Source organism: Streptomyces sp. R818 (assembly GCF_056172735.1).
Genome location: NZ_JAOCNE010000013.1, coordinates 335823 through 393493 on the forward strand (window position 1 = coordinate 335823; position 57671 = coordinate 393493).

The window sequence follows — 57671 nt, forward strand, 5'->3', positions numbered from 1 at the left end:
CACGAAGCGGCCCACCTTGTCGGCGGTCTCGATGACGCGCACCGGGGCCTTCGACTTGCCGCCGCTGTCGCCGACGAGGCGCACGTCGGGGGCGAGCAGCGCCATGAGCCCGTCGAGGTCACCCTCGGTCGCGGCGGCGAGGAACCGCTCGGTGAGGTCGCGCTGTTGTGCGGGGTCGACGTCGAAGCGGGGCCGCCGCTCCTCGACGTGCTTGCGCGCGCGCGTGGCGAGCTGGCGCACCGCGGCCTCGCCGCGCTCCAGGATGGCCCCGATCTCCGCGAACGGCAGCCCGAACGCCTCGCGCAGCACGAACACGGCGCGCTCCAGCGGCGAGAGCGACTCCAGGACGACGAGGACGGCGAGCGACACGGTGTCGGCGAGCACGGCCTGTTCGGCGGTGTCGGGGACGGTGGGCCCGAAGTCGGTGACGACCGGCTCGGGGAGCCAGGGGCCCACGTAGGACTCGCGCCGGGCCTGCGCCTGGCGCAGCCGGTCGACGGCCAGGCGGGTCGTGACGCGCACCAGGTAGGCGCGTGGTTCGCGCACGTCGGACCGGTCGGCCTGGGACCAGCGCAGCCATGCGTCCTGGACGACGTCCTCGGCGTCCGCGACGCGGCCCAGCATGCGGTAGGCGACGCCCATCAGAACGGGGCGGTGCTCTTGGAAGACGTCGATCGCGGTGTCGGTGGCGGTCACGCTCCCATCCCAACCCGGCGGAGTGCGCGCTGTCCAGGAGGAACCGCCACGTGTGAGTGTTCTCCCTCTTGAACTGGCCGCTACCGGGCGGTAATTGTTGCTGACAGGGTGTCTAAGGAATGGAGCGAGCGACATGGCGGCACAAGCGTCCTTCAGCATCGAGCGGCCCGGCGGCCCGCGCACGGTGACCCTCGCGTACGAGCGCGCGGGCGCCGGTGAACCGCTGCTCCTGCTGCACGGCATCGGCCACCACTGGCAGGCGTGGCAGCCGGTCCTCGACATCCTGGCCACCGAGCGGGACGTCATAGCCGTCGATCTGCCGGGGTTCGGCACCTCTCCCGCCCTGCCCGACGGATGCGCGTACGACCTGATGTGCGTGGTGTCCGTCCTGGCCGGGTTCTGCCGCGAACTCGGCCTCGACCGGCCCCACGTGGCGGGCAACTCGCTCGGCGGCCTGCTCGCCCTCGACATGGGCCGCGAGAAGCTCGTCCGGTCCGTGACCGCGCTCTCCCCCGCCGGGTTCTGGACGCAGGCCGAGCGCCGCTACGCCTTCGGCACGCTGCTCGCGATGCGCCAGGGCGCGCGGACGCTCCCGGTGCCGGTGGTCGAGCGGCTGTCCCGGTCGGCCGCCGGGCGCGCCGCGCTCACCGGCACCATCTACGCGCGCCCCGGGCGCCGTTCACCGGAGGCCGTGGTCGCCGAGACGCTCGCGCTGCGCCACGCGACCGGGTTCCACCAGACCCTCGCCGCCGGTCGAGACGTGCTCTTCCGCGACGACATCCCCGAGATGCCGGTCACCGTCGCCTGGGGCTCGCGCGACCGTATCCTGCTGCGCCGGCAGGGCGTCCGCGCCAAGCGGGTCCTGCCCGGCGCCCGCCTCGTCAGGCTGCCCGGCTGCGGCCATGTCCCGATGAACGACGACCCGGCGCTCGTGGCCCGCGTCATCCTCGACACCAGCCGCTGACCGCCGCCGGAACGCCCCCGAGCCCAGGGCGACGCCCGCGCCCACGAGCGCGCTCCCGACGCCCTGGGCGAGCCCGTACGTGCCGGAGCCGACCAGCGGCGCGGTGCAGGCCGCGGCGACCGGGATGAGCCCGGAGAAGAGCGTGGCGCGCTCGGCGCCGATCCGCTGCAGGCCCCTGTACCAGCAGACGAAGCCGATCACGGTGACGATCACGGCCTGCCACACCAGGGCGGCGGCCTCCTGCCCGTCGGGCACGCGCAGCCAGGACGCGCCGTCGAGGACCAGGCCGACGACGGCCGCCTCCGCCGCGGCGATCCCGCAGACCACGCAGGCCAGCAGCCGTGGGCCGAGGGGGCGCAGCACGGGGACGGCGAGCACGGCGAAGCCGACCTCGCCCGCGAGCGCGCACACCGAGAACGCGATGCCGACGGCGTCCGTGCGGCCCCATCCCTGCACCGTGAACGCCCCGGCGGCGACGAGCAGGGCCCCGTACAGGACCGTCCGTTGCGGCCGTCGTCCGGCCGCGAGCGGCACCAGGACGGCGACGAGCACGGGCGCGCACCCCACGAAGACGCCGGGCACCGCCGGTTCCGCCGTCCGTTCCGCCGCCAGGATCGCGAGGTTGAAGCCGACCATGCCGACGGCCGCGAGCAGGGTGAGGCGTGCCCACTGGCGCGGGGTGAGGCGGCGCAGCGGGGCCGTGCCGCCGCGGCCGAGCAGGGGCAGGAGAAGCAGGCAGGCTGCTCCGTAGCGCAGGAACTGGCCGCCCGCGTACGGGTAGTCGCCGAGGAGGCTGTTCGCGGTGAAGGAGCCGCCCACCAGGACGCACGCGAACGCGGCGAGCAGGGAGCCGTTGAGGGACGTGGTCTTCATGGCGTCGACGCTAGGAGCGGCAGTGGTCCCGTTGGAGGTCCACTCAGGGACGGCGTTCGGGGACCAATGGGAGGCCGGTCGGATTAGGGTCCGTGCGTATGACGTCGCCGCCCGATGCTCCGTCCGCCGCCTGGGAGTTGCTGCTGCCCGCCGCTTCCGCGCCGCCACGCGCGCGTGGGCGCTCGTTGCGGGAGGCGCTGCGCGCGGCGGTGCGGTCGGGGCGGCTCGCGCCGGGGACGCGGTTGCCGTCGAGCCGGGATCTGGCGAAGGACCTCGGCGTCTCGCGCGGTCTCGTCACCGAGGCGTACGAGCAGCTGACCGCCGAGGGGTATCTGCGCAGCGGGCGCGGCGCGGGGACCTGGGTGGGCGAGGTGGTCAGGGCCGCCGCTCCCGGCGCCCGGGACCTCGCGCCGCGCCCCGCCGCCGACGTACGGGCGGACTTCGTGGCGGGCAGCCCGGACCTGTCGCTGTTCCCGCGCCCGGCGTGGGCGGCGGCGCAGCGCGGTGTGCTCGCCGGTCTCCCGCACGCGGGCCTGGGGTACCCGGACCCGCGCGGGCTGCCCAGGCTGCGCACGGCCCTCGCCGAGCTGCTCGCGCGACGGCGCGGGGTGGTGGCGGACCCGGAGCGGATCATCGTCTGTTCCGGCGTGACGCAGGCGGTCACCCTGCTCGGGATCGTGCTCCACGCGCGCGGGCAGAGCGCCATCGGGGTGGAGCGTCCTGGCAGCCCGCAGTACGAGGAGCTGTTCGCGACGGCGGGGCCGCGGGCGGTGCGGCTGCCTCTGGACGACGAGGGTCTCGCCATGGGCCCGCTGCGGGAGTCCGGGGTGCGGGCGGTGGTCACGACGCCGTCGCACCACTTCCCGTCGGGCATCGCCTACTCGGCGGAGCGCCGTGCCCGACTCCTCGCCTGGGCGCGGGAGGTGGACGGGCTGATCGTGGAGGACGACTACGACGGGGACTTCCGCTACGACCGCGCCCCCGTGGGCACGCTGCAGGGTCTCGACCCCGACCATGTGGCGTACACGGGTTCGGTCAGCAAGGCGCTGGTGCCGGGGCTGCGGCTCGGCTGGCTGATCGTGCCCGACGGGCTCGCCGACGAGATCGTGGCGCGCAAGCGGTACATGGACCTCGGCAATCCGGCGCTCGACCAGGCGGTCCTGGCGCGCTTCGTCGAGCGCGGCGACCACGACCGGCAGCTGCGCCGCTGCCAGCGCGCCTACAAGGAGCGGCGGGACGCGCTGGTCACCGCCCTCGCCGAACACCTGCCCGGCACCGAGATCTCCGGGATCGCCGCGGGCCTGCACGCCATCGCCACGCTGCCGGCGCGCTGCGGCGCTTCCGAGGACGCCCTCGTGGCCCGCCTGGCGGCGTACGGCGTGGCGGTGCGCCCGCTGGGCCACTACGGCGGCGACGCGCCCGGCGACCGGGTCTCCCTCGTCCTCGGCTACGCCCATCTGGCACCGGCCCGTATCGCCGAGGGCGTCCGTCTCCTGGCGCGCGCTGCCCTCGCGGAGAGCGCGCGATGACGCGCGCCCGGTTCCACCGGCGCGCTGTCGGTTGTTCACTTGGGGTTCGTGTGCGCGCTGTGGGGGCGCAGTTGGGTGGTGGCTCCGCGGCGTCGCACGCGCAGGCCAGGCAGTAGAGCGTCGTCGTAGGACCCTGACCCCGAGGTTGTCGTCGCACCCGTCACTGGAGGCGCCATGTCGCACCGTCCGCCGAACCCCCTGCCCGGCCGCCGCGGAGTGCTGCGGGGTTCGCTCGCCGCGTCGGCGGCGCTCGCCCTGCCCGCGGGCCTCGGCGCGGCGGCCCCCGCGTTCGCCCTGTCGGGGCGGCCCCGGGCGGACTGGGGCGTGCAGACCGGTGACGTCGGTGCGCACTCGGGGCTCGTGTGGGTGCGCTCGGACCGGCCCGCGCGGATGATCGTGGAGACGTCGGCAACCGAGTCGTTCAAGCGGGTCACCAGATGGCGCGGCCCGCTCCTCGGCCCGGACACCGACTTCACCGGCACGACCAGGCTGCGCGGGCTGCCGTCCGGTGAGCAGATCCACTACCGGGTGCTCCTCGCCGACCCGGACGATCCGCGCCGCACGAGCGCCCCGGTGCCGGGGACGTTCCGCACCGCGCGCGTGGGGCGCAAGGGCGGGGTCCGGTTCCTGTGGTCGGGGGACATCGCGGGCCAGGGCTGGGGCATCAACCCCGACCGGGGCGGCTACCGCGTCTACGAGGACCTGCGCGCCCTGGACCCCGACTTCTTCCTGTGCAGCGGCGACAACATCTACGCCGACGGGCCGATCCAGTCGAGCGTGGCGCTGCCCGACGGGAGTGTCTGGCGCAATGTGACGACCGAGGAGAAGTCCAAGGTCGCCGAGAGTCTCGCGGAGTTCCGCGGCAACTTCCGCTACAACCTGCTCGACGCCAACGCCCGCCGGTTCAACGCCCAGGTCCCTACCATCACCCAGTGGGACGACCACGAGGTGCACAACAACTGGTACCCGGGCCAGATCCTGGACGACGCCCGCTACACGGAGAAGCACACGGACGTGCTGGCGGCCCGGTCGCTGCGCGCGTTCAGCGAGTACTTCCCGGTCTCGACACTGCCGCCGGGCGACGCGGACGGCCGGGTGTACCGGGTCCTGCGGCAGGGCCCGCTGCTCGACGTGTTCGTCCTGGACATGCGCACGTACCGCAACGCCAACTCGCCGAACCGGCAGCCCGACGACACCACCGGCATCCTCGGAGCCGGACAACTGGCGTGGCTGAAGCGCGAGTTGTCGCGGTCCCGTGCGGTGTGGAAGGTCATCGCCTCCGACATGCCGCTCGGCCTCGTCGTGGCGGACGGGGCGGTGAACTTCGAGGGTGTGGCGCAGGGCGACCCGGGCGCGCCGCTCGGCCGGGAGCTGCAGATCGCCGAGCTGCTGCGGCACATCAAGCACCAGAGGATCACGGGCACCCTGTGGCTCACGGCCGACGTCCACTACACCTCGGCGCAGCACTACGAGCCCGAGCGGGCCGCGTTCCAGGACTTCGCGCCGTTCTGGGAGTTCGTCTCGGGGCCGCTGGCCGCTGGCGGCTACCCGGCGGCGAAGCTCGACGGGACGTTCGGGCCGCGGCAGGTGTTCATCAAGGCACCCGCCCGCGCCAACACCTCACCGGCCGAGACACCCCCGTACTTCGGCGAGGTGGACATCGACGGCGGCAGCGGGGAGTTGACCGTGCGGTTGCGGCAGGAGGGCGGCGAGGTGTTGTTCTCGCGGACGCTTCAGCCGGGCCGCGTCGGACAGTGACCTCTCCCGGCGGCTCAAACCGGGCATACGAGGGCGCTCTTTACCCATCGGTCACAGACCGTTCGCGGCCACGCAACACCGTTCCTTCACAGTGGACTCATGAGTCGAGACATGTCTGATGTGACCCGAGTGACGAACGACGGCCGCCACGAGCGCTCCCCCCGGAGGCGCGGCACTCTGCTGGAGCGGGCCACCCAATGGTGGTCACGCCGCCAGGGGCACGCGCCTCCGGCCGATCCCGTGAGCGAGCCCGCGACGACGGGCGCCCCCACCGATCCGGTCCCCAGCGCCTTGTGGCGTATGCGGACCACCGTGCGCGACGAGCCCGGCACCCTCGCCGCGCTGTGCACGTCCCTCGCCGAGCGCCGCGTCGACATCCTCAGCCTCCAGACGCACCCGCTCGCCGACGGCACCATGGACGAGTTCCTGCTCCGCGCCCCGCAGGAGCTGCCCGCCGCCGAACTGACCCGGGCCGCCGAGGAGGCCGGCGGCACCGGTACCTGGATCGAGCGCGCCGACGCCCACGACCTGGTGGACGCCCCCACCCGCATCCTGGGCCTCGCCACCCGCACCGCCCTGGACGCCGCCGAACTGCCGCTCGCGCTCCGCCAGTTGCTGGGCCGGTGCACAATCAAGTCGCAGCCCGCCCCGGCGGCGGCCGGTGCCGCGGAACCGGCCGAGGGCGGCTTCGAGGAGACCGTGATGCGGCTGCGGACCCCGGAGGGCGGGACCCTCACCGTGGAGCGCCCTTACCTGCCGTTCACGCCGACCGAGTTCGCCCGGGCCCGCGCCCTCGTCGACCTCGACGCGCGGCTCGGCCCTCGGGTGCCGCGCGGCACGGACGTCCTCACCCTGCCCGAGGGCAACGACATCACGCTGCACCGCGCCGACGTCACCGATCTGGCCGCCGCGAAGGCGATGCACGAGCGGTGCTCGCCGCAGACGCTGAGCAAGCGCTACCACGGCCCCGTCGGCGACGCGGACCGCTACCTCGACCACCTGCTCAGCCCCCGCTACGGCCGCACCCTCGCCGCGCGGACCGCCTCCGGGCGCGTCGTCGCCCTCGGCCACCTCCTGTGGGACGGGGACGAGACCGAGATCGCGCTGCTCGTGGAGGACGACTGGCAGCGCCGGGGCATCGGCGCCCAGCTCCTGCGCTGCCTGGTCGCGCTCGCGGGCGAGGCGGACTGCCGGAGCGTGTACGCGGTCACGCAGGCGTCCAACACCGGCATGGTCGCCGCGATGCGCGGCCTCGGCCTGCCGCTCGACTACCAGATCGAGGAGGGCACGCTGGTGATCACCGCGCAGCTCGCCGCGACGGCGGCGGCGTCCCCAGCGCCGTACGAAGAGGCCGAACAGCACTGAGGTGACCGCCCGGTGAGCGCGCGCCGAGGGCCTGGTCCAGGTCGGCCCACAGGTCCTCGACGTCCTCCAGGCCGACCGAGAGCCGCAGCAGCCTGTCGTCGACGCCCGCCGCTCTGCGGTCGTCCGCGTCGACGACGCGGTGGCTGATCGAGGCCGGGTGCTGGATGAGCGAGTCGACGCTGCCGAGGCTCACCGCGGGCGTGACGAGGCCGACACCGGCGATCACCGCGTGCGGGTCGCCCGCGACCTCGAAGGCGATCATGGCACCGCCGATCCGGGGGTAGTGGACGCGGGTGACGCGCGGGTCGGCGGCCAGGCGCCGGGCCAGTTCGGCGGCGGTCGCGGAGGCCGCGCGGACCCGGACCGGCAGCGTCGCTAGGCCGCGGAGCAGCAGGTAACCGGCGAGCGGGTGCAGGACGCCGCCGGTCGCGAACCGCACCTTGCGCAGATCCCGCGCGAACAGCTCGTCGCAGGCGACCACGCCGCCGAGGACGTCCCCGTGCCCGCCGAGGTACTTGGTGGCGCTGTGCAGCACGAGCCGCGCGCCGCTCTCCAGCGGCCGTTGCAGCACGGGCGTCGCGAAGGTGTTGTCGACGAGCAGCGGCACCGAGCCGCAGGCGTGGACCAGGGCCCGCAGATCCACCTCGGCGAGGGTCGGGTTGGCCGGGGACTCCACCATCACCAGACCGGTGTCGGGCCGGATCGCGTCCGCGACGCCCGCCGGGTCGGTCCAGGTCACCTCCGAACCGAGGGCGCCCGCCGTGAGCAGGTGGTCGCTGCACCCGTAGAGCGGACGGACCGCGACGACATGGCGCAGGCCCGCCGCGATCCGGACGAGGAGGACGGCGGTCAGCGCCGCCATGCCGCTGGCGAACGCGACCGCGGTGTCCGTCCCCTCCAGGCGGGCGAGGGCCGTCTCGAAGCGGGCGACGGTCGGGTTGCCGAGGCGGCCGTAGACCGGCGGCCCGTCGTCGACGACGCCGTGCGCGGCGAACAGGTCGACGCGGGCGGCCTCGGCGCGGCTGTCGGCCGACGGGTACGTGGTGGACAGGTCGATGGGCGCGGCGTGCAGGCCGAGGGCGGCGAGGTCCTCGCGTCCGGCGTGCACCGCCTCGGTGGCGAGGGCCCGTGGGCGGAGGATGTCGTCCAAGCGCGTGTCGTCCATGCGCACAGACTGAACAGCGGGCGGGGCACGGGCGACAACTGCCGTGCTACGTTCGGCCGATGACCGATTCCGTCGTACTCGATCCGGTCGACCTGGAGATCCTGCGCCTCCTTCAGAACGATGCCCGCACCACCTACCGCGACCTCGCCGCGCAGGTCGGGGTCGCGCCCTCGACCTGTCTGGACCGGGTGACCCGGCTGCGCCGCTCGGGCGTCGTCCTCGGGCACGTCCTGCGCCTCGATCCGGCCAAACTGGGACGCGGCCTGCAAGCCCTTCTCTCGGTTCAGGTGCGGCCGCACCGCAGGGAACTGGTCGGCCCGTTCGTGGAGCGGATCCGGGCGCTGCCCGAAGCCCGTACGGTGTTCCATCTGACCGGCCCCGACGACTACCTGGTGCACGTCGCCGTGCGGGACATGGCCGATCTGCAGCGGCTCGTCCTCGACGAGTTCACGGCACGGCGCGAGGTGGCCCGTGTCGAGACCCGGCTCATCTTCCAGCAGTGGGAGTGCGGGCCGCTGCTGCCGCCCGGGAACGCCGCCGCCCCCTGAGTCCCTGACCCCGACACGTAGAAGGATGTACGCATGCCAGCCACCCCGAACGACCAGCACACCCGCCCCTCGCTGCCCCGGCAGGTCGCCGACGCGTACGTCGACGCCTACGTGCTCCTCGACCCCGTCGAGGGCACCTACCTCGGCGACGCCGCGTCCCACGGCCGGCTGCCCGACCTCTCCCCGGCGGGCGGCGAGGCCGTGGCCCGGCTGGCCCGCGAGACCCTCGCCCTGCTCGACGAGGCCGAGCGCGCACCCGGCGCCGACAGCGACGTGGAGCGGCGGTGCGCGCGGCTCCTGCGCGAGCGGCTGACCGCCGAACTCGCCGTGCACGACGCGGAGGAGCCGCTGCGCGCCGTCAGCAACCTCGGCTCGCCCGTGCACGGCGTGCGCGAGGTCTTCACCGTCACGCCCACCTCGACCGACGCGGACTGGGCGGTCGTCGCGGAGCGGCTGCGGGCGGTGCCGGCGGCGTTCGCCGGGTACCGCGAGACGCTCGAACTCGGCCTGGAGCGCAAACTGCACGCCGCGCCGCGCCCCACCGCGACCTTCGTCGAGCAGCTCACCGAGTGGGCGGGGACGGAGCGCGGCTGGTTCGAGGAGTTCGCCGCCGACGGGCCCGAGGCGCTGCGCGCCGAACTGACGTCGGCGGCGCGCGCCGCCGACGCGGCCACCCTCGGACTGCGCGACTGGATGCGCGACGTGTACGCGCCCACCATCGAGGGCTCCCCCGACGTGGTCGGCCGCGAGCGGTACGCCCGCTGGTCGCGCTACTACAACGGCGCGGACCTCGACCTCGACGAGGCGTACGCGTACGGCTGGAGCGAGTTCCACCGCCTCCTCGCCGAGATGCGGGCCGAGGCGGAGAAGATCCTGCCCGGCGCCGCGACGCCGTGGGTGGCCCTCGCCCACCTCGACGAGCACGGGCGCCACATCGAGGGCGTCGACGAGGTCCGCGCGTGGCTCCAGGGCGTCATGGACGAGGCGATCGAGGCGCTCGACGGCACCCACTTCGAACTCGCCGAGCGGGTCCGGAAGGTGGAGTCCCGCATCGCGCCGCCCGGCAGCGCCGCCGCGCCCTACTACACGGCCCCCTCGGTGGACTTCTCCCGGCCCGGCCGTACGTGGCTGCCCACCATGGGCGCGACCCGCTTCCCTGTCTACGACCTGCTCTCCACCTGGTACCACGAGGGCGTCCCCGGCCACCACCTGCAACTGGCGCAGTGGGTGCACGTCGCCGACGACCTCTCCCGCTACCAGGCCACGCTCGGCTGCGTCTCCGCCAACGCCGAGGGCTGGGCGCTGTACGCGGAGCGGCTCATAGACGAGCTGGGCTTCCTCACCGACGCGGAGGCGCGGATCGGCTATCTCGACGCGCAGATGATGCGCGCGCTCCGGGTCATCGTCGACATCGGCATGCACCTGGAGCTGGAGATCCCGGCGGACTCCCCGTTCCACCCGGGCGAGCGGTGGACGCCGGCCCTGGCCCAGGAGTTCTTCGGCGCCCACAGCAGCCGCCCCGCGGACTTCGTGGAGAGCGAGCTGACCCGGTACCTGTCCATCCCAGGACAGGCCATCGGCTACAAGCTGGGCGAGCGGGCGTGGCTGCGCGGGCGGGCCAACGCGCAGGCCGCGCACGGTGCGGCGTTCGACGCGAAGGCGTGGCACATGGCGGCGCTGTCACAGGGGTCGCTGGGCCTGGACGACCTGGTGGACGAGCTGTCCAAGCTGTGAGCCCTGTCTGAGGCTCAGCAGCCGCAGTCGTCCGCGTGGACGGGCACGGTCAGCGGGTCGGCGTCCCCGCGGGCCGGGCCCTCCCACGTCTCGTACGGGAGGCCTTCGCGGGCCCAGTACTCGAAGCCGCCGAGCATCTCCTTGACCTGGAAGCCGAGCCGGGCGAGGGCGAGGGCCGCGCGGGAGGCGCCGTTGCAGGCCGGGCCCCAGCAGTACGTCACCACGGGGACGGACCGGTCCAGGAGCTGTCCGGCCTGCTCGGGGATGAGCGCGCCGGGCAGGTGCGTCGCGCCGGGGACGTGGCCCTGGTCCCAGGACTCGGTGGAGCGCACGTCGACGAGGACGAAGCCGGGGTCGCCGCCTGTCGCGAGCGCGGCGGCGACGTCGGACACGTCGGCGTGGAAGGCGAGGTGGGCGGTGAAGTAGGCGACGGCGGCGGCGGGCGCGGCGGGGGCGTCCCGCAGGACCGGGTTGGTCGTGGCCGGGGTCGTGGTCATGGTGGCTCGTCTCTGTCCGGGGTGTGTTCTTCCTGGTCAGAAACCTATGGCGGCCGCTGCCCGAACTGAAGGGGCGATCCCCGGCGTCCGACTTGATCCACCGGGAATCGCCGTGCTAGTTCTCTTTGATGACCGTCGATTCCCCGGGCGTTCCCGCCCACGTCCCGGACGCCACCGACTGGCGCATCCTGGAGGCCCTCCAGCGCGAGGGCCGCGCCAGCTACGCCGACCTCGCGCGCGCCGTCTCGATGTCGGCGAGCGCCGTCACCGAGCGGGTGCGCCGCTTGGAGGAGGCCGGGGTCATCGCGGGCTACACGGCGGTCGTGGTACCGGAACGCCTCGGCCTCCCGATCCTCGCCTACGTACGTCTGCGCTACCCGAACGGCAACTACAAGCCGTTCCACGACCTGGTCGAGGTCACCCCCGAGATCCTGGAGGCCCACCACGTCACGGGCGACGACTGCTTCGTCATCAAGGTAGCGGCCCGCTCGATGCCCCACCTGGAAGAACTCACCGGCAAGCTGAGCACGCTCGGCTCGGTGACGACGAGCGTGGTGTACTCCTCACCATTGCCACGCCGGGCCATCGGGAAGTGACCCTCGCTGCTCACTCGACCCCGTGCTGCCGCACCACCGACCCCGAGCGGCCCTTCACCACCTCGAGCTGCGCATGCACCCTGCGGCGCAGGTCGCCCACGTGGCTGACGATTCCTACGCTGCGGTCCCGTTCGCGGAGGGAGTCCAGGACGTCGAGGACCTCGTCGAGGGTCTGGTCGTCGAGGCTGCCGAAGCCCTCGTCGATGAAGAGGGTGTCGAGGCGGACGCCGCCCGCCTCGTCGGTGACGACGTCCGCGAGGCCGAGCGCGAGGGCGAGGGAGGCGAAGAAGGTCTCGCCGCCCGAGAGGGTCGCCGTGTCGCGTTCGCGGCCCGTCCACGCGTCGACGACGTGCAGGCCGAGGCCCGAACGGCCGCGTCCGGCGAGGGAGTCGGAGTGGACCAGGGTGTACCGGCCCGACGACATGCGCCGCAGGCGGGCCGTCGCCGCCGCCGCGACCTGTTCGAGGCGGGCGGCCAGGACGTAGGACTCCAGGCGCATCTTGCGCTCGTTGTCGGCGGAGGTGCCGGCCGCGAGGGAGGCGAGCCGGGCGATGCGGTTGTACGTGGCGCGCAAGGGGCCGAGGCGGCGGGCCTCGGTGGCGACGCGCCGGGAGAGCCGGTCGAGTTCGTCGCAGCGGCGGGCGGCGGCGTCCCGCGCGGAGCCCGCCGCCCGGACGCGCGCGTCGGCGGCGTCGGCGGCGGCGCGGGCTGCCGGGACATCGGCGGCGGGCTCGCGCGAGGCCGCGACGGTCTCCTCCTCCGCGAGGATCGCGCGGACCGCCGCCTGCTCCGACTGCCAGGCGTCCAGGCGGCGTTGCAGCTCCCGGTGGACCGCGTCGTCGACCAGCGCGGCGGCCGCGTCCTGCGGCGTGTCGAACCCGGCGCGGAACGCCGCGTCGGCGAGGCGCGCGTCCGCGTCCTTGAGGCGGGTCGCCGTGGACTCGACGGCGCGGGCCGCGTCGGCCGCCTCGGTGAGCAGGTGCGCGAGCCGCTCCAGCTGGGCCGCGCGCTCCTCGACACTCGCCGCACTGCCGCGCGCCTCGGTCAACTCCCGCTCCAGCAGGCCCTGTTCGCGCTCCAGCGCCTCCCGCGTGGACGCACGGGCCGCGGTGCGCGTGGCGGCCTCCTGGCGGTCGGTGAGCCGCCGCCCCCGCTCGCTCTCGGCGCGGGCGAGCGTCTCGCGGGCCGCGTGCAGCCCGGACGCGGCGGTACGCGCCTCGGCGTGTCGCACCTCCAAGTTCCGCACTGTCTGGGCGAGTTGCTCCGCCGAACCGTCCCCGGCGGCGGCCTTCGCGGCGGCCAGCTCCTCCCGTACGGAGGCCAGGGCGCGCTCGGTGTCACCACGGCGGGCGTCGGCCGCGCGGTAGGCGGCCAGCGCGCCCTCCTCCGCCGCGCGGTCCACGTGCTGCGCGGACTTGCGCATCGGCGCGGGGTGTTCGGTCGCCCCGCAGACGGTGCAGGGCGCGCCGTCGACAAGGCCCTCGGCCAGCTCGGCGGCCACGTCGCGCAAACGCTGTTCCTTGAGGCCGAGCCAGTGCTCGTGCGCGGCGGCGGCCTCCTCGCGGGCCGCCAGCATGACGGCGGCGGCGTCCTCGGCCCGGCCGGTGAGCCGGTCGCGCTCCCTGGCGGCGCGGGCCTGCTGCCGCGCGGGCTCCAGCTGTCCGGCGAAGTGCTCGGCGCGGGTCGCGGCCTCCTGGGCGTCGTCGACCCGGCCCTGGAGTGCGGCGCGGCGCGTGTCCCACGCGGCGAGCCAGGCCTCGGCCTCGTCGAGCAGCTCGGTGTCGGCGCGCTCCTCGCGGTCGAGCGCCGTACGCTCCTGGCCCAGCGCGGCGAGCCTGCTTTCGGCGCGCCGCGCGGAGGCGAGTCCGCCCAGCTCCAGGGCGACACGCCGTGCGGCCTCGGCGAGCGCCTCGGGCGGGGCCGCGTCGAAGGACGCCTCGCCCGGCGGCTCGGCGCGCAGGGCGAGCCGCGCCCGCTCCTCCCGTACCAGCGCGCCTTGGTGCTCCCCTTCCGCCGCCTCCCGGAGGGACAGCGCCGGGGCGACCTTCTCGGCCTTCCGCGCCCGCTCCATCCGCTCCTCGACGGCCCGGTGCTCGGGCGCACGTTCGGCGAGCGCGGCGGCCCGCGCCCCGGCCTCCGCGTGCCGGCGCTGGAGCCGCTCCGTCTCGGTCGCGTCGGCGAGTTCGCGCTGAGCCGCCCCGCGCGCCGACTCGGCCGCGCCCAGCGCCAGATGCGTGTGCGTGAAGTGTTCGCGGGCGCTGGAGCGCGCCGTCGCCGCCCAGGCGAGGACGGCGTCGGCGAGTCCGGGATCGCCGGGCGCCGCGTCGACGGGCGGGAGTTCGACGATGCCGCCCGCGGCCTGCTGCATCCGGTGCGCGTCGGCGAGCAGCTCCGCGTCGCCCGCCTCGACCTGCCGCTGGGCGCCGCGCCGGTCGTCCGCGAGCCGCTGCTCGACGGCGGCGAACCGGTGCGTGTCGAAGAGCCGCCCGAGGAGCTTGCCGCGCGCCTCCGCGTCGGCGCGCAGGAACCGGGCGAAGTCGCCCTGCGGCAGGAGCACGACCTGGCAGAACTGGTCCTTGCTCATGCCGAGGAGCTGCGTGATCTCCTCGCCGATCTCCTGGTGGGAGCGGCTGAGGTCCTTCCACTCCCCCGTCACGGCGTCGTACTCGCGCAGCCAGCTCTGCGCCTTCTCCGTCGTGAACCCGGTGCCGCGCTTCTTCGGCCGGGCGAACGGCGGCTGCCGGGTCAGCTCCAGACGGCGTCCGGCGACGGTCAGATCGAGGGCGACCTCGGTGCGGACACCCGGCTCGGCGTGGTCACTGCGGAGGTTCTGCCCCTGGCCGCCGCCTGTCTGACGGGCGCCGGGCACGGACCCGTACAGGGCGTAGCAGACCGCGTCGAGGACGGACGTCTTGCCGGCGCCGGTCGGGCCGTGCAGCAGGAACAGGCCGGCCGACGACAGGGCGTCGAAGTCGATCTCCTGGGCCTTGCCGAAGGGCCCGAACGCGGTGACGCGCAGCGTGTGCAGTCTCACCGGGCGACCTCGCGCACCACGTCGTCGGTGCGTACGGCGTCGAACGCGGCCCGCAGCACGGCGCGCTCCTCGTCGTCGGGCCCGGCCCCCCGGACGTGCTGCACGAAGTCCTCCGCGATCTCGTGGTCGTCGCGCCCCTTGAGGCGCTCGGCGTACGTGGCGTCGGGTCGCGTCTCGGTGCGGCGCGGGTCGAAGAGCAGGCTGAGCGTGTGCGGGAAGCGCTCGGTGAGGCGGGCCATCGGGTCGTCGGGCCGGATCTCGTCGGTGAGCGTCGCCTCGACCCAGGCCTCCTCGTGGGCGGCGAGGTCCGGGTCGGCGAGGAGGTCGTCGAGGTCGCCACGGATGCGGGCGAGGGCCCGGGGCACGGGACAGCCGATCCGCTCGGCCGCGACGCCACCCTCCTCGTCCAGGTCGACGAGCCACATGCTCTTGCGGTGATCGGCCTCGGAGAAGGAGTACGGGAGCGGCGAGCCCGAGTAGCGCACGCGCTCGGAGATGACCTGGCTGCCGTGCAGATGCCCGAGCGCGACGTAGTCGACGCCGTCGAAGACCCCGGCCGGGACCGCCGAGACACCGCCGACCGTGATGTCCCGCTCGCTGTCGCTGGGCGCGCCGCCGGTGACGAAGGCGTGCGCGAGGACGACGGAGCGGGTGCCGGGCGCCCGCGCGGCGAGGTCGGCGCGGACCCGCTCCATCGCGGCGCCGAGCACCTGCTCGTGCCCGGCCTTGGCGACCCCGAACTCGTCCTTCACGAGGGCCGGTTCGAGGTACGGCAGCCCGTAGAAGGCGACTTCACCGTGGGCGTCCGCCAGAACCACCGGCTCACCGCTGCGGCCCGGTTCCGTACGGAGATGGATGCCGGCCCGGCCGATGAGCCCCGCGCCGACGCCGAGGCGGCGGGCCGAGTCGTGGTTCCCGGAGATCATCACCGTGGGGATGCCGAGGTCGGCGAGGCGGTGCAGCGCGTCGTCGTACAGCTCGACGGCGGCGAGCGGCGGGACCGCGCGGTCGTACACATCGCCCGACACGACCACCGCGTCGACCTCGCGCTCGCGCGCGACGGTGACGAGGTGGCCGATGAACGCGGCCTGGGCGTCGAGCATGTTCACGCGGTGGAACGCGCGGCCCAGATGCCAGTCGGACGTGTGCAGCAGCCTCATGGCACACGAGGCTATCTGCTGGTTCGGACATCACGTGCGGAACGCCCTGATCAGGTGCCCCGCACGTGATGTCGCTCACCTGCCGGTCAGACGGCGCCCAGCGTGAAGCTCTGCGCCGCCGAGCCGTCGCAGGCCCGCTGGGTGAGCCGCTCGCTGTTCGTCGCGGCGCCCGGTGCCGTGAGGCACTTCCCGCTGTGCCGGGCGGTGAAGCGGTAGCGCCCGGCGGCTTCCTGCACCGGGAGCCACTGCTGGTTCTGCCCGCCGCCGTACGCCCACAGTTGCAGCGGCGCACCGTCAGCGGTGGAGACGTCGGTCACGTCGATGACCTGCTGCGGAGCGGGGCGCACCCCGATCCGCCGATAGCCGCCGTCGGTCGGGGCGAGCCGGAACTGCTGGGCCTGGGTGCCGTTGCAGGCGTACTGCTGGACGGCGGTCCCGTCGGCGGTGGCTGCGGCGCGGGCGTCGACACACGTACCGTTGCCGACGTTCTTCAGGGAGTACCAGGACGTCTCGTCGATCGAATCGTCCGGCGGTGTCGTGCCGCCCCCGCCACCGCCGAGCCACTTCAGGCCGTCGAGCAGGAAGCGGTTCTGGGTCGCGCTGGCGAACGTCGACGACGTACGGGTGTTGGTCTCGTAGTTCATCGCGTTGTGGCCGAAGTTCGCGTAGAGCATCTTGTACTTCGTGTTGGTCCACAGGATCGGGTAGTAGCCGCTGTACCAGGACTGGTTCGGGTCGGTGCCCAGCGGGAAGCTGCTGGGGTCGACCGAGGCGAGGATCTTGATGTCCGGGTTCTGCCGCAGGTCGTTGGACCAGCTGTACCACTCGCTCACCGACGAGGTGAACGTGGCGGGCAGTCCGGTGGTGGAGGGGTGGGTGCGGTCCTCGACCTTGAGGGTCGCGGAGGTCGGCCCCCAGGTGTTGGACCGGAAGTTCCCGCTGCCGAGGAACTGGTTGTGGTACCAGGACCAGCTCGCCGCGTCCGTGGTGAACGCGGAGACGTGGAAGCCCATGAAGGCGCCGCCGCCGCGCATGTACTGCTCGAACCCGGAGCGCTGGGCGGCGGTCTGCGGCAGGTCGTCGAGGAAGAGGACGACCTGGTAGGCGCCCACGCCGCCGTTGGCGAGGAGGTTCCAGTCGTTGCTGGCGGTGTAGGTGAAGCCGTTGGCCGAGCCCTGCTGGGGGAACCAGGCGTTGGCCTCCTTCTCGAAGTCGATGTGGGCCGCGTCCCAGGTGCCGCTGTAGAGGCCGAGGACCTTGAAGGGGGCCGCCGTGCCGCTTGTCTGGGCGGCGGCGGCCGGCGGCGCGGCGAGGCCGAGCAGGGCCGCGAACGCCAGGAGCGTGAGTCTTACGTGACGAAACATCGCCTATTCATCCCTTCCGTACGGTTTACGGGTAGTTCGTGAGATACGCGACGTTCGTACTGGAGTTGGAGGGCCCTCCCGCGTTGTTGATGACGTGGCTGATGGTGCCGGTGCCGCCGAGCGAGACGGTGACCATGTCGTGGAACCGGACGCCGGAGGTGTTGGGCACCTCGAAGGCGCGGTCGGCGACGACGCCGGGGTTCGTGCTGAAGTAGCAGTAGCTGCCGAGCCCCCACGCCTCGTGGCTCGTCACGGAGGCGGCGACCTTATAGGCGGGGTGACCCTTGCCGCTTCCGTTCATCCAGGCGGCCTGGTTCGGCGGGTCGTAGGGCATCTCGTTCTGGAAGAAGTAGGTGCGGCCTCCGTTGCCGTTCCACAGGACCTGGGTCTTCTGGAAGTGCTCGACGAAGAGCCCGTACGCCGTCACGTCGGCGCCGTTGACGATGAGCCCGGTGTCGGCGGTGTTGGTGGTCCAGCCGACCGTGCCGCCGTTGCCGTGGTCGGCGCGCCAGATCCAGGTGTGGTCGACGACCGTGTCCGGGCTGTTGATCATCACGGAGTTCGTCGCCCTGCCGTTGGTGGCGCCGCCGATCCGGACGAAGAAGTCGGTGAGCTGGACGGGGTTGGCGGCATGGTCTCCGGAGGCGCCGGCCGGACCGATCCGCACGAGCGTGTCGGAGTTGGTGGTGCCCGCGTCGATCAGCAGGCCCGCGAGCTGGATGCCGTCCACGTCGGCGGTGGTGAGGGCGGTGATCCCGCCGTCGGGGACGAAGGTGGCGAGGCCCATGCCGAGCACGACGGTGTCGGGGCGTGTGACGTTGATCGTCTGGTTGAGGTGGTAGACACCCGGGGTGACCAGCAGGTTCTTGCCCGCGGCGAGAGCCGCGTTCATGTCGGCGGCACTCGCGCCCGGCTTGACCACGAAGAACTGGTCGAGCGGCAGCGACGTACCCGCCGGGGTTTTGCCGCTCCATGTGGTGCCGACTGAGTTCGACCGCAGTGCGGGCACGAACACCTTGTAGGCGCCCGCGCCGTCCACGTAGAGGAAGGGCTTCTCGCGGACGGTCGGCGTGGAGGCGACGGTGGTGTACGTCGGGAAGGACTGCGCGGGCGCGCCCTGGTCGCCGACGAAGACCATGTTCCAGTTGGACCCGGACCAGCTCGCCATCTGCGAGTTGCGGGTGAGGAACTGCTGCTGGGAGCCGGACCGGATCTGCCCGTCGACCTTGGTGTCGGAGATGAAGCCGCCGCTGGACCAGCCGCCGTCGTCGAGCGCGAGGTTGCCGCGTACGTGCATACGACGGTAGGGGGCGGCCTGCGAGACGGCCCAGCGGACGGTGCCGCCGGTCGGGTTGACCGACAGGTTCTCGGCGTCGCGCCAGAAATTCTGCGTGGCGTTGCCCTGGAACCAGTCGGCCTCGGCGTGCACCGATCCGTTGATCGTCACGTCGTCCGGGGACAGGCCGAGCCCGGCGACCTGCGTGTAGAAGCCGACATTGGCATCGGCGCTGTACGTGCCCGGCTTGAAGAGGAGTGCTTGGCGGGCCGAGCCGAACTGGTTGGTCTGCTGCTGGGCGAAGACGGAGTCCAGCTTGGACTGGATGGTGCCGGCGGACATCGACGGGTCGAACACGGTCACGTTCGGGCCGAGATCCGGGGTGCCCGGCGGGTTCGTTGTGCCGCCGCCACCGAGCCGGAACGACTGCGCGGCCGTGCCGTTGCAGGTGTACTGCGCGAGCTGCACGCTGTCGGCGGCGGAGGCGCCGGGGACGTCCAGGCACTTGCCGCTGTTGCGGTTGACGAAGTGGTACGAGCCGTCGGACTCGGCGACCGGCAGCCACTGCTGGTTGGTGCCGCTGGAGTACGTCCACAGCTGGACGGGCGCGGAGTCGGCGGCCGAGACGTCGGTGACGTCCCACGCCTTGCTCGCGTCGAGGTTGCTGCTGATGCGGTAGTAGCCGCCGCTCGTGGCTACGAGCTGCCAGTTCTGGGCGGTGCTGCCGTTGCACGCGTACTGCTGCACGACGGTGCCGTCACTGCTCGCGGCGGCGCGGGCGTCGACACACTTGCCGCTGCCCTTGTTGACGACGGTGGTGTAGCCGGTGGGGAGCGCGGCGGCAGCGGCGGTCTGGGCGCTCGCCGGGGACTGGGCGCTCGCCCGGTACTGGGCGGCGAACTCGACGCCGGTCACGGCGGTGGCGGCGAGCGCGACGACGGCCAGCGCTCTCGGTATGACGGATCCGGACACAGGATTCTCCCCGCTCAGCCGGTGTACTTGGCGAAGATGCCGGTGAACTGCCAGGTGCTCTGGCTCACGCCCGAGCAGGTGTCGTCGTTCGGGTAACCGGCCGGGCAGGGCCGGTCGCGGTTGGCCGACCAGAACGTGAGGCGCGCGAGGTGGTGCTGCTGCGCGTAGCTCAGGATGGTCTGGAAGTCGGCGGGGGTGACGGTCTCGCCCACGTCGGTGATGCCGTTCATGGAGGAGATGCCCATGTCCCGGTAGGCCTGGTCGTCGCTGTAGCCGTACGCGTTCTTCAGGGCGTTCTTGAGGCCTTCGGCGGCTCGCGTCGTCAGCGTGCCCATGTTCTGTCCGGCGCCGCCGAAGTCGAACGGCATGATGGTCCAACTGTCGACAGTGAGGCCGGAGTTGGCGGCCCGGTTGATGAGGCTCGTGTCGGGCCCGGAGGTGTTGGTGCCGATGGTGACGATCACCTTGATGCCGGGGTTGTTCGCCTTGACCGTCTTCAGCGCGTCGACGGTGCGCTGCTGCACGGTCGGGTTGCTGTAGGCGTCCGCTTCCAGGTCGATGTCGATGGCCTTGAGGCCGTACGCGTCGATCACCTTCTGGTAGGCGCCCGCGAGCGCGGAGGCGCTGGTGCAGGAGGACTCCAGCTTGTTGCCGCTGTAGCCGCCGAAGGAGGGGATGACGTCGCCGCCATTGGCTCGCACGGTGTTGATGGTCTGCTGGTCGACGCCGCCGGTCAGCGGGCGGCTTCCGTCCCACTGCGGGTTGCAGCCGCCGTTGCTGAGCACGAACGCGAGCGTGAACCACTTGACGCCGGTCGCGTTCATGACCGTGACCGGGTTGGGCGGGCTGCCCCAGCCGTTGTAGAGGTACGGGGCGACGGCCATCGGCGCGGCGGGGGCCGTGCCGCCGCCGGTGGGCGCGGTCCACTTCTGGTTGGCGGCGCCGGTGCAGCTCCAGATCTGGACCGGGGTGGCGTTGGCCGACGTGTTGCCGGTGACGTCGGCGCACTTGCCGGACTGCTGGCCGACGAGGTCGCGGGCGGCGGTGACGGTCCACTTCTGGTTGGCGCTCCCGGCGCAGTCCCAGAGCTGGAGCCGGGCGCCGTCGGCGGTCGAATTGCCGGTGACGTCAAGGCACTTGCCGAGCGCGCGGATCGTGCCGTCGGAGCCGACGGTCCACTGCTGTGCGGCGGTGCCGTTGCAGTCGTAGAGCTGGACGGCGGTGCCGTTGGCGGAGCTCGCGGCCGCCACGTCGAGGCACTTGCCGCCGAGGCCGGTGATGGTGCCGGTGGCGGCGGAGGCGGGGGTGGCGGCGAGCGCACTCGCCGAGACCGTGAGGAGTGCGGTGGCGAGAGCGCCGCGTACGAGGGTCGAGCGGGCACGGGTGAATCCGGACATGGGGGGTTCACAGCCCTTCATGGGAGGCCGTTGGGGGGTGCCCGTCGTTCAAGGAGGTGAACAACGGGTGCATGCATGAAGCTGTGGCGAACCGGAACCTAAAGGTCTGCACCACAGGCGTCAAGAGATGAAGCCAAGAAAGGAACTCAACCCGGCCCGCACGCGGGGCAGTTCGTCAGGAGTTGAACGCTCGACAAGCCCCCGGCGCTCAGCCGTACGCCTCTCCGCCCAGTTCGAACCCGGCGGTGCCCGCGCTCACGTCGGCCAGCCACGCCCGGAACCGCTCGACGTCCCCCTCGGGCAGCCCGATCTCGAGGGTCACCTGCTCCGCGTAGCGGACGTCGCGCACATCGCGGCCCGTGGCCCGCAGGTCGTTCTCCATCTTTCCGGCGCGGGCGTGGTCGACGGTCACCGTGGCGAGCCGGAAGCGGCGGCGCGTCACCGTGCCGAGGGCGTCGAGGGCCTCCCCCACCGCGCCGCCGTACGCCCGGATGAGCCCGCCGGCGCCCAGCTTCACACCGCCGAAGTACCGGGTGACGACCGCGACGACGTACCGCATCTCGCGGCGCGTGAGCATCTGGAGCATCGGCACGCCCGCCGTCCCGCCCGGCTCGCCGTCGTCGCTCGCCTTCTGCACGGAGGCGTCGGCGCCGATCACGTACGCGTAGCAGTTGTGGTTGGCCGTCGGGTGCTCCTTGCGGACGCGGGCGACGAAGGCCTGCGCCTCCTCCTCCGTCGCGGCGGGCGCGAGCGCGCACAGGAACCGGGAGCGGCTGATCTCTGTCTCGTGCACGCCCTCATGGGCCACGGTGCGGTACTCGTCCTGCATCACCCCAGCGTATGCGCAGGTACGGCCGGGTCACGGCTGGGTTCGCCCCTGCCCGGTGTGCGGGCGACGATGTGATGGATACTCGCACGTCGCCGCCCCCGCGGCAGAAGAGATCCCCCGACAGAAAGCATGGCCCCATGACCACCGGCACCCGGACCGAGCGCCCGGCACCGCCCACCCCCCGCTGGCGCGCCTGGCTCCTGGAAGGGCTGACCGACCGGACGGCCCGCCACCAAGGACCGCACGCACACGCACCCGCGGAGCACGAGGGTCACACGTGGTGGCGGGTCATGTGTCTGACAGGTGTGGACTACTTCTCCACGCTCGGCTACCAGCCGGGTATCGCGGCCCTCGCGGCCGGCCTCCTGTCCCCGCTCGCGACGCTCGTGCTGATCGCGCTCACCCTCCTCGGCGCGCTGCCGGTCTACCGCCGGGTGGCGAAGGAGTCGCCGCACGGCGAGGGCTCCATCGCGATGCTGGAGCGGCTTCTCCCCTGGTGGGCGGGGAAGCTGTTCGTGCTCGTGCTCCTGGGTTTCGCCGCCACGGACTTCATGATCACCATCACGTTGTCCGGGGCGGACGCGGCGGCACACGTGGTGGAGAACCCGTTCGCGCCCGCGGCGTTCGACGGCGCGAACACATACATCACACTCGTGCTGCTCGCGGCGCTGGGCGCGGTGTTCCTGAAGGGTTTCCAGGAGGCGATCCGGGTGGCGGTCGTCCTCGTGGCCGCCTACTTGGCCCTGAACATCGTCGTGCTCGCGACGGCCGCCGCCCATGTCCTGACCGCGCCGGTGAAGGTCGGCAACTGGTGGGACGCGATGACGGCCGAGCACTCCTCCCCGTTCGTGATGGTCGGCGTGGCGCTGCTCGTCTTCCCGAAACTGGCGCTCGGCATGTCCGGCTTCGAGACCGGCGTGGCGGTGATGCCGCAGGTCAGGGGCGACAGGACGGACACGTTCGCGAAGCCGGCGGGCCGCGTCCGCGACACCCGCAAACTGCTCACCACCGCCGCGCTGATCATGAGCGGTTTCCTGCTCCTGTCGAGCCCCGCGACGACGATCCTGATCCCGCAGAAGGAGTTCGAGGCGGGCGGTTCGGCGAACGGCCGCGCGCTCGCCTATCTCGCCCACACGTATCTCGGTGAGGGTTTCGGCACGGTCTACGACGTGTCGACCATCTGCATCCTGTGGTTCGCGGGCGCCTCCGCGATGGCGGGCCTGCTCAACCTCGTCCCGCGCTACCTGCCGCGCTACGGCATGGCCCCCGAATGGACGCGGGCCGTGCGCCCCCTGGTCCTCACCTTCATGGCGGCGGCGATCGCCATCACCCTGTGGTTCAACGCGAACGTCGACGACCAGTCCGGCGCCTACGCCACGGGTGTGCTGGTCCTGATGCTGTCCGCGTCCTTCGCCTCGACGGTCGCCGTGCACCGGCACGGCCATCGCCGGGCGACGCTCGGCTTCGGCGCGATCACCGCCGTCTTCGCGTACACCCTGGTCACAAATGTCGTGGAGCGCCCCGACGGCATCAAGATCGCCGCGATCTTCATCGTGGCGATCCTGCTCTCCTCCTTCGCCTCGCGCGTGCACCGCGCCTTCGAGCTGCGCGCGGGCGCGGTCGCCTTCGACGACGCGGCCGCGCGGATCGTCGACGAGGCGGCGGCGCACGGCCCGCTCCGGCTCATCGCGAACGAGCCGCAGGAGCACAGCACCGCCGCGTACCGCGCCAAGGAGTACGCCCAGCGCGAGGACACACATATTCCCGAGGGCGGCCCGGTGCTGTTCCTCGAGGTGTTCGTGCAGGACTCCTCCGACTTCACCGAGGACCTGACCGTGCACGGCGACGAGAAACACGGGGTGCGCCGCCTGCGTGTGCACGGCCCCGGCGTCCCCAACACGGTGGCGGCGGTCCTGATGAACCTCCGCGACCGTACGGGTGAGGTCCCGCACGCCTACTTCAACTGGACCGAGGGCCACCCCGTCAGCCACCTGCTCCGCTTCCTGGTCTTCGGCGACGGCGAGGTGGCCCCGGTCACCCGCGAGGTGCTGCGCCGGGCGGAAGGGGACCCGGGGCGCAGGCCGCGCGTGCACGTGGGCTGAGGCGGCGGGCCCTCAGTAGGCGACGGGCCACCCACTGCTCCAGTTGAGGAGATTGATCCCGAGCTTGGGCGTCCCGCCGTCGTTCCCGTCGTAGTAGTGGTAGACGATCAGGTCCCCGTCGGCATCGCTCATGATCGACTGCCCTCCGGGCCCGACGACGCTGCCGTGCGACTCCAGGACCGGCGTACCACCGTTGTTGGTGAGCGCGACCTCGTTCTTGTCGTAGTAGGGACCGGTGACACTGCTCGCCCGCCCCACCTTCACCTTGTACGTGGAGGAGGTCCCGGCGCAGCACACGTCGTAGGAGGCGAACAGGTAGTAGTAGCTGCCGTGCTTGACGATGTACGGGGCCTCGACGGCCTTGGTCCCGGTCGGCCGGGAGGCGAGGGAGCGCCGGGCGGTGTCGCCCGCGTACTGCTTCCCGGTGGAGGGATCGATGCGGATCATCTTGATCCCCGTCCACCAGCTCCCGAACGACAGCCACCACTTGCCGTCGCTGTCGACGAAGAGGTTCGGGTCGATGGCGTTGTAGTCGCTGGAGGTGGTGGAGGTGTAGACGATGCCGTAGTCGGCCCACGAGCCGGGCAGTCCGGTGCTCGAACCGGCGAGCCCGATGGCGGACTTGTTGGACCCGAAGGTGGAGACGGCGTAGTACATCAGGTACTTGCCGCCGTGGTACGAGATGTCGGGCGCCCACGCCTCACTCGCGTACGCCGACCACCACGAGGGCTTGCTGCCGAAGGCGTCGCTCCCGGCGCTGAACGCGATCCGGTCGCCGGACGTACGGAAGCCGAGCCCGCCCCCGGTCGCGTACAGCAGGTACGTGCCCGCCGAGGTTCGGATCATGGTCGGGTCGTGGACGACGGTGGCGCCGGTGAGGCGGCCCGGGTTCGGGTACGCGGAGGCGGTGGAGGGGACGAGGGCGAGGAGCAGGGCGGCGGGGAGGGTGGCGAGGGCGGTTCTGAGACGACGGCTCACGGGAGCTCCTTCGGTCCGAGATGTCTGCTCGATATATCGAACGCCGATCGCAACTTCGGACGGGACCGTAGAATCGAACGCCAGTTGCGTCAATGCCTACGCGAAGGAATCCGCGGCGCCCCGCCCCGGTTGACCGGGAAGATGACGACACGTTCCGCGCCACGGCGGTAGGGAGACAGCATGTACGCCGATCAAGCCACCATCCAAAAGATCCTCACGGAGTCCGGCGACACCTGGGCGGTCGTCGGACTCTCCTCCAACCAGGCGCGCGCCGCGTACGGGGTCGCCGCCGTCCTGCAACGCTTCGGCAAGCGCGTCGTCCCCGTCCACCCCAAGGCCGAGACGGTCCACGGCGAACAGGGCTACCCCACCCTCGACGCCATCCCCTTCCCGGTCGACGTGGTCGACGTCTTCGTCAACAGCGACCTAGCGGGCCCCGTCGCCGCCGAGGCCGTCACCATCGGCGCCAAGGCGGTCTGGTTCCAGCTCGGCGTCGTCGACGAGGAGGCGTACGACCGCACGCGGGCAGCGGGCCTGGACATGGTGATGGACCGCTGCCCGGCGATCGAGATCCCCCGGCTCGGCTGACTCCGGACCGCGGACCGAGCTTTCAGCGCTCCGCGTCCTTCTCGAACGACGCGAAGTACGCCGCCGCCATGTCCTCGTTCCCGTGGCCCTGTTGGGCCGCGCGGGTCAGGCGGGCCTCGCTTGCCTCGGCCACGTCGAGGCGGACTCCGTGTTGGCGGCCCGCCTCGACGATGAGGCGGGCGTCCTTCGCGGCGGTGGTGACGGCGAACTGGGCCGGGGTGAGGCGGTCCTCCAGGACGAGGCCTGCCTTCAGGCGGAGGTAGGGGAGGTCGAGGCCGCCGCCCGCGATGGCGTCGAAGAAGTGCTGCGGGTCCACGCCCAGGGCCTTGGAGAGGGCGAGGACCTCGCCGGCCGCGTTGGTCGCGGCCAGGACCCAGCTGTTGGCGACGAGCTTCAGGCGGGTCGCCGAGCCGGACGCGCCGTCCTCGCCGGTCCACACCGTACGGGCGCCGACCGCGTCGAGGACCGGGGTCACGGCGTCGCGGTAGGCGCTCGGACCCGCCGCGAGGACCAGGAGGTCGCCGGATTCGGCGGGCTGGCGGGTGCCGAGCACCGGCGCGTCGAAGAGGACCAGGCCGTGGGCGGTGGCGAAGTCGGCCAGGTCGGTCAGGCCGTCCAGGCCCGCCGTGGTCGACTGCACCCAGGCCACGCCCGAACACAGGCCGTCGGCCGCCTGGCGCATCACCTCCAGCGCGGCCGGGCCGTCGTAGAGCATCGTCAGGATCACGTCGGCGTCCGCGACCGCCTCGGCCGGGGTGTCGGCGACCCGCACACCGTCCGCGGTCAGCGGTTCGGCCTTGTCGCGGCTGCGGTTCCAGGCGCGGACGGTGTGTCCGGCGCGCGCGATGTTGCGGGCCATCGCCGCGCCCATGATCCCGGTGCCCAGGACGCTCACGGTCAGCTGGTCGTCGTCGCTCATGTCCTCGTTCACTCTCCGTCGTCGGTCGGCCGTCGGTCGCTCAGGAGTGAGCTTAGGCTCGGGCCGCCCTGATCAGGGCGTGTGGCCACGCCCTCCCGTCTCTCACGACAGCTCGTCCAGACGCGCCGACACCACCTTCGCGATCACCTCCGCGTGCTCGTCCCGCAACAGCTCCGGGTGCGTGCACGGCAGATCGTGGTTCACCACCTCCCCGCCCACGTGCGGGCGCCACGCCTCCCGGGTCAGCCAGGACTCCGGGCGTGGGGCCGCCGCGGTGAAGAACAGGACGTCGCCCTCGTAGCGGCGGTGGGTGTGGGCGCGCATCATGCGGGCGTGGTTCGGGACGATGTCGACGATGCGGGAGAGGGTCGCGTCGGTGAGGCCCGCCAAGGGGCTGCCCGCCTTGCGGAGGGTGGCGAGGACGTCGTCGCGGGTGCGTTCCGTGCCGCGTTCGAAGCCCGCCATGCGCAGGACCGCCGTCAGCGCGTCGCCCTCCTCGGGTGCCGGGCGCTCGCGCCACTGCTCGGCGGGGAAGGCGTCCAGGAGCGCGAGGAAGTCGACCTTTTCGCCCGCCTCCTGGAGCAGGACCGCGACCGTGTGCGCGAGGATGCCGCCGACGGACCAGCCGAGCAGCCGGTAGGGGCCGTGCGGGCGGACGGCGCGGATCCTGCTCACGTAGTCGGCCGCCTGGTCCCACAGGGTGGCGGGGAGCGGATCGTCCGTGGTCAGGCCGCGCGCCTGGACGCCGTGGACGGGCTGGTCCCGGTCGAGGCGTGCGGTCAGGCCCGCGTAGCACCAGGAGATGCCGCCCGCCGGGTGGATGGCGAAGAGCGGCGGGCGCCCGCCCTGCGTGCGCAGCGGCAGGAGGACGTCGAGCGCGTCGCCGGAGACGGGCGCCGACGAGCCGATACGGGTGGCGAGCGCGGCCGGGCTTGGGGCCTCGAAGAGGGAGCCGATGGTGAGTTCGGCGCCCAGTTCCTCGCGGACGCGGGCGACCAGGCGGACGGCGAGGAGCGAGGTGCCGCCGAGGTCGAAGAAGGCGTCGTCGACCCCGGCCTGTTCGACGCCGAGGACCTCGGCGAAGAGCGTCGTCAGGGTCGCCTCGCGGTGGTTCGCCGGGCGGCCGGAGGCGGCGGCGCCGCCGGTGAAGACCGGGGCGGGGAGCGCGGCGCGGTCCAGCTTGCCGTTGGGGCTCAGGGGGAAGGACGCGAGCGGCACGATCGCGGACGGGACCATGTGTTCGGGGAGTTCGCGGGCCAGGGCGGCGCGCATCGCCGCCGGGTCCGAGGCGTCGTCGCCGGTCACGTAGCCGACGAGGCGGTCGTCGCGGACCAGGGCGCAGGCGCCGTCGACCCCGTCGAGGGCCGCGAGCGCCGCCTCGATCTCGCCGAGTTCGATGCGCTGGCCGCGCAGTTTGACCTGGTGGTCGGTGCGGCCGAGGTACTCCACCTCGCCGCGTTCGGTCCAGCGTGCGAGGTCGCCGGTGCGGTACATCCGGCCATCGGCGCGGAAGGGGTCGGGGACGAAGCGCTCGGCGGTCAGTGCGTCGCGGTTCAGGTAGCCGTCCGCGAGCTGACGCCCCGCCAGGTAGAGCTCGCCCGTGACGCCCGGCGGGCACGGCCGGCCCGCCGGATCGAGGACGTACAGGCGGGTGTTCCAGACGGGGCGGCCGATGGGGACCGGGCCCTCGCCGTCCGGCTCGCACGCGTGGTAGGTCACGTCGACGGCGGCCTCGGTCGGCCCGTACAGGTTGTGCAGCTCGACGCCGGGCAGCGCGCGGGCGAACGCGCTCGCCGTCTCACGCGGCAGCGCCTCCCCGCTGCAGAAGACGCGGCGCAGCGCGTCCCCGCACCCCTCGGCCCCGGACCCGGCCGCCCTGGACCCGGACCCGGCCCCGGCCAGGAACACCTGGAGCATCGACGGCACGAAGTGGCAGGTGGTGACGGACTTCTCGCGGATCACGCGGGACAGATAGACCGGGTCCTTGTGGCCGCCGGGCTCCGCCACGACCAGCGTCGCGCCCTGCCGCAGCGGCCAGAAGAACTCCCACACGGACACGTCGAACGACGACGGCGTCTTCTGCAGCACCCGGTCGTCCGGCCCGATCGGATACGCGTCCTGCATCCACCGCAGCCGGTTGTCGATCGCCGAGTGCGGTACGACGACACCCTTGGGGCGGCCGGTCGAGCCCGAGGTGTAGATGACGTACGCGGGGTGCGCGGGCGTCAGCGCGCGCGCCGGTTCGACGGTGGCGTACGAGGAAAGGTCCAGGCCGTCGAGGACGACGAGCGGCGTTCCGGTGCCGTCGGCCGGGAGGCGGCCCGCGCGGTCCGTGACGGCGCAGACCGGCCGGGCGTCGTCGAGCATGTACGCGAGGCGCTGCTCCGGGTAGTCCGGGTCGAGCGGCAGGTAGGCGGCGCCCGCCTTCAGGACGGCGAGCAGGCCCACGATCAGCTCGACGGAGCGTGGCACGGAGACCGCGACGACCTCGCCGGGCCGTGCGCCGAGACTCTGGAGATGGCGGGCCAACTGGTTGGCGCGGGCGTCGAGTTCGGCGTACGTGAGGGTGGTGTCGCCGTGGACGAGTGCGGGCGCGTCCGGCGTGCGGGCGGCCTGCGCGCCGATCGGGCCGATGAGGGTCGTCGGGGGCAGGGCGCGTTCCGTGCGGTTGAACTCGTCCAGGACGAGGGAGAGTTCGGCCGGTGTCGCGATGGTGTGCGTGTCGAGCGGGGTGGTGTCCGGGTCCGCGTCCGCGTCGGTGAGGCCGCTGAGGAGGTGGACGAAGCGGGTCTGGTGCGCGGCGAGGTCGGCGTCCTCGTACAGGGCCGGGTTGCCGTCGTGGTCGATGCGCAGGCCGTGGCCGTCGGCGCGGTCGTAGATGTTGACGGTGAGGTCGTCGACAGGTCCTGCGGAGAGGTTGTGGGCGCGGGCCGGGGCCCCGGCGAAGTCGGTGGCGTAGTCGAACGGCATGACGTTCACGAGGGGGCCGACGAGGCCCCGGTTCTCGCCGAGGAGGCCGAGGTCGCGGCGGATGTCCTCGTAGCGGTAGCGCTGGTGGCGGCGCAACTCCCGGACACCGAGCACCACTTGGCGTACGAGCTGGGTGAAGGTGGCGTCCGGCGGGAGCGTGAGGCGCAGCGGCAGGACGTTCATGACCATGCCGGGGACGCGGAGGGCGACCGAGCCCATGCGGCCCATCATCGGGACACCGAGGACGACGTCGCGGCGGCCGGTCGCGCGCGCGGTGTAGAGGGCCTGGGCGGCTATGAGGACGTCGGGCCAGGTGGCGCGGGTGCGCGTGGCGAGGTCGCGGATCCGTTCCGTCGTCTCCGGGGGCAGGTGTGTCGTCCGGCGGCGGAACGTGTGGGACGCGAGGGCGCCCCGGCCCGCGAGGCGCGATGCCTCCGGGCGGTCCTCGAACGCGGCGCTCCAGTGCGCGCGGTCGGCCGCGAACGCGTCGGAGGCCCGGTACTCCGCGTCCAGCGCGAGCAGGTCGGCGAGGCCCGCGAAGGGACGGGGACCGGGGTCCGTGGAGCGTACGAGCGCCGAGTAGACCTCGGCGGTGCGGCGTACGAGGAGGGAGTGGCCGAAGCCGTCGATGACCAGGTGGTGGACGCGCTGGTACCAGAGCCAGCGCCGCTCCCCCACCCGGAACAGGGCGTGCGCGAAGAGGGGGCCGGTCGTCAGGTCGCAGGGCCGGGCGAGGTCCTCGCGCATCCAGGCGACGGCCTCGTCGGCGGACAGGTCCCGGCGCACGGTGAGGGGCAGGTCGACGGTGGCGCGGATCCGCTGGCGCGGCCCGTCCGGGGTCTCCTCGACGCGGACGCGCAGGGCCTCGGCCTCGCTGACGACGTGGCGGAGCGCGGCGGCGAACACCTCGGGGTCGAGTTCGCCGTCGATCTCCAGGTACTCGGCGGTGTTCTGCGCGGGGCTCAGCGGGTCGAGGGCCTGGGCGAACCACATGCCGGACTGGGCGGCGGTGAGCGGGAGGACGCAGTCGCGGCTCGTGCGTTCGTCATGGCTGGTCAGCACGGTCATGAGGGGGTCACCCCCAGCAGCGCGGCCCAGGCGTCGACGGCGGGCTTCTCGGCGAGGTCGACGAAGGACGCCTCGACGCCATGGTCGCGGCGCCAGCGTTCCAGGAGGGTCATGATGCGGACGGAGTCGAGGCCGTGGTCGACGAGGTTCTCGTCGACGGGGATGTCGGCGGGGTCCTCGCCGAGGCAGTCGGCGACATCGGTGCGGATCTGTTCGACGGTGAGGGTCGTGGTCATGCGGCCCGTACCTCCTCGATGAGCGCGTCGGTGGTGGTGACGACGGCACAGCGGCCCGCGGCCCAGCGCAGGGCCATGTCGTGGTCGTCGCGGGTGAAGTCGGCGACGGCGTCGGCGACGACGAACGCCTGAATGTCGCGCATCCACGCGTCGGCGGCGCTGATGAGGACGCCGATGTGGGCATAGACGCCGACGATCACCAGTTGGTCGCGCCCCGACCCGCGCATCGCCGACTCCAGTTCGGTGCGGACGAAGGCGCTGTACTTCCACTTGGTGAGAACCGTGTCCCCGTCCTCCGGGGCGACGGCCTCCGGCACGGCGAGCGCGGCCGGGTCGTCGGCGACGCCGGGCCCCCAGAAGTCGAGCTGCAGCCCGCGCTCCTCGGGGGTCTGGCCGCCGCGCTGGGCGGAGTAGAACACGGGGACGCCGAGCGCCCGGGTCTCCTTGAGCAGGCGGGCGGTGTTGTCGAGCATCCCGGTCAGTGGCTGCGCGTCCTGCGGGTACGTGGCGAGGAAGTGGTGCTGGAGATCGTGGACGAGGAGCACGGCACGCGCGGGGTCGACGGTCCAGGAGACCCGGTTGGCGGGCAGCTCGTCGGGGCGGGGCAGGGGGTAGGCGGCGATGGCGGGCAGAGCCATGGTGGGGGGCCTTTCAGTGGAGCGGGGCGGGTGGCTCGGCGAGGTGCTCGGCCGGCGGGCCGACTGGCGTCTCGGCCGGCTGCCCGACGGGCGTCTCGGTCGGCTGCCCGACGGGCGTCTCGGCCGGCAGGCCGGCGGGCCGCTTGAGGGACGGCCCGGCGGGCTGTTCGCGGGACGGCCCGGCGGAGGGCTCTGTCGGCTGTCCAGGTGGCTGCTCCGCTGCGGAGCGCTGCTGCTTCTTGCTGATCTTGCCGATGCCGGTCTGCGGGAAGGTGTCGACGAACTCGACGAGGTCGGGCACCTTGTACGCGGCCACGCCCCGCTCCCGTACGAACCGCTTCACGGCGACCGGCTTCAGCGGTGCGGCATCCGCGCGCAGGATGACGTAGGCGAGGGAGCGTTCGCCGAGGTACTCGTCGGGGACGGCGACGAGGGAGACGTCGTGGACGGCGGGGTGGGCGAGGATGATGTTCTCGATCTCCTCCGGGGCGATCTTCTCGCCGCCCCGGTTGATCTGGTCCTTGGCCCGGCCCTCGACGACGAGGTGGCCGCTCGGGGTGCGGCGCACGATGTCGCCGGTGCGGTAGAAACCGTCGGCGGTGAAGGAGCGCGCGTTGTGCTCGGGCGCTCGCCAGTAGCCGCGGATGGTGTACGGGCCCCGGGTCAGCAGGTGCCCGAACGCGCCCTCGGGGACGTCCTCGTCGGCGTCGTCGACGATGCGGATCTCGTCGTCCGCCGAGATGGGCAGGCCCTGGGTGGTGACGACCGTCTCCGTGTCGTCGTCGAGGCGGGTGTAGTTGACCAGGCCCTCCGCCATGCCGAAGACCTGCATGAGCCCGCAGCCGAGCGCGGGCTGGAGGCGGCGGGCCGCGGCCTCGCTGTACTTGGCGCCGCCGACCAGGATGAGTCGCAGGGAGGAGAGGTCGTAGCGGGTCCCCGGTCCGGACTGCGTCCAGACGAGGGCGAGCGGCGGGACAAGGCCCGTCATCGTGACGCGCTCCGCCGCGACGACCGGGAACGCCGTCCCGGGATCGGTGCCCGGGGACATGACGACCGTGCCGCCCGCGTAGAGCACGCCGAGCCAACCGGGGCTGCTCATCGGGAAGTTGTGCGCGGCGGGCAGGACGACGAGGAAGCGGGTGTCGGCGTCGACGCCGCAGATCTCGTTCGAGCCCCAGAGGGAGTAGAGGTAGTCGTCGTGGGTGCGCGGGATCAGTTTGGGGCGGCCGGTGGTGCCGCCGGAGAGCTGGAGGAAGGCGAGTTCGTGGGGCTCGGGTCCGTCGAACTCCACGGGGTCGGCGTCGACGTCGGCCAGCGCCGTGTGCTCGCCCGGGTCGCCGACGACGAAGACGTGGCGCAGGCTCGGGGTCTCCTTCTGGACCCGCGCGGCGAGGTCGCGGTGGTCGAAGCCCGCGTGCCGGTCGGGGATCACGTAGGCGACGGCCTCCGCGAAGGAGCAGAAGTAGGCGATCTCCGTCTCGCGGTGCGCGGGCAGCGCGTACACGGGCAGCGCGCCGATGCGGAACAGGGCGAAGACGACCTCGATGAACTCGCCGATGTTCGGGAGCTGCACGACGACGCGGTCGCCCTTGCGGATGCCGCGTTCGATGAACCCGGCGGCCAACCGGTCGGCGCGTTCGTCGAGTTGGCGGTAGGTCCAGGTGCGGCGGATCGGCGCCGGGTCGACGAGGGCGATGCGGTCGGGGTGGGCCTCGGCGCGCTCGCGCAGCACGCCGCCGAAGGTCTCGCCGCGCCAGTACCCGGCGGCACGGTAGCGCTCCGCGAACTCGGCGGGCCAGGTCGGCGCGTCCACGCCGGGCGTGAGGGCGTCGGCGGTCACAGGGCGGCTCCCACGGCGTTCAGGAACGTACGGAACTTCGCTCCCGTCTCGGCGGTCTCCGCCTCCGGGGAGGATGCGGCGACGACACCGGCCCCGGCGAACAGGCGGAGCAGCCCGCCCTCGGCGCGGGTCTCGGCCTCGGCGCAGCGGATGGTGACGACCCACTCGCCGTCGCCGTCCGCGTTCTGCCAGCCGACCATGCCGGTGTAGGCGCCCCGGTCGAACGGTTCGGACTCGGCGATGACCTGTCGGGCCAGGTCGGTGGGGGTGCCGCAGACGGCGGGGGTCGGGTGGAGCGCGGAGGCGAGGTCGAGCGCGGTGGTGCGGTCCGGGTCGGCGATCTCACCGGTGACCGTGGTCGACAGGTGCCACATCGCCGCCGTGCGTACGAGGGTGGGGCGGTCGGGGACGTCGAGGCGGGTGCAGAACGGGGCGAGGGCGGCGCGGACGGCGGCCACGACGACGGCGTGCTCGTGCAGGTCCTTCGGGGATTCGAGGAGGGCGGCGGCGCGGCGGACGTCCTCGGCGAGGTCGGCGCTGCGGGGCGCCGAGCCGGCGAGGGGGTTGGCGGTCAGCCGGGCGCCGTCGCGGGCGACGAGCAGCTCCGGGCTGGCGCCGATCAGCGTGCGGCCCGGGCCGCTGGGCACGGCGAACGTGTATCCGGCCGGGTCGCGGCGGGCCAGGCGGCGCAGCATCGCGGGCAGGTCGGGGCCGTGCGGGCCGGTCAGTTCCAGGGTCCGGGCGAGGACGACCTTGTCGAACTCCCCCGCCTTCATCCGGGCGACTGCCGCGGCGACGGCGGCCCCGTACTCCCCGGCGGCGGGCACCTCGCGCACCTGCCACGCCCCCGCGCCCTCGCCCTCCGGCACGGGCAGCGCGATCAGCGGGTCCTCGCGCAGGGGCGGTGCCCAGCGGACCCTCTCCGGGACGGCCAGCGCGGGTGTCGCGGCCGGGTCGAAGGGGAGGGCGCCTATGACCACGGCGGTCTGGCCCTCGCGGCGACGGGCGTCGAGGAGGTGCCGCACGCGGTGGCTCAACGGGGCGTTGCCGGGCGGCAGTTCGGCGGCGGTGCCGTGGCCGAGCAGTGTGCGGTGCGGGGTGGCCAGGAAACGGTCCGCGCCGGGGCGGTAGCCGTCGAGGAGTCCGGTCGCCGCGCCGGTCACCTCCGGTGGGGTGGTGACGGGTTCACGCACGGACGTGGTCATCGTGGCCTCCTGGAGTGGGGGTGGGGGTGGGAGTGGGAGTGGGGGTTGGTCGGGCGGGTTCGCCGGGGCGACGGATCTGGCGGGGCCGGTTCGGTGGCGGTGGGGTGGGCGCGTTGGCGCCGTGGGCGGTGCGGTGAGAGGCGACCGCGGTGTCGCCGTGGGCGGTGCGGTGGTGTGGCGACCGCGGCTCTCGTCGTGGCTGGTCGCGCAGTTCCCCGCGCCCCTGGGGCATGCGGCTTCGCCGCTGCCCCAGCGGGCGCGCCGCACGCGCCCCTCTGAGATGGCGCACGCAGTGCGCATCTCGGGGGCGCGGGGAACTGCGCGAGCAACCACGACGAGAGCCGCACCTACCCGGAGGGACAGCGGCGCAGCCGCGTCCTGAGGGGCGCGGGGAACTGCGCGACCAGCCACGACGAGAGCCGCGGACGCCGAACCGAGCGCACTCGGCGGACGAGGAGGCGAACCCCGCTACCCGCGGAGCGTCGCGCCGCCGTCGACGTACAGGTCGTGCATCGTGATGTGCCGAGCCCGATCGGACGCGAGGAACGCGACCGCCTCCGCGACATCGGACGGGTCCGCGAAACGCCCGAGGGGAATCCCGGTGCGATGGGCGCCGAGGTCCCCGGCGATGACGGAGTCCCGGGCGGCCTCGACGTCGGCCCCCGCCGCCTCCCACATGCCACGCTGCATGTCGGTGAGCGTCGACCCGGGACAGACGGTGTTGCAGCGCACGCCCCGCGCGGCGACCTCGAGCCCGAGGCATTTCACGAACATCGCGGTGGCCGCCTTCGACGCCGCGTACGCGGACATCCCCGCGCGCGGGATACCCGCCGCGTTGGAGGCGACGGTCACGAGAGAGCCCGCACCCCGCGCCGTCATCCGCCGGGCGACGGAACGGCAGACGTGGAAGACCCCGTTCGTGTTGACGGCGAAGGTGGCGGCCCAGTCCTCGTCCGTGAGGTCGACCGCGGGGGCGCCGCGCAGGATCCCGGCGACGTTGACGGCGATGTCGAGAGGGCCGAGCGCATCCTCCGCGTCGGCGACGAGCGCCTCGACCGCGGCCGCGTCGGTGACGTCGAGCGTCCGGGCGATGACCTCTCCGCCCGCGTACTGCGCCGCCACCTTCCCGACGGCCTCCGCGTCGAGATCGGTGGCGAGGACGCGGGCCCCACGCCCGACGAGCGCGGCGACCACCGCCTCGCCGATCCCCCGGCCCGCCCCGGTGACGAGGGCGAGCCGGCCGCCCAGTTCCCCGGCGGCCTGCCGTGCGCGTTCCTGACCGGCGCTCACTTGGCCAGCGCCCCCTTGAGGTCGTCGAGCACGACCTGCGCGGAGAGCGGGCCGCCCGCGCTGTTCCACGCCGAGCCCTCGACGACCACGACGTGCTTGCTCTTCTCGGCGTTCAGCTTGCCGAAGTTGGTGACCTTCCGCGCCTCGCCGTACGCCTTCTCGCCGTCGGCCTTGTCACCGAGCGTGCCGAAGAACAGCCAGTCGCCGTCGATGGTGGACAGCTTCTCCAGGGAGACGGGCTCGCTGTGGCCGGTGCTCGCGCCCTGCTGGTCCTTGGGCCGGGTGGCGCCGAGCGCCTGGAGCGTGGAGGCGACGACGCCGTCGCCCTTGCCGACGACGGAGGGCGCGCCGTCCTGCCAGCGGACGACGGAGACGGACGTGCCCGCGTTGCCGCCGAGCTGCTTCTTGACGTCGGCGACCTGTGTGTCGAAGTCCGTCAGCCACTTCTCGGCGTCGGCCTTCTTGTTGAGGGCGTCGGCGGTGTCGGTGAAGGACTTCTTCCAGTCCTCGTTGAGCTTGGCGGTGACGACGGTCGGCGCGATCTCCTGGAGCTTGTCGACGGTCTTCTTCGCGCCGGTCGTCTCGTCGAGGAGGATGAGGTCGGGCTGGAGCGCGGCGAGCTTCTCCATGTCGGCCTCGGCGACGGTGGCGACGACCTGCGCCTTGGCCGCCTTGTCGGCGAGGTAGGTGGAGACGCCCTGCTGGCCGCGGCCCGCCGTCACGCCGACCGGCTCCACGCCGAGGGCGAGCGCCGCGTCGGTGGTGGGCTCGCTGAGCGTGACGACCTTCTGCGGGGAGCCCGGCACCTTCACCTTGCGGCCCTGGGCGTCGGTGATCTGGCGCGTGGTGGCCGCCGCGGGCTTCCCCTCGCCGCTGCCGCCGGCGCTGTCGTCACCCTCGTCGCTGCCGCCGCAGGCGCTGAGGAGCAGGGCTCCCGTGACGGCGGCGCAGGACACCAGGACCGTGCGGCGGAAGGTTCGGTTGGAGGACATGTGCGTGATGCTCCTAAGGGCGAAGAAGGGGAAGTGCTTCTGTGGGGAGAGAGAAGGGGAGAGAGGGAGAAAGAGAGGGAGAGAAGTAGGGGCCTCAGGCCGGTCCGGGGCCGAGGAGCCGGATCAGCGTGTCCGCGAGCGCGACGTGCCAGCAGGCGTAGTCGTGACCGCCGTTGAACTCGCGCCGGGTGACCCGGTAGCGGGCCGAGTGCAAGGTGTCGTAGAGCGCCCGGCAGTGGTCGACCATGGCGCCCTCGTGCAGGCCGACGTCGAGGTGCACGGTGACGGGGCGCGGCGCGGAGTCCGCGTACCGGGCGACGAGCCAGGGCACCCCGAAGACGTGTTTGTACGGCCGGTCCGACGGGAGCCCGGGCCGCCACCACAGGGACGGCGACTGGGCGATGACGTGTCCGAACCGGTCCGGCCGCTGGTGGCCCGCGTGCAGTGCGGCCATGCCACCGAGGCTCTGACCGGCGACGATCGTGCGCGCCGGGTCGTCGCTGACGGGCCAGCGGCCGGCCGCCCAGGGCAGGAGTTCGTCGGCGAGGAACGTGACGAAGGGGTCGCGGGCGCCGAGTTCGCGGGCCCGGGTGGCGCGGTCGACGGCGTCGGGCGCGAGCACGGCCAGCGGCGCCAGCCTCCCCGCTGCGATCAGCGCGTCGAGCGTGTGCTGCAGCCGCACGCGGCCGAACCACATGTCGCCGTCGCAGAGCACGAGGACGGGCAGCGGGCCGTCGTCCGCGCGGCGGCCCGGCGGCAGGTAGGTCCAGACGTCGCGCGGGCCGCCCAGCGCGGCGGCCGGCGTGCGGTGCCGTTCCACGCGCCCGGCCGGTCTCTCACCCGGCGCTCCCGCCCACGGCTCGGCCGGTGCGTCCGGCAGGGCGAAGACGGACGACTCGGCCGCCGACCAACGGGTCGCCTGCGTACGGGCGTTGAGCGGATCGCGCGAGGCGTGCACGGCGAGCGAGCGCAGCCGCGCCTGGAGGATGTCCGGGTCGGTGGGCGGCTCGGCGGCGGAGATGTCGGCGGCGAGGCGGTAGGAGCCGCGGTGGTCGGCGCGCAGCCGCAGCCCGAGGTGCCAGATGTCGGTGCCGGGGGCGCGGGCGAGGAGGGAGCCCGCCAGGTGGTCGCGGTCGACGAGCCGGTTGGCCATGAGCAGCACCTGCCGGGTGGTGCGGTGGCCGCGCCACAGAAAGGTGACGGCCCGGTGGTCGGGCGCGCCGTCGATCTCCTCGACGAGCGGGGTGCCGAGCGCCGTCGCGTCGCGCCAGAACTCCTCGGCGAGGCGCAGCCGTCGGGCGTCGTCGCCGGTCGCGGCCAACCGCTCCAGGAGGTGCGCGACGCGCGGGCCGGTGACGCGCTCCGGCCGGTGGTCCGGCAGGGCGGCGGTGGGCCGGGCGGCGGGGGCCGCGGTCTGGACGCGCATGTCTCCTCTTCCTCCGAGCGGATCCGCCCGGTTCCTCACAGCTCCGGACAGCGGGTTCGTCAACGTAATTGTCAGCAGACGAGGTTAGGTTAGCCTAAGCTAACCACATGCTCACTGGAACCCGTCCCCACCGGGGAGAAGCACCGCGACTATCGGCCACCCGCCGCGGCCGCCCGCCGCGCGCCGCGGGCCTCGTCCTCGGCGTGCTCCTGCTCTGCGCGGCGTCGGTGCTGTCCCTCGCCGTGGGCACGGAGCACATCCCGCTCGGTGACGTGTGGTCCGGCCTGTTCTCGCCCTCGGGCTCGGCGTACGACGGCATCGTGCGCGAGCTGCGGCTGCCGCGGACGCTCATCGGGATCGCCGTCGGCGCGGCGCTCGGCCTGGCGGGCGGTGTCATGCAGGTCCTCACGCGCAACCCGCTGGCCGATCCGGGGCTGCTCGGCGTCAACGCGGGGGCGTCGGCCGCCGTCGTGACCGCGATCAGCGTGCTCGGCATCACGTCGTTCACCGGGTACCTGTGGTTCGCACTGCTCGGCGCGGCCGTCGCCGCCGTCGCCGTGAACGCGCTCGGCGGCACCCGCGCCGCCACCCCCGTCCGGCTCGCCCTGGCCGGGACCGCCGTCAACGCCGCGCTCTTCGGCTACGTCAACGGGCTCCAGCTCTGGGACCTCAACACCCTCGACTCGATGCGCCACTGGTCGGTCGGCACGCTGGAGAAACGCGACCCGGACCTTCTTCTCGAAGCGCTGCCCCTGCTGGTCGCGGGCGCGCTCCTGGCCTTCGCCCTGGCCCGGCCCCTCGGCGCCCTCTCCCTCGGCGAGGATCACGCCCGCGCGCTCGGCACCTCCGTGCGGCGCACCCGTACGCTCGCCGTCGTCGCCGTCACGCTGCTGTGCGGCAGCGCCACCGCCGTCTGCGGGCCGATCGGCTTCATCGGCCTGATGATCCCGCACGCGGTCCGCGCGTTCACCGGCCCCGATCCGCGCCGGCTGCTCCCCTACTGCGCCCTGTTCGCCCCGGCCCTGCTGCTCGTCGCCGACGTGATCGGGCGGGTCGTCGCGGCGCCCTCGGAGATCCAGGCGGACATCGTCACCTCGTTCCTCGGCGGCCTGCTCTTCATCCATCTCGTACGCCGGCGGAAGGTGGCCCAGCTGTGACGACGCCGGTGAGGAACGAGCCCCGGGCGTCGGGGGCGAAGGTGCGCGCGGGCCGCTGGTCCGTCCGCTTCGCCCCCCGTACGGTCCTGGTCTGCGGGGCGCTGATCCTGGTCACCGCGTGTCTGGTGGTGCTCTCCGTCGGCACCGGCACCTATGAGCTGTCGCCCGCCGAGGTGGTGCGGACGTTCGCCGGGGACGGGCCGCCCGGCGCCGAGTTCATCGTGCTGGACCTGCGCCTGCCGCGTGCGCTCACCGCCGTGCTCGTCGGGTTCGGTACGGGGATGGCGGGCGCCGTGTTCCAGTCGCTGACCCGCAACCCGCTGGGCAGCCCGGACATCATCGGGTTCGGCAACGGCGCGTCGGCGGGGGCGCTCGTCGCGATCATCTTCCTGAACGCGGGTGCGCCGCAGACCGCGTTCGGCGCGGTGCTCGGCGGTTTCACGACAGCGGCGGCGGTCTATGTGCTCGCCTGGCGCCGGGGGGTGCACGGTTACCGGCTCGTCCTGGTCGGCATCGGCATGTCCGCGGTGCTCGGCGCGGCGACCAGCTTCCTCTACGTCCGCGCCGACATCGGCAAGGCGGCGCAGGCGGCGAGCTGGATGATCGGCTCCCTCAACGACCGCGGCTGGAGCGAGGTCCGCACGGCCGGTCTCGGCCTGCTGATCTGCGTCCCCGTGGTCCTGGCCCACGCCCGCCGTCTGACGCTGCTGGAGATGGGCGACGACACGGCGGGCGCGCTCGGCGTGGCGCCCGAACGCAGCCGCCTGATCCTGTTGTGCGCGGGCACGGGCCTGACCGCGATGGCGGTGGCGGCGGCGGGCCCGATCCCGTTCCTCGCGATGGCCGCACCGCAACTGGCCCGCCGCGTCACCCGCGCGGCCGGGCCCCACGTGCTCCCCGCGGCCTGGATGGGTTCCCTCCTCGTCACGGCGGCGGACCTGCTGACGCAGCGCGTGACCGGTTCCGCGCTGATGCCGGTCGGCGTGGTCACCGGGGTGGGCGGCGGCCTGTTCCTGGCATGGCTCCTGTGGCGGGAGCGCCGGGCCCACCATCTCTGAGACCTCAGGGTGCGGGCTGCCGCAGGACCGCCACCCCGCGCGCGGGCAGGACAAGGACCCCCTCCGTCAGGGCCGGCCCGACAAGCACCTCACCGCTCCGGTCGGGCAGCGGCACCGGCTCGTCCCCCCGGTTGACCAGGAACACGTACCGGTACTGCCCATCCCGGCGTACCGCCGTCTCCACCACCCCCCGGACCGCTACCGGGAGTTCGGACTCCACGCCCGCCGGAGCGAGCAGGCCGGGCAGCAGCGCGGCCAGGCCGTCCGCGCCCAGGCGCGTCGAGACGTACGCGGCCGAGCCCCGGCCCGTGCCGCGACGGGTCACCGCCGGCCGCGAGGCGTACGCCCCCGTGCTGTACCGGGCCAGGACCTCGACGTCCGGCCCCGTCACATCGACGCGGTCGCTCCACACGGACCCCGCCGTCCCGTTGTCGAGGCGGACCGTGTCGCCGTCGAGGAGCGGCCCGAACTCCTCGACGCGGATGCCGAGGAGTTCGCGCAGCGCGCCCGGGTGGCCGCCGAGCCAGATGTGGTCGTTCTCGTCGACGATGCCCGAGAAGTACGTGGTCACGAGGTGGCCGCCGGACTCGACGTACCGGGTCAGCTCCTTGCCGAGCTGCTGCGGCACCACGTGCAGGACCGGCGCGATCACGACGTCGTAGCGGGAGAGATCCGTACCGTGGGCGGGCACGACGTCGGCGCGGACGCCGAGCCGCAGCAGCGCGGAGTACCAGTCGAGGGCCTCGCCGTGGTAGTCGAGGCGCGAGGTGGGGTGGGAGTCGTGCTCGGCGGCCCACCAGGAGTCCCAGTCGAAGAGGAGGGCGACCCGCGCGGGTTCGCGCACGGACCCGGCGAGCGGCGCCAGGGCCTCAAGGGTGCGGCCCAGCTCCACGACCGTACGGAAGACCTCGCTGTCCTCCCCCGCGTGCGGCACCATCGCCGAGTGGTACTTCTCGGCGCCCGCCGCCGACTGCCGCCACTGGAAGAAGCAGACGGCGTCGGCGCCGTGCGCGACGTGCAGCAGTGAGTCCCGGGCCAGCTCGCCCGGCCGCTTGGCCAGGTTCACCGGCTGCCAGTTGACCGCGCTGGTGGAGTGCTCCATGAGGAACCACGGCCGGTGACCCGCGATGCCGCTGGTGAGGTTGGCGGCGAAGGACAGCTCGTCGCGGTCCTGCGGCCCGGGCACCACGTAGTGGTCATTGGCGACGAAGTCCACCTCGGCGGCCCAGTCGGCGTAGTCCATGCCCTTGGTGCCGCCCATCACCATGAAGTTGGTGGTGACGGGCGTGTCCGGGGTCAGCTCGCGCAGCACCGCGCGCTCGGCGAGCAGATGGTCCTTCAGCGCGTCGGAGGAGAACCGCTTGAAGTCGAGCTGCTGCGTCGGATTGGGGTGCGAGGCGGCGAGCCGGGGCGGCAGGAGCTGGTCCCAGTCGCTGTAGCGCTGCGACCAGAAGGCCGTGCCCCAGGCGTGGTTGAGGGCGTCGAGGGTGGTGTAGCGGCGGCGCAGCCAGGCGCGGAAGGCGCGGGCGGCGTCGTCGGAGTAGTCGTGGACGTTGTGGCAGCCCAGCTCGTTGTTGACGTGCCAGGCGACGAGCGCGGGATGGTCCGCGTACCGGGTCGCGATCTCCCGGACCAGGCGCAGCGCGTGCTCGCGGAAGACGGGCGAGGTGGGCCGCCAGTGCTGGCGCGCGCCGGGCCAGAGCGTCTCGCCGGTCGCGGTCACCGGCAGGATCTCAGGGTGCGCGGTGGTGAGCCAGGGCGGCGGGGACGCCGTCGCGGTGGCGAGGTCGACGCCGATGCCGCCCGCGTGCAGCAGGTCCATGATCTCGTCGAGCCAGGCGAAGTCCCAGGTGTCGGCGGTGGGCTGGAGCCGCGCCCAGGAGAAGATCGCCAGGGAGACGACGGTGACCCCGGCCTCGCGCATCAGCCGGATGTCGTCCGCCCACACCTCCCGCGGCCACTGCTCGGGGTTGTAGTCGGCGCCGTAGCCGATCCGGCGGGCGCCGTCGGACCCCTTCGCGTAGGGGAAACGAGAGGTGTGAGGGGCGGTCATCAAGATCCTTCCGAGACAGCAGCTGGGGGCAGGGCGCGCGGGGCTACTTCTCGACGGTGAAGCCCTGCTCGTTCCCGTACTTCACCGACGCGTCCTGCCACGCCTTCAGCCCGGCGGTGAGCTTCGTGCCGGAGATGTAGGCCTTGCCGACGGTGTCGTTGAAGATCGAGTTGGCGTACACCTGGTACGGGAGGTACGTCCAGTCGGCGGGCACGTTCTTCGCGGACTCGGCGAAGATCTTGTTGGCCTTCTGGCCGCCGAAGTACGGGAACGCGGTGTCCTGGAAGGCCGGGGAGTCCAGGTCCTTGGTCGTCGCCGGGAACGCGCCGTTCTTTATGCGGGTCTGCACGCCCGCACCGGAGTTGGCGTACTCGACGAAGGCGTAGGCCAGCTCCTTGTTCTTGCCGAGCTCGGGCAGGGTCAGGGAGCTGCCGCCGTTCTCGGCGGAGGCGGTGGCGCCCTTCTCCCACTGCGGCAGCGGGGCCACGCGCCAGTCACCGGCGCCGTTCTTCACGCCGGACACGAAGTTGGCGGGCATCCACGCGCCGATGGGCAGGGTGGCGATGGAGCCGTCGGCGAGGCCCTTGTACCAGTCGTCGGTCCAGCCGGTGACGGGCGCGACGAGCTTCTCGTCGACGAGCTTCTGCCAGGTGTCGGTGTACTTCTTCGCGCCCGCGTCCGTGAAGTCGATGCCGACCTCGGTGCCGTCGACCTTGTACGGGTGCGCACCGGCCTGCCACAGCAGGCTGGTGGTGAGCCCGGCGTCGCCGACGTCGTTGGTGATGTACGCCTTCGGGTCGGCCTTGTGCAGCTTGCGGGCCGCCTCGACGTACTCGTCCCAGGTCGTCGGGACGGCGATCTTGTGCTGGTCGAAGACCTTCTTGTTGTAGAACAGCGCCATCGGCCCGGAGTCCATCGGCAGCCCGTAGACGCCGTCGCCGGACTTCACCGCGTTCCAGGGGCCGGGCGAGTAGGAGTCGGCCAGCTTGTCCGCGCCGTACGGGGTGAGGTCGGTGACCGACTTCGTCAGGGCGTACTGGCTGAGCGCGTAGTACTCGATCTGCGCGACGTCCGGGACGCCCTTCTTCGCCGACATGACGTTCTGCAGCGCCTTGTACTGGTCGTTGCCGGTGCCCGCGTTGACCAGCTTGACGTCGACCTTCGTGTACTTCTTCTCGAAGTCGGCGGCGACCTGCTTGAGCGTGGGCTCCCACGCCCACACGGTGAGGGTGCCGCCCTTCTTCAGCGCGGCCTGGATGGTGTCCGAACCGACCGGCTCCCGCGCGGAGTCGTCGTCGGAGCCGCCGCACGCGGTGGCGCCGAGGGCGAGGACGGCGAGCAGGCTGATGCCGCGCAGCAGGCGGCGGGGGTGCTTGGACATGCGGGGGCTTCCACTTCGTCGTGGTCTCTACGGGGATGAGCGGGGCGGTGCCTACTCCTTGACGCTTCCGGCGGCGAGCCCGGACTGCCAGTACTTCTGGAGCAGCAGGAAGGCGGCGATCAGCGGCACGATGGTGAGCAGGGAGCCGGTGACGACCAGATGGAAGACGGCTTCGCCGCCGGCCGTCTGGCCCTGCTTGTTCCAGGCGTCGAGGCCGAGGGTGAGCGGGTACCAGTCGGGGTCCTTCAGCATGATCAGCGGCAGGAAGTAGTTGTTCCAGGTCGTGACCGTGGTGAAGAGCAGGACGGTGACGGTGCCGGGCGCGAGCAGCGGCAGGGCGACCGTGAAGAAGGTGCGCAGTTCGCTCGCGCCGTCGATCCGGGCGGCCTCCATCAGCTCGGCGGGGATCGCCTCGGTGGCGAAGACCCACATCAGGTACAGCCCGAACGGGGAGATCAGCGACGGGATGATGACCGCCCAGGGAGTGTCGGTCAGCCCGATCTTGCTGAACATGAGGAACGTCGGGACGGCGAGCGCCGTCGTCGGCACCGCGACCGCGCCGATGACGACCGCGAACACCGCCCGCTTGCCCGGAAAGGTGAACTTGGCCAGCGCGTACCCGCCGAGGACGGCCAGGAAGGTGGCGCCGCCCGCGCCCATCACCACGTACAGCAGGGTGTTGAGGAGCCAGCGGCCGAAGACGCCGTCCTGGTAGGTGAAGGTGGTGCGGATGTTGTCCCAGAGGGCGAAGTCGCCGTCGAACCACAGGCCGAAGGAGGAGGCGAGCCCTTCCTGGGTCTTGGTGGCGCTGATGAGCAGCCACAGCAGCGGCAGCAGGCTGTAGAGGAGCACGATCGCGGTGAGCGCGGTCAGCAGGACGCTGCGCCGGGGGCGCCCCGGGCGGTGGCGGCGCGGGGTGCGCAGGCGCGGGGCGGCGGCCCCCGGCCGGTCGGCCGCGTCGAGGAGGGTGGTCATCGCGTCTCACGCTCCCTTGCGCATGCCGCGCAGCTGGACGACGTAGGCGACGGCCATGGTGAGGACGCCCATGACGATGGCGACCGTCGCGGAGTAGTTGTGCTGCTGGCCCGAGAAGGACAGCGAGTACGTGTAGTAGTTCGGCGTGTAGTCGGTGGTGATGGCGTTCGGGGCGAGCTTCTGGAGGATCGCGGGCTCGTTGAAGAGCTGGAAGCTGCCGATGACCGAGAAGATCGTGGCGATGACGAGGGCGCCGCGGATCGCCGGGAGTTTGATCGCCGAGATCACCCGCCACTGGCCCGCGCCGTCGATCTCGGCCGCCTCGTAGAGCGAGTGCGGGATGACGCGCAGCGCCGAGTAGAAGATCAGCATGTTGTAGCCGACGAACTCCCACGTGACGATGTTGCCGATGGAGGCGAGGAGCAGGTCGGAGGAGAGCGGGTCGGGCAGCTTCACGCCGAGCGCGTCGTTCAGGTCGCCGACCAGGCCGAAGCGGGTGCCGTACAGGAAGCTCCACATGAGCGTGGCGACGACGGCGGGGACCGCGTAGGGCAGGAAGACGGAAATGCGGAAGAAGTCCTTGCCGTAGAGGCGTCCGCTGTCGATCGCGAGGGCCACGAGGAGCGCGACGCCCAGCATGACCGGCACCTGGACCAGGAGGAACAGGCCGACGCGGGTGACCCCCTCCCAGAACTGGCTGTCCTGCAGGGCCTGTTGGTAGTTGTCCAGGCCGACGAAAGTGGTCCCGCCGATGAGCTGCGTGCGGAAGAGGCTCAGGTAGACCGAGTACGCCAGCGGCGCCAGGAAGACCAGCGCGAAGACGAGCACGAAGGGGCCGATGAAGCCCCAGCCCGTCCAGGAGCGGCGCGTGCGCCGCACCGGTTGAAGCGTCGTCATGTCGTGCGTACCTCGCTCCTGCGTCCAACCCGGGCGGCACCGGTGTTCACCCTGATGTTTACGTAAACATCCGGTGGCCGAATGTCTACACTGCCCTGATGAACACGGTCAAGAGTCCGGGGCACGAGGGCGCCGGAGGGCGACGCCGCACCCAGAACGCGTCGATGGCTGACGTCGCCCGGGTCGCCGGGGTCTCCTCGCAGACGGTCTCCCGCGTCTCGAACGGCTTCCCCGGCGTCCACGAGGAGACGCGGGAACGGGTCCGCGCGGCGATGAAGGAGCTGGGCTACCGGCCCAACAGCGCGGCGCGCGCCCTCAAGCGCGGCGACTTCCGCACGATCGGCGTCATCACCTTCACCCTCTCCACCACGGGCAACATGCGCACCCTGGAGGCGATCGCGGTCTCGGCCGCGCACGAGGGGTACGCGGTGACGCTGCTTCCGGTCGCCGTGCCCACGCAGGACGAGGTGCGCGGCGCCTTCTCCCGCCTCGGGGAGCTGGCGGTGGACGCGGTCATCGTCATCATGGAGGTCCACCTCCTGGACTCCGCGCGGCTGTCGCTGCCGCCGCACGTGAAGGTCGTGGTCGCGGACTCCGACGCCGGGGACCGGTACGCGGTCGTCGACACCGACCAGGCGGGCGGCACCCGCGACGCCGTACGCCACCTGCTCGGCCTGGGCCACGACACGGTCTGGCATCTGGCGGGGCCGTCGGAGTCCTACGCGGCCCAGCGCCGGACGGACGCCTGGCGCACGGCACTCGAGGAGGCGGGGCGGCCGGTCCCGCCTCCGGTACGGGGCGACTGGTCGGCCGAGTCCGGCTACCGCGCGGGGCTGCGCCTCGCCGAACAGGACGGCTGCACCGCCGTGTTCGCGGCCAACGACCAGATGGCGCTCGGCCTGCTGCGCGCCCTGGACGAGCGCGGGCGCCGGGTCCCCGGGGACGTGTCCGTGATCGGGTTCGACGACATCCCGGACTCGGGCTCGTTCCAGCCGCCGCTGACCACGGTCCACCAGGACTTCGCCGAGGTCGGCCGGCGCTGCGTGGAGAGCGCGCTGCGCCAGGTGCGCGAGAGCGAGGCGGAGCGCGGGACGACGCTGGTGCCGACGCGGCTGGTGGTGCGGGAGAGCACGGGCCGGGCGCCTGCTGTCTCCACAGGGTGACGCCCAGGCCGTCGAGCAGCGGACCCTCTACACGGTGACGCCCAGACCGTCGAGGACGACCGCGTTCGGCACCTCGGCGAGCGCCTTGCCGGGGACGATCAGCTTGCCCCTGCGGGTTCCGCTGCCGATCAGGACGTGGGGCAGGTCGACGACGGCCGCGTCCACCAGGACCGGCCAGTCGGCGGGGAGGCCGATGGGGGTGATGCCCCCGTACTCCATGCCCGTCTCGCCGACGGCGGTGTCCATGGCCGCGAACGAGGCTTTGCGCGCGCCGAGTTGGCGGCGCACGACCCCGTTGACGTCGACCCGGGTCGTGGAGAGGACGACGCACGCGGCGAGCGTGGTCTCGCCGCCGCGCTTGCCCGCGACGACCACGCAGTTCGCCGAGGCGGCGAGCAGGTCGGGCCCGTAGTGCTCGACGAAGGTCGCGGTGTCGGCCCACTCGGGGTCGGTCTCGACGCGGATCAGCTCCTGCGCGGGCACCGTGCCGCGCCAGTGCCGTACGGCGTCGGCGACGGGCCGGGTCAGGAGGTCCAGGGCGTCGGGGGCGGGGCGGGCGTCGTCGAAGGTGCCGAGGGGTGCGCGCATGGCGGCACGCTAACAGCCCGGGGGCGCCGGGTTCCGGGCGTCTCACGCTGCGAACGACGGCCCGGGTGCCGGATTCTCAGCGTTCGAACGGGACCGAGACCGCCATGATCATCCGGGTCGGTGCGCCGCCGTCGTTGCGGTACTCGTGGGGCACGTCGGCCTCGAAGGTGACGCTCGCGCCCTCGGGCACGGTGTGCGGCTCGCCGTCCACGACTACGGTCAGCTCGCCCTCGGTGACGTGGAGGAGTTCGACGGTGCCGCGCGGGTGCGGGTCGGAAGGGCTGCCCTCGCCGGGCTGGAGGAGCCAGTCCCACATCTCCAGGGGACCCGGCGCCTCGGTGCCGGCCAGGAGGCGGTGGTAGCTGCCCGCGTCCGTGTGCCAGAGCCGGACCGCCTGCTCGGCGGGGACGATCCGCACCTTGGGGCCCTGCTCGTAGTCGAGCAGCGTGGTGATGCTGATGCCGAGCGCGTCGCCGATCTTGACGACGGTGCCGATGCTCGGGTTGGTGCGGGCCTGCTCGATCTGGATGAGCATGCCGCGGCTGACGCCGGCCCGGGTGGCGAGCACGTCCAGGGTGAAGCCGCGCTCGGTCCGCCAGTGTTTGACGTTGCGGGCGAGGGACTGGGTCAGGAGGTCGAGGTCCGACACATTCCGTCCAATATTATGGATGACAGAGTGCAATGCATTGAACTACGGTGTGGTGCACCGTGCACCGAAGTGTTCAGCAAACTGTACTGCGAGGTCGTCCGTTGGAAGCACAGTCAGCGCTCTTCGCCCTGGCCACGAGCGTGCTCTGGGGCCTCGCCGACTTCGGCGGCGGGCTCCTCACCCGGCGCACCCCGGCCCTGACGGTCGTGGTCGTCTCCCAGTCCATCGCCGTGGTAGTGCTCGGCGCGATCGTCGTCGCGACGGGCGGGTGGAGCGAGGCGGGGCCCCAGCTCTGGTTCGCCGTCGGCGCGGGTCTGGTGGGGCCGGTCGCCATGCTCGCGTTCTACAAGGCCCTCGCGCTCGGGCCGATGGGCGTCGTCTCGCCGCTCGGCTCGGTCGGCGTCGCCGTGCCGGTCGGGGTGGGCCTGGTGCTCGGGGAGCGTCCCGGGCTGCTCCAGTTCGCGGGCATCCTCGTGGCTGTCGCCGGCATCGTCCTGGCGGGCGGCCCGCAGCTGCGCGGCGCTCCGGTCCAGCGCCGGGCGGTCCTGCTCACGCTCGTCGCGGCGTTCGGCTTCGGCGCGGTGATGTCCCTGATCTCGGCGGCGTCGACCACGCTGACGGGCCTGTTCCTCGCTCTGTTCGTGCAGCGCGTGACGAACGTGGCGGCGGGCGGCGCGGCCCTCTGCGTCTCCGCCAAGCGCGGGGCGCCGGTGCTCCCGGACGCGGCCGACGGCGGCGCCCGCCTCGTCCGGCGCTCGCTCCCCGCGCTGGCCTTCGTCGGCCTCGCGGACGTCGCCGCCAACGGCACGTACTCGCTGGCCGCTCAGGCGGGGCCGGTGACGGTCGCGGCGGTGCTAGCCTCGCTGTACCCGGTGATCACGGCACTGGCGGCCCGCGGCTTCCTGGCGGAGCGCTTGCGCGGGGTGCAGGCGGCGGGGGCGGGGCTCGCCTTGGTGGGGACGGTGCTGCTGGCGGCGGGGTGAGCGGGGCGGCGCGGGGCGGTGGTGCTGGCGGCGGGGTGAGCGGGACGGCCCGGGGCGGTGGTGCTGGCGGCGGGGTGAGCGGGACGGCCCGGGACGGTGCTGCTGGCGGCCGGGTGAGCGGGGCGGCCCGGGACGGTGCTGCTGGCGGCCGGATGAGCGGGGCCGGGCCCCGGGCCCGACGCGAGTGCCGGATTCGCCCTCGCCACAGCCGTGCCTCGGGCGACCGGCGGACCCGCGCCGGGGGGCGCGGCACCGGCCTCCGTCCCGGGACCGCGCCTCCGCGCCCTGGGCGCGGCTCAGATGCGGTAGCGCCGCAGACGGACCGAATCCGGCAGCGGCGCCGCACCGGCCTCCGCCCCAGGGCAGGCACCGCGCCTCCGCGCCCCAGCCCGGGTCAGATGCGGTAGCGCCGCAGACGGACCGAATCCGGCAGCGGCGCCGCACCGGTCTCCATCCCAAGGCAGGGACCGCGCCTCCGCGCCCAAGCCCGGGTCAGATGCGGTAGCGCCGCAAGGCCGGGATCGCCAGAGCCAGCGTCAGCATCAGGGCCACGACCAGGAGGCCGCCCCCGGCGACCGCCGTGCGGGGGCCGAAGGCTGAGCCCGCCGAGCCGTGGAGGACGTCGGCGAGGCGTGGGCCGCCCGCTACGACGACCGTGAAGACGCCTTGCATCCGGCCACGCATCTCGTCGGTGGCCGCGGAGAGCAGGATCGCGCCACGGAAGACCATCGAGACCATGTCCGCGATGCCGGCCACGGCGAGGAAGACCACCGCGAGCCACAGGCTGCCGCTCAGGCCGAAGCCGGTGATGGCCGCGCCCCAGGCGACGACCGCGCCGATCACCATCCAGCCGTGCCGCTTCGCTCGCGAGAACGTGCCGGAGAACAGCCCGCCGACCACCGCTCCGATCGGGATGGCCGCGAACAGCAAGCCCAGGGCGAGCCCTTCCCCGTACGGGGCGTACGTCTCGGCGGCCAGCTCCGGGAACAGGGCGCGGGGCATGCCGAAGACCATGGCGATGATGTCGGCGAGGAAGGAGAGGAGCAGGACCTTGTGGGCGCTGATGTAGCGGAAACCGGCGGCTATCTCGCGCACGCCCGCCCGGCGCTTGACCGCGTCGAGGGGCGGCAGCGCGGGGAGGCGGTAGACGGCCCACACGGTGACGCACAGCGCGAGCGCGTCGACGAGGTACAGCTCGGGCAGGCCGATGACGGGGATGAGGACCCCGGCGAGGAGCGGGCCGACGACCTGGCCGGTCTGCATGACGGTCGAGCCGAGCGCGTTGGCCGCGGCCAGCTGCCCCTCGGGCACGAGCCGGGCGATGGAGGCGTTGCGCGCCGGGGCGTTGAGGCCCCAGAACGCCTGCTGCACCGCGAGCAGCACCATGAGCGCCGCCACCGAGTCGAGCCCGACCAGGGCCTGGACCCAGAAGAGGACCGACGTCACGGCGATGCCGCAGTTGGTGATCAGCAGGAGCTTGCGCCGGTCCATGGTGTCGGCGACCGCGCCGCCCCACAGGGCGAAGACGATGAGCGGGAGCAGCCCGGCCATGCTCGCCGCGCCGACCCACGCGGACGAACCGGTGATGTCGAAGATCTGCTTGGGCACGGCGACCGCCGTGAGTTGGCTGCCGACGGCCGTGACGATGGTCGACGACCACAGCCTGCGGTAGGCGGGGATGCGCAGCGGACGCGTGTCCATGGCGAAACGGCGCCATCCGCGCCGCTCCGCCTCGGCCTCCTGCTGGTCGGCGCCTGTGCCGGTGCCGGTACTGCTCTCGCTGGTGTCCACGTGATTCCTGGTTGCTCGTTACATCTATCGAATCCAGGAGTCACTATCGCAGCAAATGGCTACGGTTCCTCAAGGTCCGCCAGGGCGAGAAGCTGCTCTGGCGTCACCCCGGAGGGGATCGGCCGCGGCGCGGGCGTGCGCAGGGGCGGCTGCCAGCCCGCCTCCGCGTCCCAGGTCCGGACGATCCGGGCGGGCGCCCCGGCCACCACCGCGTGGTCCGGCACCTCGCCGCGCACCACGGCCCCGGCGGCGACGACCACGTTCCGCCCGATCCGCGCACCCGGCAGGATCACCGCGCCGGTGCCGATCCAGCAGCCGGGCCCGATCTCCACCGGCTCCATGCGGGGCCACTGCCGGCCGATGGGCTCGTGCGGGTCGTCGTAGGAGTGGTTGGTGGAGGTGATGTAGACGTACGGGCCCATGTACACGTCGCGCCCGACGGTCACGGTCGTGTCCGCGATGACGTGGCTGCCGCGTCCGATGACGACACCGTCGCCGAGGGTCAGGATGGGGTCGGGCCCGAGGTCGAGGTCGGGCATGAGTCCGGCGGTCAGCGTGACCTGCTCGCCGATGATGCAGTGCGCGCCGAGCCTGATCCACGGCTCACCGAACACCGTGCCCTGCGGGAAGGCCAGCTTCGTCCCGTCGCCGATCGCGCCGAACCGGTGCCCGCCGGGGCGCTCCGCGGTGACGGCGCCCTGGCGCTGGGCCCAGCGCCAGCCCGCCTGGACGGCGCGGTGGGCCAGGCCGCCCCTGGCGGACCGCCCACGCGGCGAGAACACGTTCCACTGCTTCGGCACGGCGCCACGTTACTCATCCGTACCGTCCGCCCCCACCTCGACGAGCTGTGATCTTCACCCCACGGGTACGGTGCGCTCAGGCGCGACAGCACACACGAGAACCGAGCACACAAGGAGCGGCGAGCGATGGGATCCACGGGCCATGAGGCACTCGTCACCGGGATGGGCGGCAAGGAGCCGCAGGTGGACGCGGAGGCGTTCACGGCGCCGACGTCCGTCGTCATCGGCGAGGTGACACTCGGCGCGGGCGCGAGCGTCTGGTACGGGGCGGTGCTGCGCGCGGACGCGGGGCCCATCGAGATCGGCGCCGACAGCAACATCCAGGACAACTGCACGGTCCACGTCGACCCCGGCTTCCCGGTGACGGTCGGCGAGCGCGTCTCCGTCGGGCACAACGCGGTCCTGCACGGCTGCACCGTCGAGGACGACTGCCTCGTCGGCATGGGCGCCACGGTCCTCAACGGCGCGGTGATCGGCGCGGGCTCCCTGGTCGCGGCGCAGGCGCTGGTCCCGCAGGGCATGGTCGTCCCGCCCGGTTCACTGGTCGCGGGCGTCCCCACCAAGGTCAGGCGGGAACTGACCGAGGAGGAGCGCGAGGGCCTCACGCTCAACGGCACGTTCTACGTGGAGCTGGCCAAGGCCCACCGGGCGGCCCACGAAGCCTGATCCGCCGCCGGGCGGAGACGCACTCCCCGGTCACCCCCCGGTCGCTCCCCGCTCACTCCCCGGCCGGGACCGCTTCCGGTTCGGCCGGGGACTCCGCGGCGACCTTGGCCGCACGCCGCTTCATGAACAGCATCGACCCGAGCCCGAACAGCACGGCCAGGCCGAGACCCACGTACGAGAACCGCTTCAGCCAGTCCTCGGCGACGATGCCGAGGTAGTAGATGACGGCGGTCGTGCCGCCGGCCCACACGATGCCGCCGAGGACGTTGGCGATCAGGAAGCGCCAGTACGGCATGTGCAGGACACCCGCGAGCGGTCCGGCGAAGATGCGCAGCAGCGCGATGAAGCGGCCGATGAAGACGGCCCACATGCCCCACTTGTCGAAGGACCGTTCCGCCGTCGCGATGTGGGCGGGTCCGAAGTGCTTGGGGAACTTCCGGCCCAGCTTGGCGAGGAGCGGCCGGCCGCCCTTGCGCCCGATCGCGTACCCGATGGAGTCGCCGACGACGGCGCCGGCCGTGGCGCAGATGCCGAGGACGACGGGGTTGACGTCGCCGTGCTGCGACGAGAGCAGCGCCGCCGAGACGAGGACGATCTCGCCGGGCAGCGGAATGCCCAGGCTCTCGAGGCCGATGACCCCGGCCACCAGCGCGTAGATCGCGACCGCCGGAATCGTGTCGAGCCATTCCTGGACGTGCAAGGCGGTCGCCTCCTGTACCGAAAAAAACCGTGTGACCGGCGTGCGCTCCCCCACTGGCCACGCACGCCGGGCAGCCTACCTGTTCCCTATGACGCGGCCGGGACCGAAAAGGTGCATCGGGGCGGTGGTGAGGAGGACCGCACACGAGAACCCGCACGAGGACCGCGCACGTGGAAGGCCCCGCCGTACGTACGGCGGGGCCTTCCACTCGGGTTCTGCGGGAAGCGGCGGCGGGGCTACTTCTGGTCGTTGCCGAACTGGTCCCGCAGCCGGTCCTGACCCATGTCGACCTGCTTGCTGTACTTGCCCTGGGTCTTGTCGTCCACGAAGTCACCGGCCTTGTCGACACCCTGACCGGCCTTGTCCTCGTGGCCTTTCAACATTTGCTTGAGCTTGTCCATCACGGACATGGTCGGCCTCCTCGGTTCGAGCCGTTGCCTCCAGCATGGGGGCTCGTCCCGGACGCCGCATCCGCAGCACTCTCGCGGCAGGCCCTAGCCGTTGGGGCGCAGGGTCCACACGACGGTCATCTCGCCGGTCACGGCGCCGTCCGCCCGCTGGATCGCCACGGCCACCGGGAACTCGGGGCGCTCCCCCGCGTCCAGCTCCGCGACCACCTCGGCGGCCGGGCGGCCGAGGGTCGCCGTGGCGGTGACCCGGCCCATGGCCAGTTTCCGGTACGCGATCTCGGCGCTGACGGCCAGCGGCACGGCCCGCGAGAGCTGGTCCCCGAAGGCGGCGAGGACGATGGCGCCGCTCGCGGACTCGGCGAGCGTGAACATCGCTCCGGCGTGCGGACCGCCGACGTGGTTGTGGTACTCCGCCTGGTCGGGCAGGGCGACGACCGCCTTCTCCGGAGTCGTCTCCAGGAACTCGAGGTTCAGCGTGCGGGCCATCGGAACGGTCGCGGCGAGCATCTCGCCGACGGACATCTGGTCTGCGCTCATGGCGCGCATGTTACCCATCGGTAGCTACTCTGGCCATCCTCCCCGGTGGCGTGAAACCGTTGCACGTCCGGTACCGGGCGCGGACCCCGCGCACCCCAGGACCCTCTATCGTTTACGGCCATGTGGCCAGGACAGCAGCCGCCCGGGGGCGAGCAGAACCCGCAGGACCCGAACCAGCCGAACTACCCGAACAACCCGAACAGTCCGCAGGCACCCAACCCGTACCAGCAGCCCGGGTATCAGCAGCCGAACCCCTACCAGCAGCCGGGGTACCAGCAGCCGAACCCGTACCAGCAGCAGCCGCAGCCGGCGTGGAACGCGCCGACGACGCCGCTCGGCGCGCCGCAGCCGCCGAACAAGGGCGACAACCGCACGAAGATCGTCGCGATCGTCGCCGCGGCGGCCGTCGTGGTCGCGGCCGGGGTGACCGGGTTCCTGGTGCTCGGCGGGGACAAGGACGACGAGGCCGACAACGGCAAGGGCGGCGACAAGAGCCCGGCCGCCTCGCAGTCCGCGAGCCCGTCGGCGAGCGCCTCGGCGTCCGCGCCGGGCGGTGACAATCCGCGCGGCTCCGACGCCGCCGTCCAGCCGGTCGTCGCCGGGTGGCAGCCCGTCGTGAACACCAAGCACAAGACGGTCTTCGACGTCCCGCCCGGCTGGGAGGTCAGCCCCGGCGGCTCGGACCAGATCATCGGGTTCGAGTACGACTACAAGGACAAGAAGGGCAAGAAGGAGCACGGCATGACCACCGTGTCGGCTCCCGCCGAGTTCAAGACCAAGTGGTGCTCCGACGACTCCGACAAGGACGGGCGCAAGGAGGACACCTCGCTCGCCGGTGCGGGCACGCGGGGCGAGGACGGCGCCAAGACCGCCGCGCAGGCGGCCGAGAACCGGGTGCCGTGGTGGATCTACGGCGGCTACACCGAGCCGGACCTCAAGTCCGTGAAGGTGGGCAAGGCCGAGGACTTCACCAACGGCCAGGGCGTCAAGGGCAGCCTCATCAAGGCGACGTCGGAGAACTCGCCGCAGAAGGGCAAGTGCGCCAGCGACGGCAAGGCGGTCGTCTTCGCCTTCCAGAACGAGGCGGGCGACTTCGTCTCCTTCGACCTGTGGGGCGCCAAGGGCGTGAACGGCGAGCTGGACGACGCGACGATCGACAAGATCCTCGGCTCGGTCCGCTACTACAAGGACCCGACCGTCTCCTGACCGGGCCCACGCCTCCTCCCCGCTGCTCCTGGCCGGGGAAACGGTTTGGCAGATGGGGCGTGCGGCGGCGATAGTCCCTCAGTGACCTCCGCCGCCGCCTCCCCGCCTCCTGTCTCCGAGAGCCCGCGCCGCCGCCGTCCCGCGTGGGCCGGCAAGAACTACACGCTGCTCGCCGTCGCCTCGTTCATCACGACGCTCGGCGCGCACGGGGCGCTGATCGCGTCCACGTTCGCGGTGCTCGACGCGGGCGGCGACGGCGGCGACGTCGGTCTGGTCGCCGCCGCGCGCACCCTGTTCCTGGTGGTGTTCCTGCTGGTCGGCGGCGCGGTGGCGGACCGGTTCCCGCGCCACCACGTGATGGTCGCGGCCAACGGCCTCAACTTCCTCTCGCAGGGTGCCTTCGCGCTCCTCGTGCTCCACGGCGATCCGCAGCTCTGGCAGATGCTGGCGCTCAGCGCGCTCGGCGGCACCGGGCAGGCGTTCTTCAACCCTGCGGCCGAGGGCATGCTCATGGCGTCGGTCTCCGGGGAGCAGGCGAGCCGCGCGTTCGCCCTGTTCCGGATGGGGATGTCCGGCGCGGCGGTGGGCGGCGCGGCGCTCGGCGGGGCGATGGTCGCGGCGATCGGACCGGGCTGGGTGCTCGCGTTCGACGCGGCGGCGTTCGCGGTCGCGGGCGGTCTGCGGATGTTCCTGGACGTCGGCGACATCGCGCCCCGGGTGCCGGGCAGCGGGCTCCTCTCCGACATGCGGGACGGCTGGAGGGAGTTCGTCGGACGGCCCTGGCTGTGGACGATCGTCGCCCAGTTCTCGGTCGTCGTCGCCGTGGTGGGCGCGGCCGAGTCGGTGTTCGGGCCGCTGGTCGCGCGGGACGAGCTGGGCGGGGCCGGGCCATGGGGCATCGCCCTCGGCGCGTTCGGTGTCGGCACGATCCTCGGCGGTCTGCTGATGATGCGCTGGAAGCCGCAGCGGCTGCTGTTCGCCGCGACGCTCTCGGTGTTCTCCCTGGCCCTGCCCTCGGCCGCGCTCGCGGTCCCGGTGCCGCTCGGCGCCTTGATCGCCGTGATGTTCGTCAGCGGCGTCACGATCGAGATCTTCGGCGTCTCCTGGATCACCGCGCTGCACCAGGAGATCCCCGAGGACAAGCTGTCGCGCGTCTCCGCCTACGACTGGTTCGGCTCGGTGGCGATGGTGCCGCTGGCCACGGCGCTCGCGGGCCCGGCCGAGTCGGCGTTCGGCCGCACCGAGTCGCTGTGGGGCTGCGCGGCGCTCGTCGTCCTCGCGACCTCGGCGGTGCTGTTCGTACCGGACGTACGGAATCTGCGGCGCCGCACCACGACGGAGGTCGTGGCGTCCGGCGACGACGCCGCCGCGCGGGAGGCGGACCTCAGCCCACGCTGAACGAGCCGCCCGGCGGCTCCGGGGACGGCACCGCGTCCGCCTCCGTGACGGGCTTCGCGTCGCCGGTGAACCGGCGCAGACCGTCGCTGTGCTCGACCCTGGCCGGGAACGCGTCGCGGGCGGTGCGCCGGGCCAGCTCCGGCACGTCGAACTCCCGCCGGGAGGCGACGAGCACGGCGTTGCCGAACCGGCGGCCGCGCAGGACGCCGGGCTCCGCGATCAGCGCGAGATGTGGGAACACGGTCCCCAGGGTGGCCAGCTGGGAGCGGAGGAAGGTGAACGGGGCCCCGTCCGCGAGGTTGGCCGCGTAGGTGCCGCCGGGCCGCAGCACGCGGTGCGCCTCGCGCGCGTACGCCTCCGTCGTCAGGTGCGCGGGCACCCGCGAGCCGCCGAACACGTCGGCCACGAGGACGTCCGCCGAGCCGTCCGGCGCGCCCGCGAGCCACTGCCGGGCGTCGGCGCCGTGCACGGAGATGTCCGCCCCGGCCGGGAGCGGCAGATGCTCCGCGACCAGATCGAGCAGCGCCCGGTCCGCGTCGACGACGTCCTGCCGGGAACCCGGCCGCGTCGCGGCGACGTACCGGGCGAGTGTGCAGGCGCCGCCGCCCAGGTGCAGCACGTCAAGGGGGCGCCCCTCGGGCGCCGCGCAGTCGATCACGTGGCCGAGCCGCCGGGCGTACTCGAACTCCAGGTGCCCCGGTTCGTCGAGGTCCACATAGGACTGCGGCGCCCCGTCCACCGTGAGCAGCCAGGCCCGCCGCCTGTCCACATCGGGCAGCAACTTGGCGAGACCGTGGTCGACGGGGCGGCACACGGGTATCGGCTCGGGGTCCGGCACGGAGGGGGACTCCGCTACGGGCTCGGGGTCCGGCACGGAGGGGGACTCCGCTACGGGCTCGGGGTCCGGCACGGAGGGGGACTCCGCTACGGGCTCGGGGTCCGGCACGGAGGGGACTCCGCTACGGGCTCGGGGTCCGGCACGGAGGGGGACTCCGCTACGGGCTCGGGGTCCGGCACGGAGGGGGACTCCGGTACGGGCTCGGGGTCCGGTACGGGGCTGGGCTCGTTCACGTGCCCATTGTGCCGGGGGCCGCGCGGAGTCCGGCCCTTCGGTTCAGGCAGCGGCCCGGCTGTCGGCCGCCGGGTCGGGTCGGCCGTCCGGCTCCTGGCCGCCCGAGCCAGCGGGCCGCTCGGCCCCACCCCTCGGGCTCGGTCGGCGATCCGCCCCCGGCCACCCACTCCCCGGCCCT

The 57671-nt window shown here is 72.9% G+C and carries 47 protein-coding genes and 1 pseudogene (1 of these 48 only partly in view); 16 read left to right on the forward strand and 32 right to left on the reverse strand.

The window, feature by feature from the left end; genetic code table 11:
- Positions 1-696: the 5' portion of an RNA polymerase sigma factor SigJ gene (sigJ, locus tag N5I75_RS30970; protein ID WP_476682909.1), read on the reverse strand. 189 nt of this gene lie to the left of the window's left edge; only the first 696 of its 885 coding nucleotides appear in the window; it begins with the start codon at positions 694-696; its stop codon lies off the left edge, out of view.
- Positions 697-829: 133 nt separating this feature from the next.
- Here sigJ and N5I75_RS30975 point away from each other — a divergent pair, with 133 nt between their 5' ends.
- The gene (locus tag N5I75_RS30975; RefSeq protein WP_476682911.1) at positions 830-1660 is read left to right on the forward strand and encodes an alpha/beta fold hydrolase; all 831 of its coding nucleotides are present in this window, start codon (positions 830-832) and stop codon (positions 1658-1660) included.
- A 36-nt stretch (positions 1661-1696) separates the two neighbouring features.
- Here N5I75_RS30975 and N5I75_RS30980 read toward each other — a convergent pair.
- A pseudogene (locus N5I75_RS30980) lies at positions 1697-2533 on the reverse strand (DMT family transporter); the annotation flags it as partial.
- A 98-nt stretch (positions 2534-2631) separates the two neighbouring features.
- On the opposite strand from N5I75_RS30980, the gene pdxR reads away from it, so the two are divergent.
- The 3 genes from pdxR (at position 2632) to N5I75_RS30995 (ending at position 7185) form a co-directional block, all read left to right on the forward strand.
- Positions 2632-4062: a MocR-like pyridoxine biosynthesis transcription factor PdxR gene (pdxR, locus tag N5I75_RS30985; RefSeq protein ID WP_476682913.1), complete on the forward strand. Its 1431-nt coding sequence runs from the start codon at positions 2632-2634 to the stop codon at positions 4060-4062.
- A gap of 174 nt (positions 4063-4236) precedes the next feature.
- On the forward strand, positions 4237-5820 hold the full coding sequence (locus N5I75_RS30990; protein WP_476682915.1) for an alkaline phosphatase D family protein: 1584 nt from the start codon (positions 4237-4239) through the stop codon (positions 5818-5820).
- Positions 5821-5919: 99 nt separating this feature from the next.
- On the forward strand, positions 5920-7185 hold the full coding sequence (locus tag N5I75_RS30995; protein ID WP_476682917.1) for a GNAT family N-acetyltransferase: 1266 nt from the start codon (positions 5920-5922) through the stop codon (positions 7183-7185).
- Here N5I75_RS30995 and N5I75_RS31000 read toward each other — a convergent pair.
- The gene (locus tag N5I75_RS31000; protein WP_476682919.1) at positions 7118-8350 is read right to left on the reverse strand and encodes a trans-sulfuration enzyme family protein; all 1233 of its coding nucleotides are present in this window, start codon (positions 8348-8350) and stop codon (positions 7118-7120) included. The two genes, N5I75_RS30995 and N5I75_RS31000, sit on opposite strands and share 68 nt — an antisense overlap.
- A 59-nt stretch (positions 8351-8409) precedes the next feature.
- Between N5I75_RS31000 and N5I75_RS31005 the strand changes: the two genes are divergently transcribed.
- Entirely contained in the window at positions 8410-8898 is a 489-nt protein-coding gene (locus tag N5I75_RS31005; RefSeq protein ID WP_476682921.1) for an Lrp/AsnC family transcriptional regulator, read from the forward strand.
- Between the two features lie 33 nt (positions 8899-8931).
- Positions 8932-10632: a DUF885 domain-containing protein gene (locus N5I75_RS31010; protein WP_476682923.1), complete on the forward strand. Its 1701-nt coding sequence runs from the start codon at positions 8932-8934 to the stop codon at positions 10630-10632.
- Between the two features lie 14 nt (positions 10633-10646).
- On the opposite strand, the gene N5I75_RS31015 is transcribed toward N5I75_RS31010, so the two are convergent.
- Complete coding sequence (locus N5I75_RS31015; protein WP_476682925.1) at positions 10647-11129, reverse strand: rhodanese-like domain-containing protein; 483 nt, start codon at positions 11127-11129, stop codon at positions 10647-10649.
- Between the two features lie 128 nt (positions 11130-11257).
- Between N5I75_RS31015 and N5I75_RS31020 the strand changes: the two genes are divergently transcribed.
- Entirely contained in the window at positions 11258-11725 is a 468-nt protein-coding gene (locus N5I75_RS31020) for an Lrp/AsnC family transcriptional regulator (RefSeq protein ID WP_476682927.1), read from the forward strand.
- 10 nt (positions 11726-11735) lie between these two features.
- Here N5I75_RS31020 and N5I75_RS31025 read toward each other — a convergent pair whose 3' ends face one another.
- From N5I75_RS31025 to N5I75_RS31050, 6 genes are all read right to left on the reverse strand, one after another.
- Positions 11736-14759 carry an AAA family ATPase gene (locus tag N5I75_RS31025; protein ID WP_476682929.1) on the reverse strand — a complete coding sequence of 1008 codons (3024 nt, stop codon included), beginning with the start codon at positions 14757-14759 and terminating at the stop codon, positions 11736-11738.
- Positions 14756-15919: an exonuclease SbcCD subunit D gene (locus N5I75_RS31030; protein ID WP_476682931.1), complete on the reverse strand. Its 1164-nt coding sequence runs from the start codon at positions 15917-15919 to the stop codon at positions 14756-14758. Before N5I75_RS31030 ends, N5I75_RS31025 begins: the two co-directional genes overlap by 4 nt.
- A gap of 86 nt (positions 15920-16005) precedes the next feature.
- The gene (locus N5I75_RS31035) at positions 16006-17283 is read right to left on the reverse strand and encodes a ThuA domain-containing protein (protein ID WP_476682933.1); all 1278 of its coding nucleotides are present in this window, start codon (positions 17281-17283) and stop codon (positions 16006-16008) included.
- Positions 17284-17308: 25 nt separating this feature from the next.
- On the reverse strand, positions 17309-19531 hold the full coding sequence (locus tag N5I75_RS31040; protein WP_476682935.1) for an RICIN domain-containing protein: 2223 nt from the start codon (positions 19529-19531) through the stop codon (positions 17309-17311).
- Positions 19532-19545: 14 nt separating this feature from the next.
- Positions 19546-20928, reverse strand: coding sequence for a lectin (locus N5I75_RS31045; protein ID WP_476682937.1), 1383 nt, complete (start codon positions 20926-20928; stop codon positions 19546-19548).
- A gap of 208 nt (positions 20929-21136) precedes the next feature.
- Complete coding sequence (locus N5I75_RS31050) at positions 21137-21757, reverse strand: YigZ family protein (protein WP_476682939.1); 621 nt, start codon at positions 21755-21757, stop codon at positions 21137-21139.
- Positions 21758-21894: 137 nt separating this feature from the next.
- On the opposite strand from N5I75_RS31050, the gene N5I75_RS31055 reads away from it, so the two are divergent.
- A complete protein-coding gene (locus tag N5I75_RS31055; protein WP_476682941.1) occupies positions 21895-23859 on the forward strand; it encodes an APC family permease in 1965 nt (654 codons plus the stop codon).
- A gap of 12 nt (positions 23860-23871) precedes the next feature.
- Here the strand turns inward: N5I75_RS31055 and N5I75_RS31060 are convergent, their stop codons facing one another.
- Positions 23872-24837 (reverse strand): arabinan endo-1,5-alpha-L-arabinosidase, encoded by a 966-nt coding sequence (locus tag N5I75_RS31060; RefSeq protein WP_476682943.1) that lies wholly within the window; start codon positions 24835-24837, stop codon positions 23872-23874.
- Between the two features lie 180 nt (positions 24838-25017).
- Here N5I75_RS31060 and N5I75_RS31065 point away from each other — a divergent pair, with 180 nt between their 5' ends.
- The gene (locus tag N5I75_RS31065) at positions 25018-25425 is read left to right on the forward strand and encodes a CoA-binding protein (protein ID WP_476682945.1); all 408 of its coding nucleotides are present in this window, start codon (positions 25018-25020) and stop codon (positions 25423-25425) included.
- A gap of 22 nt (positions 25426-25447) precedes the next feature.
- Here N5I75_RS31065 and N5I75_RS31070 read toward each other — a convergent pair whose 3' ends face one another.
- The 9 genes from N5I75_RS31070 to fes form a co-directional block, all read right to left on the reverse strand.
- Positions 25448-26344, reverse strand: a complete 897-nt coding sequence (locus N5I75_RS31070; protein ID WP_476682947.1) for an NAD(P)-dependent oxidoreductase — start codon at positions 26342-26344, stop codon at positions 25448-25450.
- Between the two features lie 102 nt (positions 26345-26446).
- Positions 26447-30382 (reverse strand): amino acid adenylation domain-containing protein, encoded by a 3936-nt coding sequence (locus N5I75_RS31075; RefSeq protein ID WP_476682949.1) that lies wholly within the window; start codon positions 30380-30382, stop codon positions 26447-26449.
- Entirely contained in the window at positions 30379-30618 is a 240-nt protein-coding gene (locus tag N5I75_RS31080; RefSeq protein ID WP_476682951.1) for a phosphopantetheine-binding protein, read from the reverse strand. Before N5I75_RS31080 ends, N5I75_RS31075 begins: the two co-directional genes overlap by 4 nt.
- Positions 30615-31256 carry an isochorismatase family protein gene (locus N5I75_RS31085; protein WP_476682953.1) on the reverse strand — a complete coding sequence of 214 codons (642 nt, stop codon included), beginning with the start codon at positions 31254-31256 and terminating at the stop codon, positions 30615-30617. Before N5I75_RS31085 ends, N5I75_RS31080 begins: the two co-directional genes overlap by 4 nt.
- Before the next feature lie 13 nt (positions 31257-31269).
- Positions 31270-33096, reverse strand: coding sequence for a (2,3-dihydroxybenzoyl)adenylate synthase (locus tag N5I75_RS31090; RefSeq protein ID WP_476682955.1), 1827 nt, complete (start codon positions 33094-33096; stop codon positions 31270-31272).
- The gene (locus N5I75_RS31095) at positions 33093-34301 is read right to left on the reverse strand and encodes an isochorismate synthase (protein ID WP_476682957.1); all 1209 of its coding nucleotides are present in this window, start codon (positions 34299-34301) and stop codon (positions 33093-33095) included. Before N5I75_RS31095 ends, N5I75_RS31090 begins: the two co-directional genes overlap by 4 nt.
- A 468-nt stretch (positions 34302-34769) precedes the next feature.
- Complete coding sequence (locus N5I75_RS31100) at positions 34770-35591, reverse strand: 2,3-dihydro-2,3-dihydroxybenzoate dehydrogenase (RefSeq protein ID WP_476682959.1); 822 nt, start codon at positions 35589-35591, stop codon at positions 34770-34772.
- Complete coding sequence (locus tag N5I75_RS31105; protein ID WP_476682962.1) at positions 35588-36583, reverse strand: ABC transporter substrate-binding protein; 996 nt, start codon at positions 36581-36583, stop codon at positions 35588-35590. The genes N5I75_RS31100 and N5I75_RS31105 overlap by 4 nt, the downstream gene beginning before the upstream one ends.
- 94 nt (positions 36584-36677) lie before the next feature.
- The gene (fes, locus tag N5I75_RS31110) at positions 36678-38009 is read right to left on the reverse strand and encodes an enterochelin esterase (RefSeq protein WP_476682964.1); all 1332 of its coding nucleotides are present in this window, start codon (positions 38007-38009) and stop codon (positions 36678-36680) included.
- A 107-nt stretch (positions 38010-38116) separates the two neighbouring features.
- Between fes and N5I75_RS31115 the strand changes: the two genes are divergently transcribed.
- Complete coding sequence (locus tag N5I75_RS31115; RefSeq protein WP_476682967.1) at positions 38117-39166, forward strand: FecCD family ABC transporter permease; 1050 nt, start codon at positions 38117-38119, stop codon at positions 39164-39166.
- Complete coding sequence (locus N5I75_RS31120) at positions 39163-40224, forward strand: FecCD family ABC transporter permease (protein ID WP_476682969.1); 1062 nt, start codon at positions 39163-39165, stop codon at positions 40222-40224. The genes N5I75_RS31115 and N5I75_RS31120 overlap by 4 nt, the downstream gene beginning before the upstream one ends.
- A 4-nt stretch (positions 40225-40228) precedes the next feature.
- Here the strand turns inward: N5I75_RS31120 and N5I75_RS31125 are convergent, their stop codons facing one another.
- From N5I75_RS31125 to N5I75_RS31140, 4 genes are read right to left on the reverse strand one after another with little or no spacing between them, the layout of a single operon-like run.
- The gene (locus tag N5I75_RS31125; RefSeq protein ID WP_476682971.1) at positions 40229-42277 is read right to left on the reverse strand and encodes a beta-galactosidase; all 2049 of its coding nucleotides are present in this window, start codon (positions 42275-42277) and stop codon (positions 40229-40231) included.
- A 43-nt stretch (positions 42278-42320) separates the two neighbouring features.
- Positions 42321-43658, reverse strand: a complete 1338-nt coding sequence (locus N5I75_RS31130; protein ID WP_476682974.1) for an ABC transporter substrate-binding protein — start codon at positions 43656-43658, stop codon at positions 42321-42323.
- Between the two features lie 51 nt (positions 43659-43709).
- Positions 43710-44633, reverse strand: a complete 924-nt coding sequence (locus N5I75_RS31135) for a carbohydrate ABC transporter permease (RefSeq protein ID WP_476682977.1) — start codon at positions 44631-44633, stop codon at positions 43710-43712.
- 6 nt (positions 44634-44639) lie between these two features.
- Positions 44640-45530 (reverse strand): carbohydrate ABC transporter permease, encoded by an 891-nt coding sequence (locus tag N5I75_RS31140; RefSeq protein WP_476682980.1) that lies wholly within the window; start codon positions 45528-45530, stop codon positions 44640-44642.
- Positions 45531-45694: 164 nt separating this feature from the next.
- Between N5I75_RS31140 and N5I75_RS31145 the strand changes: the two genes are divergently transcribed.
- Positions 45695-46693, forward strand: a complete 999-nt coding sequence (locus N5I75_RS31145; protein ID WP_476683145.1) for a LacI family DNA-binding transcriptional regulator — start codon at positions 45695-45697, stop codon at positions 46691-46693.
- A gap of 27 nt (positions 46694-46720) precedes the next feature.
- On the opposite strand, the gene N5I75_RS31150 is transcribed toward N5I75_RS31145, so the two are convergent.
- Positions 46721-47281: a YbaK/EbsC family protein gene (locus tag N5I75_RS31150; RefSeq protein WP_476682982.1), complete on the reverse strand. Its 561-nt coding sequence runs from the start codon at positions 47279-47281 to the stop codon at positions 46721-46723.
- Positions 47282-47357: 76 nt separating this feature from the next.
- Complete coding sequence (locus tag N5I75_RS31155; protein WP_476682986.1) at positions 47358-47930, reverse strand: helix-turn-helix domain-containing protein; 573 nt, start codon at positions 47928-47930, stop codon at positions 47358-47360.
- Positions 47931-48031: 101 nt separating this feature from the next.
- Between N5I75_RS31155 and N5I75_RS31160 the strand changes: the two genes are divergently transcribed.
- Positions 48032-48913: a DMT family transporter gene (locus N5I75_RS31160; protein WP_476682989.1), complete on the forward strand. Its 882-nt coding sequence runs from the start codon at positions 48032-48034 to the stop codon at positions 48911-48913.
- 492 nt (positions 48914-49405) lie between these two features.
- On the opposite strand, the gene N5I75_RS31165 is transcribed toward N5I75_RS31160, so the two are convergent.
- Together N5I75_RS31165 and N5I75_RS31170 are read right to left on the reverse strand one after the other, a co-directional pair.
- On the reverse strand, positions 49406-50704 hold the full coding sequence (locus N5I75_RS31165) for an MFS transporter (RefSeq protein ID WP_476682992.1): 1299 nt from the start codon (positions 50702-50704) through the stop codon (positions 49406-49408).
- A gap of 59 nt (positions 50705-50763) precedes the next feature.
- Entirely contained in the window at positions 50764-51504 is a 741-nt protein-coding gene (locus tag N5I75_RS31170; protein WP_476682994.1) for an acyltransferase, read from the reverse strand.
- 126 nt (positions 51505-51630) lie between these two features.
- On the opposite strand from N5I75_RS31170, the gene N5I75_RS31175 reads away from it, so the two are divergent.
- Positions 51631-52170, forward strand: coding sequence for a gamma carbonic anhydrase family protein (locus N5I75_RS31175; protein ID WP_476682997.1), 540 nt, complete (start codon positions 51631-51633; stop codon positions 52168-52170).
- 52 nt (positions 52171-52222) lie between these two features.
- Here N5I75_RS31175 and N5I75_RS31180 read toward each other — a convergent pair whose 3' ends face one another.
- The 3 genes from N5I75_RS31180 to N5I75_RS31190 all read right to left on the reverse strand — a co-directional run bounded on the left by N5I75_RS31180 (position 52223) and on the right by N5I75_RS31190 (position 53802).
- Positions 52223-52870: a DedA family protein gene (locus N5I75_RS31180; RefSeq protein WP_476683001.1), complete on the reverse strand. Its 648-nt coding sequence runs from the start codon at positions 52868-52870 to the stop codon at positions 52223-52225.
- Positions 52871-53106: 236 nt separating this feature from the next.
- Positions 53107-53280, reverse strand: a complete 174-nt coding sequence (locus N5I75_RS31185) for an antitoxin (RefSeq protein WP_476683003.1) — start codon at positions 53278-53280, stop codon at positions 53107-53109.
- 84 nt (positions 53281-53364) lie between these two features.
- Positions 53365-53802: a DUF4442 domain-containing protein gene (locus N5I75_RS31190; protein WP_476683147.1), complete on the reverse strand. Its 438-nt coding sequence runs from the start codon at positions 53800-53802 to the stop codon at positions 53365-53367.
- 135 nt (positions 53803-53937) lie between these two features.
- On the opposite strand from N5I75_RS31190, the gene N5I75_RS31195 reads away from it, so the two are divergent.
- A complete protein-coding gene (locus N5I75_RS31195) occupies positions 53938-55023 on the forward strand; it encodes a DUF8017 domain-containing protein (protein ID WP_476683005.1) in 1086 nt (361 codons plus the stop codon).
- Positions 55024-55104: 81 nt separating this feature from the next.
- On the forward strand, positions 55105-56421 hold the full coding sequence (locus N5I75_RS31200; protein ID WP_476683007.1) for an MFS transporter: 1317 nt from the start codon (positions 55105-55107) through the stop codon (positions 56419-56421).
- On the opposite strand, the gene N5I75_RS31205 is transcribed toward N5I75_RS31200, so the two are convergent.
- Complete coding sequence (locus N5I75_RS31205; RefSeq protein ID WP_476683149.1) at positions 56408-57259, reverse strand: spermidine synthase; 852 nt, start codon at positions 57257-57259, stop codon at positions 56408-56410. The genes N5I75_RS31200 and N5I75_RS31205 overlap by 14 nt on opposite strands.
- Positions 57260-57671 lie beyond the last annotated feature (412 nt).

Bases quoted from the DNA above. Each gene is read 5' to 3' on its own strand.
- N5I75_RS30975 (WP_476682911.1), top strand. From the start codon at position 830: ATGGCGGCACAAGCGTCCTTCAGCATCGAGCGGCCCGGCGGCCCGCGC.
- pdxR (WP_476682913.1), top strand. From the start codon at position 2,632: ATGACGTCGCCGCCCGATGCTCCGTCCGCCGCCTGGGAGTTGCTGCTG.
- N5I75_RS30990 (WP_476682915.1), top strand. From the start codon at position 4,237: ATGTCGCACCGTCCGCCGAACCCCCTGCCCGGCCGCCGCGGAGTGCTG.
- N5I75_RS30995 (WP_476682917.1), top strand. From the start codon at position 5,920: ATGAGTCGAGACATGTCTGATGTGACCCGAGTGACGAACGACGGCCGC.
- N5I75_RS31000 (WP_476682919.1), bottom strand. From the start codon at position 8,350: ATGGACGACACGCGCTTGGACGACATCCTCCGCCCACGGGCCCTCGCC.
- N5I75_RS31005 (WP_476682921.1), top strand. From the start codon at position 8,410: ATGACCGATTCCGTCGTACTCGATCCGGTCGACCTGGAGATCCTGCGC.
- N5I75_RS31010 (WP_476682923.1), top strand. From the start codon at position 8,932: ATGCCAGCCACCCCGAACGACCAGCACACCCGCCCCTCGCTGCCCCGG.
- N5I75_RS31015 (WP_476682925.1), bottom strand. From the start codon at position 11,129: ATGACCACGACCCCGGCCACGACCAACCCGGTCCTGCGGGACGCCCCC.
- N5I75_RS31020 (WP_476682927.1), top strand. From the start codon at position 11,258: ATGACCGTCGATTCCCCGGGCGTTCCCGCCCACGTCCCGGACGCCACC.
- N5I75_RS31030 (WP_476682931.1), bottom strand. From the start codon at position 15,919: ATGAGGCTGCTGCACACGTCCGACTGGCATCTGGGCCGCGCGTTCCAC.
- N5I75_RS31035 (WP_476682933.1), bottom strand. From the start codon at position 17,283: ATGTTTCGTCACGTAAGACTCACGCTCCTGGCGTTCGCGGCCCTGCTC.
- N5I75_RS31045 (WP_476682937.1), bottom strand. From the start codon at position 20,928: ATGTCCGGATTCACCCGTGCCCGCTCGACCCTCGTACGCGGCGCTCTC.
- N5I75_RS31050 (WP_476682939.1), bottom strand. From the start codon at position 21,757: ATGCAGGACGAGTACCGCACCGTGGCCCATGAGGGCGTGCACGAGACA.
- N5I75_RS31055 (WP_476682941.1), top strand. From the start codon at position 21,895: ATGACCACCGGCACCCGGACCGAGCGCCCGGCACCGCCCACCCCCCGC.
- N5I75_RS31065 (WP_476682945.1), top strand. From the start codon at position 25,018: ATGTACGCCGATCAAGCCACCATCCAAAAGATCCTCACGGAGTCCGGC.
- N5I75_RS31070 (WP_476682947.1), bottom strand. From the start codon at position 26,344: ATGAGCGACGACGACCAGCTGACCGTGAGCGTCCTGGGCACCGGGATC.
- N5I75_RS31075 (WP_476682949.1), bottom strand. From the start codon at position 30,382: ATGACCGTGCTGACCAGCCATGACGAACGCACGAGCCGCGACTGCGTC.
- N5I75_RS31080 (WP_476682951.1), bottom strand. From the start codon at position 30,618: ATGACCACGACCCTCACCGTCGAACAGATCCGCACCGATGTCGCCGAC.
- N5I75_RS31085 (WP_476682953.1), bottom strand. From the start codon at position 31,256: ATGGCTCTGCCCGCCATCGCCGCCTACCCCCTGCCCCGCCCCGACGAG.
- N5I75_RS31095 (WP_476682957.1), bottom strand. From the start codon at position 34,301: ATGACCACGTCCGTGCGTGAACCCGTCACCACCCCACCGGAGGTGACC.
- N5I75_RS31105 (WP_476682962.1), bottom strand. From the start codon at position 36,583: ATGTCCTCCAACCGAACCTTCCGCCGCACGGTCCTGGTGTCCTGCGCC.
- fes (WP_476682964.1), bottom strand. From the start codon at position 38,009: ATGCGCGTCCAGACCGCGGCCCCCGCCGCCCGGCCCACCGCCGCCCTG.
- N5I75_RS31115 (WP_476682967.1), top strand. From the start codon at position 38,117: ATGCTCACTGGAACCCGTCCCCACCGGGGAGAAGCACCGCGACTATCG.
- N5I75_RS31125 (WP_476682971.1), bottom strand. From the start codon at position 42,277: ATGACCGCCCCTCACACCTCTCGTTTCCCCTACGCGAAGGGGTCCGAC.
- N5I75_RS31130 (WP_476682974.1), bottom strand. From the start codon at position 43,658: ATGTCCAAGCACCCCCGCCGCCTGCTGCGCGGCATCAGCCTGCTCGCC.
- N5I75_RS31135 (WP_476682977.1), bottom strand. From the start codon at position 44,633: ATGACCACCCTCCTCGACGCGGCCGACCGGCCGGGGGCCGCCGCCCCG.
- N5I75_RS31140 (WP_476682980.1), bottom strand. From the start codon at position 45,530: ATGACGACGCTTCAACCGGTGCGGCGCACGCGCCGCTCCTGGACGGGC.
- N5I75_RS31145 (WP_476683145.1), top strand. From the start codon at position 45,695: ATGGCTGACGTCGCCCGGGTCGCCGGGGTCTCCTCGCAGACGGTCTCC.
- N5I75_RS31150 (WP_476682982.1), bottom strand. From the start codon at position 47,281: ATGCGCGCACCCCTCGGCACCTTCGACGACGCCCGCCCCGCCCCCGAC.
- N5I75_RS31175 (WP_476682997.1), top strand. From the start codon at position 51,631: ATGGGATCCACGGGCCATGAGGCACTCGTCACCGGGATGGGCGGCAAG.
- N5I75_RS31185 (WP_476683003.1), bottom strand. From the start codon at position 53,280: ATGTCCGTGATGGACAAGCTCAAGCAAATGTTGAAAGGCCACGAGGAC.
- N5I75_RS31190 (WP_476683147.1), bottom strand. From the start codon at position 53,802: ATGTCCGTCGGCGAGATGCTCGCCGCGACCGTTCCGATGGCCCGCACG.
- N5I75_RS31195 (WP_476683005.1), top strand. From the start codon at position 53,938: ATGTGGCCAGGACAGCAGCCGCCCGGGGGCGAGCAGAACCCGCAGGAC.